The following is a 57,245-nucleotide window of genomic DNA, read 5'->3' as shown; positions in this document are numbered from 1 at the left end:
ACTGCGGCAGTTCATCGAGACTGACGCGCCGCAGCAAGCGACCCACCGTAGTGGCCTGCTTGTTCTGCGCATTTCCCCAGCACACGCCATCACGTTCATTATCCACCGCCATGCTGCGAAACTTGAGCATCTGAAAGCGCTGGCCATTCCAGCTCATGCGCTCCTGGCGATACAACACCGGGCCTCGTGAGGTGAGCCTGACACAAAGCGCGATGACCAACATCAGCGGTGAGAGCAGGACCAACGCCACCCCGGCCAGAAGCTTGTCTTCCACGGCCTTGATGAAACGTGCCCGGCCGCTCATGGGGCTGCAACTCATATCGAACGCATACAGCCCCGCCACCGTGGAAATATCATGATTCAGAAGGCGAATGCCCCTCATGTCCGGCATGTAACGAATATTGCCGATACAGTGATCCAGGTCATTGAGAAGCCGCTCGACCAGGTTCCCGCGCGATAGCGGTAGACACACCCAGATCTCGTCACTGACCAGGCCGGCATCCCGTTCACTGTCGAATGCACAGCAATCGGCGACGTTGAAGCGCTTGCAGCCACTGGCGTCCATCAGACGTACCGCCCGGATGTCGAATCCCGCCGACGGCTGGGCGGAAATCTGTCGATGTGCCTTCAGACACGATTCCAGGTCGCCGATCAGGATGACGCTCTTTCGGTTGCGGCCATGGCTTCTCAAGCGGTTCAGCAGTGGATAGGCAATAGTGCGTATCCCGACACACATGATGAAGGCACCGAGCAACCACATCCCGAGCCACAGGCGCGAGAATTCGGCCCCCGTCTTGGTGAAGTAGAGATACGTGAAGATGGTGCCGCCCAGGATGACAAAGGCATGCACGATCCTCACCACCAGCTCGACACGCACCGCGCCACGCCAGGAACGATAGAGGCCGCAGGAGCCGAAGATCACCATCCCCAGCAGCATGCCGGACAGCATCATCCACTGGTAACGCTCGACCATGCTTTCGAGGGAACCGAAACGCAGCCAGTAAGCCAGGAACCCACCGGTCAGCAACGAACACGCATCAGCGAAGCGGGCCGCTATATGAGAATAGGCTTCGAAGCCCGAGAGAGTCTTGGCGGCTCTTGGCATATCAGGGATACCGCCTTGTCAGATCATCATGCGAAGCGCCCGGATGCCTGCGCAGGCCATCGCGCAATGCCTCCCGGCATAGCCTCAGGTACTGCCGCTTCTGTGGGTAATGGCGCGCGGCCAATAGCCAGCCAAGCACCTTGACCGGCACGACCAATGGAAACCAGGCTCCCGACGCGATGCGGTACATCACCAGACCATTGCGATAGGCATAAAACGCCTTCCAGAGTGGTGTTATCCGGGCGCTACCTCGCAGATCAGCCGAGCAATCATGCACGAACCGTACGTGCGGCAGGAAGACATGACGCCCCCCGGCCTTACGCAGGGTCAATGTGTAGATGATGTCGTCGCCATAGATGAACAGTTCACCTCGCGGCAGACCAATTCGCTGCACCGCTTTTGCGCGCACGAAGCACCCCACGAAGGAGGAAGAATCAATTTCCAGCATGTTTTCTTCGGCGTAGTGATGATCCGCCAGATGGAAGCCTTCACGGGAGCGCCCGATCAGCATACCCGACATCGTGCGCCATAGAAGTCGCCCATGCCAGAACGGATTCCAGCTCGGCCGATTCATTTCGCAGATACTGCCATCCGGATAGTAGACCGCCGCCGCGGCCCCATCGATACCGTCCAGGTCCCGCTCCATGAAAGCACGAAATGCCCCGGGCACCGGACGTGCATCATCATCGAAACACACCAGCCAATCGGCCTGGAAGGTGTCGAGAGCGACCTGGAAACCAAGCTCGAAGCCTCCGGCTCCCCCCAGGTTACGCTCCGGCGTCACCACATCGAGACGCGGATCATCCAGGCTGGCCAACCATTCCCGACTGCCATCGGTAGAGCCATTATCCACCACCACCAGTCCGGCGACGGGCTCATCAAGCACTGCCGCGATTCCCTGCTTGAGGTGTTCGCAACGATTGAAGGAAACGATCACCGCCACCAGCCGAATGGGGGCAGGTGGCGGTATCGGGGTCGTCTGTTTGTCAGCCATGCCGTCTGCTAGTCACTGTATGGCCTATGCCTCGACGAAGAACGCCGGGATGGGCTCGTCATTCTTGACACGCTCGAGGCAGCCCCGAGCCGTATCCAGCGCTTCTCGGATGGTGACGTCCATATCGAGATAGCGGTAGGTGCCCAGGCGTCCCACGAACGTTACCTTGTCGAGCTGTCGAGCCTTTTCGACATACTTGGCCAGCAATGCCTTCTCATCTACCAGGCGAATGGGATAGTAGGGCACATCGTCAGGTCCACAGGCTCGACTGTACTCACGATAACACACACTGCCCTCGTGCTCTTCCCAGGGCGAGAAATGCTTGTGCTCGGTGATACGCGTATAAGGCACTGATTCTTCACCGTAGTTCATCACCGCACAGCCCTGGTAATCGCCCTGGTAGGTGAAGCGCTCGAAGTCCAGGGTCCGGTACCCGAGTCGGCCCAGTTCATTGTCGAAAAAGCCATCCAGTGGCCCCGAATAGAAGACATGATCATATCCGGCGACTTGGTCACGCTCGAAGCGGGTATTCAGGTGCACGTCGATACTCGGATGGTCGAGGATACCCTCCACCAGCTTGGTATAGCCCTCTTCCGGCATTCCCTGAAAGCGGTGGAAAAAATAGTTATCGTTGTAGTTGAAACGCACCGGCAACCGCTTGAGGATGCTGGCCGGCAGCTTGCTGGGATGACAGCCCCACTGCTTCTGGGTGTACCCCTTGAAGAAGGCTTCATAGAGATCCCGGCCAACAAAGCGCAGCGCCTGTTCCTCGAAGGTCTGCGGATCCTCGATCGTGGTATCCGCCTGCTCCTCGATGAACTCACGCGCCTCGTCGGGTCGCATGGTCCTGCCAAAGAACTGGTTGATCGTATGGAGATTGATCGGCAGCGAGAAGACCTGGCCCTTGGAGGTGGTCTTCACTCGATTCACATAAGGTTTGAAAGTCATGAACCGATTGACGTACTCCCACACCTCCTGATCATCGGTATGGAAGATATGCGGGCCATAGGCATGGACCATCACCCCGGTATCAGCATCACGCTCGGTATGACAGTTACCGGCAATATGCGAGCGCGCATCGACGACCGTGACCTGATGCCCAGCCTCCGCAAATTCGCGCCCAATCACCGCACCGGAAAAGCCGGCACCGACTAGTAAAAAGTTCATACTTTCTCCAATCTTAATCTTTCCATCACTGCCGCCCTGTCAAAGAAATAAGGAGTACCTTTCGTCAATACTCTTTAAATCCTTCAAGTACTTCTTTGATAAAAAGTCCGACTCACTTTCATCAAAAGGCTTGTACTTTTTATAAGAAGAAGCAGGATAAAGCTTTGAAAGCTTTGAAAACTGTTCCCCAGACACCCTGACAGAAAGCTCATTCCGGATAAACTCAGCACATTTAACAGCTTCCTGTGAAACCCCTTCATTCAAGAAGGCATTCAGGCCTTCCAAATTCCCATAAGGATAGCCAAATAAAATTCTCGAATAATATTCCTCAGGATTCTTCTTTATGGATTCAAAATCAACCACATTCAATTCGGATTCAGGAAAAGCCTAAGAAATATCCTCAACAACACTCAACCACGAAAAACCCCAACTGGAGAAGTTTTTCTTAAAACCCTCAAAATCAACGAATTTCAAGGACTTATTTATCTGAGTGTAGACAGAAGGAATAAAGCCAACGTATTCACGAACAGTGAAAAATACGCCATCCACCTCAACCCCATCGAAAAAATATTTCATTTTCTCTAGGCGTTCCCCAGCACTAGGATAGAATTCTTCGCGGACAAATATCTCCTGTACGAGAGAAAGAAGATTTTCTTCAGAAATCACTACCTTCTCTTCTCCTCTATACAAACCACTGTCCTGAATCACATCCAACAGCCTCACCTTTCCACTTTTCTTCAGGACCCTTGGATAGAAATATGGCCTTGTCACCTCATCACGGAACTCTTCCCTCGGGTAATAAAAAATATCATTCTCAGAAAGCAACCTCCTGTTTTTCTTCAAAACAGCTTGCAGAGATGTCGTGGCTGTCTTATGAGCCCCCAAGTGCAAATTAACTCTCAAAAAATCCTCCCAAACCCAAGAGCTCTCCCTACTACAAAGAGACAACAACCCTACCCAAGCTCTTAGACTTTAGCTCGAACAACCTCACCACTTAAACTCCACAAACCCTCAAGGAGTTCGCTCATCCAGACTTGAACGTATATTTTTAAGTTCAGACTTTATATCTTTAAGATCATCCTTTATTACCTCATTCTCTTTTTCAGACAAGACAAGCATCAGCTTCTGAAATTCAAGCTGGTTTTTTATATCTTTCACATCTTTTTCTACATCAGAATTTTTTTTCGAAGTCCGCGAAAAAGAGGAAAGTGCTTGCTTCATTGGGCCTGGCATCCGCGCCACCAGATAACTGCGGATTTTTCTGGCAGTTTCCAGTGCACCGTATTGCTGATAATACTGAACCGTTTCCCGGACCAGGCCACCTCCGGCCATTGAAGTGATATTTTCCTTCAGCAAGCCGGATTTCCGGCTCTGCTCACCCTGGCCAGTTCCTTCACCTTCACCGCGCGCCTTCCCGGCCAGAACTCTCCCCTTGTTTCCCATATGACTCGAGTTCAATACTTCATCAAGGAACTTCCCATCATATTTGGAGAGCTCATCATTCAAGCATAGCAGAACATCATCCTTGTACTCATCTTTTATAGCGTCATGGATCCAGCAGGTATTATTGACGACCCACAGAACCAACTCCTCCTTGAACTGATCCAGGAGGTTGTTGGTCTTCAGCCATTCGTGAATGGTCTGGTGATGCTCATACATCGCCAGGAGACGTTTGTCACCTGTGGACATGGTCTGTCCCGCACGGTTCATGCGATGATAACAGAGGTAGTCTGGAACGAGAGAGAAACGTTCAGCCCTTGTTATACAGAACCAGTGAAACGGATTATCCTCATAAAAATAATCCCCTTCAGGAAATCTGATATTATTTTCCTCGAGAAACTCTCTCTTGTAGAGCTTCCTCCAGGGAACAGGATTGAATTTCAACAAGGTCTTCTTGTTGCTCATCCCCTCGATAGGCTCATCTACAGGAAGCCCCTTTAGCCAGAACCTCCTATCACTTGCATCATAAAATGAAGAGGACTTCTCATCGTAATTCTTGAAGTTACCAATGACAATTTCCGAGTCATGCTTCATGGATGACTCGATGAGCTTTTCAAACATGAAAGGCTCACACCAGTCATCCCCGTCAACAAATCCAATGTACTCCCCACGGGCCTTTGACAGTCCCGTATTCGCCGCAATGGCCACTCCCCCAGGAGTATTCTCAGGGAGAAAAACCGGAATTATACGAGAATCTTCACGGGCAATAGACCTTACGACATCTTGTGTAGAATCACTGGACCCATCGTCGACCACTATAACTTCCAGGTCACGATAAGTCTGATTTACAACACTCCTCAAGCATTGCTCGATATATTGCTCAATATTATAGGTTGTTACGATAACCGAAATCATGTTCTTTGCCCTCTTCACATCAAGCGGAGGCGATAGCGCAGTGCTTCTACTGCCACGCGAGGCATTCGCTCGGAAACAATCAAAAAATCCAGCTTCGACATATTTTCAAATGTCTTACAGAACTCCTCATAGAAGCTTTCTTTATGCCCTTCATCAATCCGGGCATTCCCCCACCGAAAAAGCTTTATCTTGAAAGAAACAAAAAAGTGATAATACCTTTCCTTGAACAAACTTTCTTTATTAAAATATTCTTCCAGTTCATTGAAGACATCAAGCATCGCCATCCGCCGGGCATCCGATATATTAGTTATTTGATTCGACCGCATGGAGACACGATGCCCGCAGAGGGACTGGTTCATGACCGATATGCGAGAAGCATTCATCAACAACTGCCAGTGAGCAAAAACATCATTGTGAACAGGCGTCTCGGAAAACCGAAGACCGATCTCCCTGGCATAAGATGTCGAAACAATCTTGTTCCACGGGTAGTTCACCAGATCCAAAACAAAGCCAGCTTTATTTATTGAAAAAGGCGACACAAGCCCCATTTTTTTTATACGTGAGAACACCATTTCATCATGATGATTCATTCCAAGCTTTTTATCATTTTCCGAATAGACTCTATCATACTCGGTGATAACGACCTGGGACGAGCTTTCGTCAGCCAGCGAGATAGTCTGATCCAGAATACCGGGAAACAGAAAGTCATCAGCATCTAGAAACAAAATGTATTCTTCAACGACATTGTCCAGCCCGATATTTCGGCATCCTCCCGCGCCTCGGGACTCGTCGTTGACAAACACTTCGTGAGGGATATTTTCGCTCGCCAAGAACTTCTTGACTATATCAGGTGTTCCATCCGTCGAGGCATCGTCCACGATGTAGAACTTGGCGGAAACTTCATTGCCTTCTACGACTGAACGAACGGCTTCTACCAGCCGCTCTCTCTCATTATAAACTGGAATGACAACCGCCACTCTCTCGGTCATGAAAACCCCTTGAAATATTTAGAGAAAAATCTTTCTATCACACACCCTTTCGGCTTGACTTTCAGAGTGCGTCACCAAAAGAACTGTCTGATCTGAAGAAAGCTTTTTCATCATGGCCGTTTCGGCCTTCTTCTTGAACTGTTTATCGCCAACACTCAAGACTTCATCGAGCAATAATACGTCAGGCGTCATATACATGGAGACAGCAAACCCCAGGCGAGCTTTCATACCCGAAGAATATGTCTTGACGGGCTCATCCATGAAGTCTCCAAGCTCGGAAAACTCTATAATATCCGCCATCCTCTCTTCAACTTGGCGGCGAGTATACCCCATCAGCATTCCACTCAGAATAGCGTTATCCGTTCCCGGAAGTTCAGCATCAAACCCCGCCTGAAGCGTCAACAACGATGCTACCGCGCCATAATCGACGACTTGACCACTGTCCGGCTTGATAATCCCCGCAATGACCTTGAGCAAGGTCGACTTTCCTGCCCCATTGCGCCCCAGGATACCAAGCGTTTCTCCTCTATGAATATCAAAGCTGACACCTTCAAAGGCCTGAAAATATTCAGGCTTCTGAAAGAGGCCTCCGCGCCGCTTATAACGTACACCAACATCACGCAAAGATATGATGACATTGCCTTGCGATTTCTGCGTCATTCCAGCACCACCCTGGGAAATACGGATTCCAGACGCCTGTAAAGCCATAGCACGATCCCAAGGCCGATCACTGCTCCTAGAGCGACCCACCCCAGCATGCTCCAGTCCGGCCACTGATTTTCGACAAAAATCCTTCGATACTGATAAAGGATATTCGCTATCGGATTCGCAAAAAACAGTGACTGCCACTTTTCCGGTATGCGATCCAGCGTATAGAAGATGCCACTACTGAACATCACAAACTGTACCCCTGTCGGCACCAGATTACTGAGATCCCGTATGAAGGGAATAATCATGGCCACCAGGCAACAGACTACTGTCATCAAGAGAAGCTGTACCGCAACCACTGGAATGAAACCCAACCAATGGATGGTCGGCGGCAAACCATAAAGGATAAGGAATACGCCCAGCATGGCGAAAACCAGTGCCTGCTTCCCTGTATTCTGCACGACGCCTACCAATGGAAAGAACAAGGGTGAAATACGAACCTTGTTCATCAACCCTTTCCCGGATAATATCGAACCTGATGTCTGATTGACTGTCTTGGCAAACCATTGAAAAGGCACCAGCCCCGTCAGAAGATAAGCAATAAAACCTGGACCACCACGCTCCATCAGCAAGCCGAAGACTATATAGAAAACCGCCATATAGAGAAGCGGGTCAAGAATCCACCATAGATAACGCAAGTGATTCTGGCTGGCTTCACTTTTCAAGTTGAGACGGGCTTTCGTCCACACCAGGTCCCAGAAGGTCCTTAACGTTCTGCGCCGTGGAAGCGCAATGGCTTCATGTACTTCATTATCATTGCTCGACTGGCCTTCCAGCCAGGCATTGCCATACTCTCTGGCCAGCTTCAATTGCCGTGCATACCGAGAATTCCCCATAGCCTCGGCTGCTTCAGCCGCACGAACATAGCCCTTGGGATGATCGGGAAAACGGGAGCGCACGATTTCCCAGCGCGTTAGCGCTGTAGACCAATCATGGGCAGTCATTGCCATTTCCGCATATTGCACCCATGGCCAAGGATGTTCAGGGAAGTTCGCTCGGGCATGACCATTCATCTTCTCAGCGCCATCATGCTGACCCAGTCGCTCGTGAACTTCTGCGGCTCTTGCCCAACCAACGATATGTTTGGGGAAGTTCTCTCTCAACATCCCCAATCGTTCAAGTGATGACGAAAGCTCACCACGAACAATGTCGAGCTCAGCCCACTGAGCGAGAATGCCGGCATTGAGAGGAAAGCGCTCTCTGGCCCAGGCAAGCAGCCTCTCGCTTTCTTCATATTCCTTGAGATGCCGATGAGCAATACTGGCCTGCACCCAAACAGAAACCTCATCAGGATACAGGTGGCGAAGCAAGCTCCACCTTTCGGCAGCAGTGCGCCACTGACGCTGCTGCATGGCCTCTTCTCCCCAACTGAAGACATGTTCAAGAGGGGGGATTTCATCTTCGGCCGAAAAATCATCCGCTGGTTCTTTATCTTTCATAACCGACACATCAACTCTGTCTTGAACATCCCTATCCTTTGGACCTACTGATAATACTTCAGGGTTTTCTGAAAACTCTCTGCGCCCGCCCGCTTCTCGAAAAACATGGCGGACCAACCTTCTCCCCTTCCTTCATAACGGAAATGTCTGGCGAGTCGAGTCATGCATTGGAGATTCGCTAGAAAACTGACAACGCTCATAAAAAGGAAGCAGAACAGCACAACAATACTTTTTTCATCGTCTAAAAGGTTTCACCGAGCCTCAGGACGATTCAGGATCGCCCGCTCTGTCTCTTTCACTAGCCAGTGTCACCGGTCAAGCGGGCAAGCATAGCGATTTACGCCCGTAATGAGTAGTGTCTACCCGGAGCGACACCCTCATGCTTCCCCTGGATTCTTGTTGAAGTTCAATGCACACTCAGCTCACGTCCTGCCCACTTTTCACCTGCCATACCATGAAGCCTGTCAATGGACTTCGAAGGATATCATGCCTGATATTCACGAGTCTCCCGCTCCCGAGCTGCGATGAATCCTGATAAGCCATTGTTTTAAAAGCCCTCTCAACCAGTTCCCGAAATAGCGGCATGCGACCGATGGGCTGCTGCTACCCCAGGACCTGCATCGAGGTACCCTGCATAAACGTCAGGGCCCCTGCGAAACAGGGGCCCTGACTTGATCAGACGGCATGGGGACCGTGCGTATGCAAGACACGGCACCGATGACGCCAGGAATACCGCCCAGCATTTACCTCATGATGATCGAGGCATTCACCGATAAACGGGCAACCTGGCACATACCTGCTCGACCTTGGTCTTCACTTCGGCCTCGATGGCGGCGGTGTCTTCGCCCTTGACCATGACATCGAGGATATCGCTGATCCAGCCGGCCAGCTCCCGACACTCGGCCTCGCCGAAGCCGCGGGTGGTCACCGCCGGCGTGCCGATGCGCAGCCCGGAGGTCACGAAGGGGCTCTGCGGGTCGTTCGGTACAGCATTCTTGTTGACGGTGATATGGGCGCGGCCCAGGGCGGCATCCGCGTCCTTGCCGGTCAGGCCCTGCTTGACCAGCGACAGCAGGAAGAGGTGGTCCTCAGTGCCACCGGAAACGATGTCGAAACCCCGCTCGATGAACACGCCGGCCATCGCCTGGGCGTTCTTCACCACTTGCTGTTGATAGGCCTTGAAGTCGGGATCCATGGCTTCCTTGAAGCAGATCGCCTTGGCGGCGATGACATGCTCCAGGGGACCGCCCTGACCACCAGGGAACACGGCCGACTGCAGCTTCTTCTCGATCTCGGCGTCGTTCTCGCTGGAGAGGATCAGGCCGCCGCGCGGTCCGCGCAGGGTCTTGTGGGTGGTAGTGGTCACCACATGAGCGTGAGCCATCGGGCTCGGGTAGACGCCGGCGGCCACCAGGCCGGCGATATGCGCCATGTCGACCAGCAGATAGGCACCGACCTCATCGGCGATCTCGCGGAAACGGGCCCAGTCGATGATCTGCGAGTAGGCGGAGAAACCGGCGATGATCATCTTCGGCTGGTGTTCGCGCGCCAGCCTGGCGACTTCGTCGTAATCGATACGGCCGCTTTCGTCGATGCCATACTGCACGGCGTTGTAGTGCTTGCCGGAGAAGTTCGGGCGAGCGCCATGGGTCAGGTGACCACCGGCGTCCAGGCTCATGCCCAGCACCGTGTCACCCGGCTTGACCAGTGCCTGGAAGACGGCACCGTTGGCCTGGGAGCCGGAGTGAGGCTGGACATTGGCGTAGCTGGCACCGAACAGCTCCTTGGCGTAGTCGATGGCCAGCTGTTCGACGACATCGACGTATTCGCAGCCGCCATAGTAACGCTTGCCGGGATAGCCTTCCGCATACTTGTTGGTCAGCTGGCTGCCCTGGGCTTCGAGCACCCGGGGGCTGGCGTAGTTTTCGGAGGCGATCAGCTCGATGTGGGCCTCCTGACGCGCGCTCTCCTTCTGCATCGCATCGAACAGGGCATCATCGAAACCGGCAATCTGCATATCACGGCTGAACATCGGCGCAAGACCTCGCATCACGGAAAAATCGGAGGCGCTCATCATACCCCAGCCCATGACGGCTTTCACATGAAAGGCCGTCATGGTTGACCGCATCATTTCTCATGTGGACTTGAGAAATTCTGAAGGCTCCTTCATCGAGGTCAGCGGGTACGCACCTGCATCGACAGCTTGCTCGGCAACACCAGCGGGTCGTCGGCCAGCGCGTCCAGCTCGTGCTCGCCGTCTTCCGGCAGGGTGAAATGCACGGACAGTTCGCTGACCTTGCCTTCCATCATGTCGACCAGCCCGCCGAACAGGGTGGCAAACTCGGGGCCGAACATGCTGCCGAGTCCCTTGGCTTGAGTGCGCGCCTGGGCCATGAACGCATCCTCGCTCACGCCCTGGCTGGTCGCGATCACCGCCGGCAGTCGACCGAACAGGCCGAGATCGGTCAGCGTCGTCTCGATCTCACCGCCCAGCAGGGTGACGTCATCGAGGCCATCCACCTCGGCGAAGTAGGTCGCGGGATCGGTGCCTTCCGGCAGACGAGCCGGCGTCTCGCTGTCGAAGGTCCAACGGAAGGCATCATCGGCCGTCACCCGGCTTTCGCCAGTCAGCATCGTCCTGGTGTCGCCCAGCGATTCCCATTGTCCGTCGGAGGCGGCATCGAGTGCCAGGCGGCCGCTGCCGCCGGTGAGCACATTGCTCATCATCCGCAGCCGGGTCTGGTCTTCGGCCGGCGCCAGTTCGATCATCCGCGCCAGGTCGAGATCGAGCGACTCCAGCCAAAGACCGCCGCTACCATCCGCCATGTCACTGTCGAGCAGCAGCCGTTCGAGGGTCGCCGCCAGGCGCTGGGCCTCGATATCCAGCGCTTTCAACTCCACGCGATCGGCCCGGGTGGCGGTGTGATGATCCAGGTCGTGCAGGCCTTCGATGTTCAAGCTGCCCAGCGTGAAGTCGCCATCGCCGATCTCGCCGAAGGCCTCGCCGCTGCCGGTGATATCGGTCGCTTCCAGGCGCCCGATGGTCTCCGGGGCGATATCCAGGACATGCAGCCGCTCGACCGTCATGCGGGGGTTCGTCACGCTGTGCGGTGCCTCCCCTGTCGCGTCGAGCACGGTGCGCCCGCGACTCTCGACCGTCAGGCCTTCGACGGTCAATTCAGCGGCTTCGAGGCCATCGGCCAGCAGCCCCCGGGCCGACAGCACCGACCGGGAAGGTTCGATGACCACCAGGCGACGTGCAGTGATCGTGCCCTCCTGACCGTCCGCTTCCTCGGTGACGTTCAGCCCTTCCAGGACCACTCGATCAGGGTCGTTGTAATCGCCCTCGATGGTATAGTGATCGACCTGCACCCGCTCGCCTCGCTCGCTGATGTATTCCAGGTCTTCCGCCCGGGTCTCGCCGCCCATCATGCTCTCGGAGATATCTCCGATGGTCAGCTCTCCAGGTTGGTCGGCGAACAGCGCCCGCAGGTCCGCCTCCAGCCGCTCGGTATCTGCCAGGGCGGGCCCGGCGAGCGAGACGGAGAGCGCTGCAGACAGCGCCAGGCGGGACAGGGCGACACGAACAAGGTGCATGATGGGATTACCTCCTATGTAATCTGGGTAGGGTGCGTCCTGCCAGTCTAGTCCAGTTTTTTGTCATGGCTCACGACGCGAGGCTCCCGGCGCTGCCGGGCTCAGGTCTCCCCGAGCAGGCCGAGGCTCGCCGCCGGCGCCCGACGCCGAAGTCCACGCGACAGCAACTGGCCGATTCCCCCGACCAGCAGGATGCCGCCCAGGGGCAATCCGACCCACAAGGCAGGATGCCAGCGGGGCGACAGGTCCAGCCAGGTCGTATAGATGCCGGCGGCGGCCAGTTCGGCCAGCGAAGCAGCCAGCAGACCGCTGGCCAGTCCCAGCAGGGCGAACTCGGCTCCCTGGATGCGCGACAGCAACCGGTCTCCGGCACCGAACACTCGCAGCAGGCCTGCTTCGTGAGCCCGCACGGGCATGCTCGCTACCAGGGCAGCATAAAGAACACTGACACCGGCCAGCAGCACGAAGACCAGCACCAGCTCCACAGCCCGGGTCACCTGATCCAGCACCTCGCGAACCCGCGAAAGGATCGACTCGACATCGAGCAGCGTCACGGCCGGGAAGTCTCGAATCAGTCCTCGCACCAGATCCTGCTGGCCGTCGTCGAGATGGAAGGCGGTAATGTAGCTGTGGCCGAACTGCTCCAGCACCCCGGGCGGGAAGATGACGTAGAAGTTGGGCCGGAAGCTGTCCCAGTCCAGGTCCCTCAGGCTGGCGACTCGCCCCTGCAGCGTCTCGCTGCCGACCGTGAAGGTCAGGGTATCGCCAAGCGCGAGCCCGAGACGCTCGGCGAGTTCGCGCTCCATCGATATCGGTGCGACCGGGTCGGCAGCGACGGCGCCCATCCAGCCTTCTTCTGCCGTGGACGCCGATGGCTCGAACCACTCGCCGGCCACCAGTCGGTTACCGGTCGGCAGTTCGGCACTCCAGGTCAGGTTGAGCTCGCGACGCAAGGCATTGTCGCCACGCGATTCCTCCGGGACCATCTCCCGCGGCGGCTGTCCCTCGATGGCAGTGATGCGCCCGCGCACCATGGGGTACAACGCGCTACGCGCCTCGGCGGCTCCGGTCAGCGCCGCCTCGAAAGCATCGCGCTCGGCGGGTTGAATGTTGATGGCGAAATGGTTCGGGGTGTCCTCGGGCAACTGGGCACGCCAGGTATCGAGCAAATCGCCACGCACCAGGGCAATCATGCCCATGGCGAAAAGCGCCGTCGCAAAGGCCAGCAGTTGGCCGAGACTGGCGGCACGACGCCGGGACAACTGTTGTCCCCCTAGCCTCAGGGCCCGCCACAGGCTGTCGTGAGTCTTCGCTTCGCGTGGCAGGCGAGCACAGAGCCTGGCCAGCAGAGCGAGCAAGGCGTTCCCCACCCCCCAGAGCGCCAGCAAGGCCAGCAGGCCACCGAACAACAGTCCCAGGGCCAGTACGATATCGCCGGAATACAGCCACAGCAGACCGCCGAACACGCCAGCGGCGACGACCACCACCCACCAGGCCGAGGCCGGGAGCGGATCGAGCTCCCGGCGCAACACCTTCAGGGCACTGACGCGACGCAGCCGAAGCAGGGTCGGCCCGGCGAAGCCCGCCAGCACCGCCAGGGCCGTGAAGATCCCCATGCCCAGCGGCAAGATACCCGGCGGCGGCAGCTCGATCGGCATGACCGCCCCCAGCAGGGCCAATAGCGCCGCCTGTCCGGCCAGTCCCAGAACGGCGCCGACCAGCGAGGCCGTCAGCGCCAACCACAAGAGTTGCAAGGCGAAGATCCAGACCAGCTCGCGCTGGCTCGCGCCGAAGCAGCGGAGCAGGGCCGCCGTGTCCAGGTGCCGCTCGACGTAACGCCGCGTGGCCATGGCCACGGCCACACCGGCCAACAGCACAGCCGCCAACCCCGCCAGACTCAGGTAACGATCGGCACGCGCCAGGGCACTGCCCAGTCGAGGGCGATCCTCACGGACGTCCTGGACCTCGACACCCTCGGTGCGCAAGCGTGCAAGCAGCGGCGCGACGTCTTCCACCGCCTGGGCCGAGCCCGCAGCCAGCAGCTCATACTCGATGCGCGAACCTTCCTGTACCAGTCCCGTGGTCGGCAGGTCATCGACATGCATCATCAGGCGCGGATTGAAGCTACCGAAACCGGCCGAGGGATCGGCTTCGCGCTCGATCACCGCACCGACCCGGAACTCCCCACCGCCCACACGCAGGCTGTCGCCCGTCTCGACATCCAGCAGCATGGCCAGTCGAGGCGCGACCCACACCTCGCCACGAGGCGGTCCGTCGGCGACCTCCTCGACATCGCCTCCCCGCGAAATACGCGATACCCCATAATGCGGATAGACATCATCCACCGCCTTGAGACTGACCGACTGGAAGGCATCACCGCGACTGACCATGGACACCATGTCGACCTGATCGGACAGCGTCAGCCCCGCCGATTCCAGCGTTTCGCGCAGTTCGGTCTCGAAGGGGCGGGACTGTTCCAGGACCACATCGCCGCCCAGCAGCTGGCCCGCCTGCCGGGTCAGTCCACGGTCCAGACGATCCAGGAAGAAGCCGATCATCGTCGAGGCGGCCACCGCCAGTGCCAGCGCCACGAACAGCGCCCGCACATCGCCGGCCCGCAAGTCGCGCTTGAGGCCGCGCCAGGAGAGGCGCAGCAATCGCATCGGCTCGCTCATGCGCCGACCTCTTCGCGGGTCATCTCGACGAGCTGGCCATCCGCCAGACGCAGGCAGCGATCGCACCGCCGTGCCAGGGCGTGGTCATGGGTCACCAGCACCAGGGTGGTCCCGGCCTCATGATTCAGTTCGAACAGGGTATCGATGATGCGCTCGCCGGTCGTGGGGTCGAGGTTACCGGTCGGTTCGTCGGCGAATACCAGCTCGGCACCCGTGACGAAAGCCCGGGCCAGGGCGACGCGTTGCTGTTCGCCGCCGGAGAGCTGCTTGGGCAGGTGGTCGAGCCGCTCTCCGAGGCCGACCCGGGACAGCCAGCTGCGGGCACGCGCCTCGGCATCCGCCACCGCCGTCAACTCCAGCGGCATGAGCACGTTCTCCAGCGCCGTCAGGGTCGGTAACAGCTGGAAGTTCTGGAACACGAAACCGACCCGACCGGCCCGCAATCTTGCTCGCCCGTCCTCGTCCAGCGCGCCCAGGGCCTGGCCAAACATCGCCAGCCTGCCGGTGCTGGGCGCATCCAGCCCGGCCAACAGGCCCAGCAGGGTCGACTTGCCAGCCCCGCTCTGGCCGAGGATGGCCAGACTCTCGCCAGGCAGCACCGACAGGTTCAGTTCCTTCAGAATGGTCAGATGCCGTTCGCCGCTGACGACCTGCTTGGTCAGGTCCTCGGCATGTAGAATCGGTGCATTGGCATTCTCGTGCGAGGAGTTGGACATGCTGCAACGTTCCCCCGTGGGTCGAGTCGACACGCCCTGCCGAAAGCTCCTGCAGCGCGTCTGGCTGGTCCTGGTACTGTGCCTGGTCGCGGGACCGGCGCTGGCCGCGTCTCGCCCGCTGATCCTGGTGATGGGCGATAGCTTGAGCGCTGCCTATGGCATCGAACGCCAGGATGGCTGGGTCAGCTTGATGGCCGATCGCCTGACGGGCAAGGCCCGGGTCGTCAACGCCAGCATCAGCGGCGAGACCACCGCCGGCGGCAAGACGCGCTTGCCCGAACTGCTGGGACAGCATGACCCGGACATCGTTCTGCTCGAGCTGGGCGGCAACGACGGCCTGCGCGGCCTGCCGCCAACCCAGATGCGCGCCAACCTGGCGGCGATGATCGAGGCCAGCCAGGCGTCCGGGGCCAGGGTGGCACTGCTCGGCATCGATATTCCGCCCAATTATGGTCAGGCCTACCGCGATGCCTTCACCGAGGTCTTCACGACCCTCGCGCAGCGCTACGAGGTGCCCCTGGTCCCCTTCCTGCTCGACGAGGTGGCCTTGAACGATGACCTGGTGCAGGACGACGGCATTCATCCCACCGCCGCCGCCCAGCCCCGGGTGCTCGACAACGTCTGGCCGATACTCGCGCCGCTGCTGGAAACCTCGGGCGTCGAACTCGCTCGCCGACAGGAGTAGGCCTCAGGGCTGAGCGTCGGCCGATTCGGTTGGCGCCTTCTGCCGTTGCTGCAGGCCGAGCCCTCCGAGGATCAATACCAGCCCCAGCAACGTCGAGGGCAGGATCGGCTCGCCGACGATGAAGAACAGCAGCAACAGCGATACCGGCGGCGACAGGAAGATCAGGTTGGAGATCCTGGCGGTACGCGAGATCGTGCGCATCGCCAGCTGCCAGAACACGAAGGCGATGCCCATCTCGAACAGTCCCACATAGATGCCGGCGGCGAGTCCGGTGGCACCGACCCACTCCACCTCGGGGCCCAGCAGCAGGATCAGGGTAAGCACCGGCATGCCGACGCTGAAGTTCTGCCATTGCGCCACCAGCGGTGAACGATGATCGCGGGTGTTGAGCAGCCAGTACAACGCCCAGATCAGCGTCGAGACCAGCGCCAGGCCGACCCCCAGCGGATCGGCGAAATCCACGTCGAGCACGTGGCCACGGGTGGCGATCACCCAGACCCCGAAATACGCGATCAGGCCGGCCAGCACGTCCATTCGCGTGAGCCGCTGACCGAGTATCGGTACGGCGAGAAACGCCATGGTCAACGCCCAGGTGTAATTGAGCGCCATGGCCTCCTGGCCCGGCAGCCGGTCATAGGCAGCGAACAGCACCAGATAGTAGGCCACCGGGTTCATCAGGCCAGCCCAGGCGGCGGTCCGCCAGCCATGGTGAAGCGCCTCTCGAACCTGTCCCCGGCGCCACACCAGCACACCGATCACCGCCCAGGAAACCAGGGAGGCGATCCACATCAGGGTCAAGGGCGACATATGGCCAAGCGCCACCTTGAAGGCCGTGGCCACGGTGGACCACAGCCCCACGGCGCCGAGTCCATAGAGGATGGCGCGACGATCCGGTGTCATAGTCTCTCCCTGTTCATAGGGAAACACTGAATAAATGCCTGCGCATGTTATTCAGCATTTCCATAGGCCAACGCTCAAGCCGCACGACTGCGGGGTGGCTCGTATCTCGCGGCTCGTATCTCGTGGCTCGTATCTCGTGGCTCGTGGCTCGTGGCTCGTGGCTCGTGGCTCGTGGCTCGTGGCTCGTGGCTCGTGGCTCGTGGCTCGTGGCGCATTATCGATCGACGTGCCCCAGGTCGCGTTCCGGATCCAGCCGGTCACGCACCTTCTGCTTCAGGATCTTGCTGTCGGGAAAGCCCCCATCGCGCTTGCGCTCCCAGAGACTCTCGTCGTCGAAGAAGATCTCGAAATGGCCACCATGGGACGGCGCCAGCGCCACTTCCTCGAGCGCCTCACCGAAGGTGGAAAGCAGCTCCTGTGCATACCAGGCACTGCGCAGCAACCACTGACACTGGGTGCAGTAGTGAATGCGAATACGTGACATGGAACCTCGACTGCCGCAGGAATTGAAGCTTCATGTTACCGCCAAGGAGGGACGATGGCCCAGCGCGAGATCAGTCAATCCCGACGATTCGAATAGCACGGCAGTAAAAGTCGGTCGCCAGCGGCGATTCGGGGTTGCACTGATCGACATCTCGTCTTATACAGCCGGCAGGTGCCCTCGCCGAGCGCCGGCTCAAGGCCCGGTGCCGTGTACGGCAACGTAGTGACTGGCCATGGGAGGAGATCGCATGCGCCCCGATTCTCTTCACGACGAGCACTTCGACGACCCCGATCAGGACACCGACGTCGATGCCGACGCCACGCCCGAACGCCCGACCAGCCGCGCCGAGCAGCTGCGCGCCCGGCGGCGCCTGGAGGACCTGCTCGAGGAGCGACGACTGCGACGTGTCATCGAGGACGACTGGGATCTGGATGAAGAGGAATGATGGGCAGACATAGTTTGTCCACCCATTCTCTAGTGTCCTGTTTCGGAGGTTCGTTGAAGAGGTGGCGAGCGCATTGGGTCGCCAGAATTCTACAGTCAACCTCTGATACAGGACTCTCAGGGCTATCGCAGTTGGATCTGGCGAGGGGCTCCGGGGACAGGCCGAAGAGGGGGTCCGATGCCATGGATGGCATCGGTAGCCTCCAGGGAAGGATTCACAGCGCCCCCTCGCAGGCCTGTCGACGGATCAGCCCGAGCGACAACGCTTAACTGCGATAGCCCTGACAGGACACTAGCCTTTCCCCTGCCCGGCCACTATCATCGTGGCCAGTCAGTGCTCCAATCCCGAACCTCCAACCCTAGTGAGATTCCATGGCGCAATACGTCTACACCATGAATCGGGTGGGCAAGGTCGTGCCCCCCAAGAAACAGATCCTCAAGGACATTTCCTTGTCCTTCTTCCCGGGTGCCAAGATCGGCGTGCTCGGCCTCAATGGCGCGGGCAAGTCGACCCTGCTGCGCATCATGGCCGGCGTCGACACCGAGTTCGAGGGCGAGGCACGCCCGATGCCGAACATGAAGGTCGGCTACCTGCCCCAGGAACCCGAGCTCGACGACGACAAGAACGTCCGCGAGACCGTGGAAGAAGCCCTCGGCGCCATCAAGGAAGCTCAGGAGAAGCTCGACGCGGTCTACGTCGCCTATGCCGAGCCTGACGCCGACTTCGACGCCCTGGCCACCGAGCAGGCGCGCCTCGAGAACATCATCGAAGCCGCCGACGCCCATAACCTGGAACGCAAGCTGGAAGTGGCCGCCGAGGCCCTGCGCCTGCCGCCCTGGGAGGCCAGGGTCGGCAATCTCTCCGGTGGCGAGCGACGTCGCGTGGCGCTATGCCGCCTGCTGCTCTCCAATCCCGACATGCTGCTGCTGGACGAACCGACCAACCACCTCGACGCCGAGTCGGTGGCCTGGCTGGAGCGCTTCCTGCACGACTACAGCGGTACCGTGGTGGCCATCACCCACGACCGCTACTTCCTCGACAACGTGGCCGGCTGGATCCTCGAGCTGGACCGTGGCGAAGGTATTCCCTTCGAGGGCAACTACTCCCAGTGGCTCGAAGCCAAGGAAAAGCGCCTTGCGCAGGAGGCCAAGCAGGAAGCCTCGCGCCAGAAGGCCATCAAGCAGGAACTCGAATGGGTGCGCTCCAACGCCAAGGGCCGCCAGGCCAAGAGCAAGGCGCGTCTCAACCGCTTCGATGAACTGCAGTCCGGCGAATTCCAGCAGCGCAACGAGACCAACGAGATCTATATTCCGCCCGGCCCGAGGCTCGGCGACAAGGTCATCGAGTTCCATGGGGTTTCCAAGCGCTTCGATGACAAGCTGCTCTATGAAGACCTCAGCTTCACCGTGCCTCCCGGCGCCATCGTCGGCCTGGTCGGCGGCAACGGTGCGGGCAAGTCGACCCTTTTCAAGCTGATCGAGGGCAAGGAGACACCCGACACCGGCGAAGTGGTCAAGGGCGAGACCGTGGACATCGCCTACGTCGAGCAGTTGCGCGATGACCTGGACAACAAACAGACGGTGTGGGAAGCGGTCTCCGATGGCCAGGACATCCTCAACATCAATGGCTATGAGGTCTCGTCCCGCGCCTATGTGGGTCGATTCAACTTCAAGGGCAACGACCAGCAGAAGCGCCTGTCGGACCTGTCCGGCGGCGAGCGCGGTCGCCTGCAGCTGGCCCAGACCCTCAAGCAGGGCGCCAACGTGCTGCTGCTCGACGAACCTTCCAACGACCTGGATATCGAGACCCTGCGCGCCCTCGAGGAAGCCCTGCTGGCCTTCCCCGGCTGCGCCCTGGTGATCTCCCACGATCGCTGGTTCCTCGACCGGATCGCCACGCACATCCTCGCCTTCGAGGGGGATTCCCACGTGGAGTTCTTCGAAGGCAACTACACGGAATACGAGGCGGACCACAAGAAGCGCGTGGGGGACGATACCCCGCACCGGATGAAGTACAAGCGCATCGATGCCTAAGCTGAAAGCCTGAAGCTGGAAGCTTGAAGAAAACCCCACGACCGACATGAACTGCACCCCGAAAGTTGGACACCCAATCCAACCTTCGGGGTGTTTTGCTTTCAGCTTCCAGGCGCGAAGCGCCGCTCTTCCAGCTTCGGGCTCCCCGCCTGTATTGACGCGACGCGTCAATACAGGCGGGGCTCGCCCTTGGGTCGTGTCTTGAAACGCCGGTGCAGCCACAGGTACTGCTCCGGATGACGGCGGATGGCGGCTTCGATGATGGCGTTGATACGAGTGGCGTCGGCCACTTCGTCACCGGAGGGAAAGTCTTCCAGGGGCGGCAGGTATTCCAGGCGGTAGGTGCAATCGTCGGGATTGCGATGAAAGATCAACGGCAAGACTGGAGCCCCGGTCATGCGGGCGATCTTGGCGGTAAGCTTGATGGTTGCGGCCTCGACGCCAAAAAAGGGCGCAAAGACGCTGACATCGCGCCCGAAGTCCTGGTCCGGCGAATACCAGACATTGTGGCCGGCCTTGAGCCGACGTACGACACCGCGCAGGTCGTGGCGATCGATGGCACGGCCAAAGACCCGGGAGCGAGCGCGGGTCATGAAGCACTCGAACAAGGCGTTGTCGTGGGGGCGATAGACCGCGTCGGCGGGAAAGAACAGGGAATGCAGGGCGCCGCCGAGATCCAGGGTCGAGAAATGAATGCCGATGATCAGCGCGCCCTTGCCCTCGGCCTGCACCCGGGCCATGTGTTCCTGACCTTCGAAGACGACGCGATGACGAAGGCGCTCGGGATCCCGGCACCAGCCGGTGGCCGTCTCCAGGATACCGATACCATTGGCGATGAAAGCCTCTCTGACCAGACGACGTTGCCGTGCGTCGTCGAGCTCGGGAAAGCACAGCCGGATATTGGTCTCGGTGATATGGCGCCGTCGCTTGGCAAAACGCCAGGCGGCGAGCCCGATACCCTTACCGACCCACAGCTTGAGTCGCCAGGGTAAGCAGGCGCCGACATACATGGCACCGATGGCCGCCCAGGTCGGCCAGTAGCGCGGATGAAGGAAGCGGGTCGAGGATGCTTGCTCGGACATGGGGCTCTCACGCTCGGATTCAGCCGCCATGATACCGTCTGGGCACCCTCGGCAGCACCCCGGTCAGCAAGGTGTAACTGATGGTATCGCAGTGGCGGGCCACCTCATCCACCGACAGTATCTCGCCGCCGGCGGCGCGTCCCCAGAGCACGACCTCACTGCCGATATCCGCCTCCGGCAGCTCGGTGAGATCCACCGTGAGCATGTCCATGGAGACCTTGCCGACAAGCGTCGTGCGGCGGCCCGCGACCAGGACCGGCGTGCCATCGATGGCATGGCGGTCATAGCCGTCACCATAGCCGCAGGCCACCACGCCGATACGTGATGGGCGCGGCGCCCGCCAGCGCCCGCCATAGCCGACGGGCTCCCCTTCGTCGAGATCACGCACGGCGATGAGTGCCGAACGCAGTGTCATCACCGGCAACAAGCGACGGCTCGTCGCGTTGGAGGCTTCGAGAGGATCGCTGCCATAGAGCATGACGCCAGGACGGTTCCAGGCACCATGGCTCTCCGGTCGGGCCAGGGTCGCTGGCGAGTTGGCCAGGCAGACAGGCGCCTCCAGTGTCTCGGCAAGAACGCGCATGGCACGCATCTGGTGCTGAAAGTAGGCCGAGTCGACATGATCGGCGGTGGCGAAGTGACTCATCAGATGCAGATCGCTGACCTGCGTCGGGGCGGCACTCAGGCGCGCCCAGACTGACGCCGCCCGTTCGAGGGAGAACCCCAGGCGGTGCATGCCGGAATCGACCTTGATCCAGGTAGGGATCGGTGTCGCCGGCCGGTGGGCCAGCAATGCCTCGACCTGCCAATCGCTATGCACCACCGTCCCTAACCCCAGCGCTTCCACTTTCGCCAGTTCGTCGACAGAAAAGATGCCCTCCAGCAGAACGATCGGCACCGTGATGCCAGCATCGCGCAGGGTTTCCGCTTCCTCGAGGCACGCCACGGCGAAGGCGGGCGCCACCCCTTCCAGCGCGCAAGCGCACGGCACCAGGCCGTGGCCATAGGCATCGGCCTTCAAGACCGCCAGCGACTGGCTGTCCGGCGCCAGATCTCGGGCGAGGCGATAGTTATGGCACAGGGCATCGAGGTCGATGTCGGCACGCAGGGGTCGGGCCATCTGTCACTCCAATGGGTCGGGATACAGGGCGAACGTCTGGACGCTGATCAGGCACCAGAATGCCACGCTTCCGCCCGAACAAGACGCCAAATTATCGAGAAAATGCAGTTCGATAGACTATAAAGACATCATTTTTCGACTATTTTTCATCTTATAAAGCAAGAAAGCCAGGACAATGTCCTGGCTTTCGCGTGTGCCGAAAGGTTCGCTTACTCGAAGATGGCGTCCAGATCCAGCCCCTGCTTGTCGAGCATGCGACGCAACTTTTTCAGGGCCTCGACCTGAATCTGGCGGACCCGTTCCCGGGTCAGCCCGATCTCCTCGCCTACCTGTTCGAGGGTAGAGGCCTCATGCCCCCGCAGCCCGAAGCGTCGCACCACCACTTCGCGTTGCTTGTCGGTCAGCTCGGCCAGCCAGTCATCGACATGCTGCTTGACGTCGCCATCCACCAGGGTGGATTCGGGCCCCAGATCATTGTCGTCGGTGAGCGTCTCGATCAGCGGCTTGTCGCTTTCACTGCCCACGGGATAGTCCACCGACGAGACCCGCTCGTTGAGCCCCATCATCTTCTTGACGCTCTCCACCGGCTTGTCGAGGTGGTCGGCAATTTCCTCGGCGGTCGCTTCGTGATCGAGCTTCTGGGTCAGCTCCCGAGCTGCCCGCAGGTAGATGTTGAGTTCCTTCACCACATGGATGGGCAGACGAATGGTACGGGTCTGGTTCATCAAGGCCCGTTCGATCGTCTGGCGGATCCACCAGGTGGCGTAGGTGGAAAAACGGAAACCACGCTCGGGATCGAACTTCTCGACGGCGCGGATCAGCCCCAGATTGCCCTCCTCGATCAGGTCGAGCAGGGTCAGGCCCCGATTGAGATAACGTCGCGCGATCTTGACCACCAGACGCAGGTTCGACTCGATCATTCGCGAGCGTCCCTGCGGATCACCCTGGCGAGCGAGGCGCCCGTAGTGGACCTCCTCCTCGGGCGTCAACAGCGGCGAGAAGCCGATCTCGTTGAGGTAGATCTGCGTGGCATCCAGACTGTGATGGTGACGATCCTCACGGCTGAGGGCCTTCTCGAAGGCCTCGTCACTGTCATCGGCCGCGCCGGCTTCGATCTCTACGGTCTCGACGGCATCGTCATCCGCCTCGGCGGCCGATTCCAGATTCACATCCTGAAGGTCCCGTTCAAGCATGCTCATCGATTGCTACCCCATGGTTGCGGCTGGACATCGTTCGTCATGCTGATCACGATCAATGCCCGAGATTATTATTGTATGACGCTCCGGTGGTGATACGAGAGAGGCTCGCTGGACACGCCATTCAACGTGCGGGCAGATACTCCAGGGGATCCTGAGGCTGGCCATCCTTGCGAACCTCGAAGTGCAGCCTGACATCCTGGGCATCGCTGTCGCCCATGGTGGCGATCACTTCGCCAGCCCGGACCACATCGTTCTCCTTCACGCTCAGGGTGTCGTTATGGGCATAGGCGCTCAGGTACTGGTCATTGTGCTTGAGCAGGATCAGCTTGCCGTAGCCGCGCACCCCGCTACCCGCATACACCACGATGCCTGGCCCGGCCGCCTTGACAGGTTGCCCCTTTTGACCATCGATATCAATGCCGGCGGTGATGCTGTCGCCTTCGCCGTAGCGTCCCACGACACTGCCATCGGTCGGCCACTGCCAGGGCACCTCGTCCACCGGTGTGTAACGACGCTCCTCTTCACTCTGCGCGTCCTGTGCAGCGCTGCCTGCATCGGCTCCCCCGGAGGCGGCCGTATCGCTCGTCCGTGTCTCGGCATCGGACGCCTCATCCGTGGTCGACTCGTCGGCGGCCTCATCGACACCGTTGTCGTCACCTTCGTCGTCGGAGGCGTCGCTTTCCTCATCCGCCCCACGCGCTTCCGAGGCCTCGTCATCCTCCTCGGATGCCGGCTCCTCGCCGTCCTCGTAGACCGGTCCCGGCACCTCGACATTCGATCCATCCGCGTCTGCCGAACCGCTTCCGGACGCACGGTCCTCGGGCAGCAACCAATCCAGCGAGTCATCGTCGCCGTCACTCGTTCCGCCCCCCTGGCTACCGCTGGCCACGGCACCGGCAGCCGCCACGCCAGTGGCGACAGCGCCTTCGGCACCACCGCCCTCGGCATCGGTCGACGTCGTCTCTTGGCGGGCCGAACCACCTTCGCCGCCCAGGGCCAGCCGCTGACCAGGCTGGATGCTGTAGGGCGGGCCGATATCATTCATCTCGGCCAGGTCGCGATAATCCATGTCGTGTCGCCAGGCGATCCCGTACAGGGTGTCACCGGACTTGACGGTATACTCGGCAGGCGTCGACGCCGCCCGGCCGGTCGACAGATCCTCGACCTGTACCGGCGGCGTCTCGCTCTGGGATGTGGCGCAACCGGCCAGTGCCAGCGCAAGCCCCGAGATCAGCAACCCCTTATGCATTGGAACCATCCTCCTTGTCCTTGTCTACGCTATCACGCCCATCGGTCTGTGGTGTATCGCTGCCGCGGTTGAGGCGATCAACGCACAGCACCAGACCGGCACCGACCAGCATCAATGCCAGCACGGCCGGTAACTGGACGGGATCACCGGTGACCACACCGAAGTCTCCCGGGGTCAGGTAATGATAATCCAGCGGGATCATCTGCCCATCCGGCCCAAGCTGATACGACGCCAGTTGACGCCAGGGCCAGAGCGTCGGCAATGATCCCACGATGAAGCCAACCAGCATCTGCAGCGTGGCGCCGTGGCAACGCCGAAGCAACCAGGACAACAGACGCGAGAAGACGAACAGGCCTATCAGGCAACCGCCACCGAACACGGTGATCAGCCCCATGTCGAAGCTACGCACGCCTTCCATCACGGTGCCATAGAGTCCCATTGTCAGCAGCAGGAAACTGCCGGAAACGCCCGGCAGCAACAAGGCGCTGATGGCGATGGCTCCGGCCACCGACAGCACCAGGTTGGTACTGCCCAGCTGTGCGACCCAGGGCATCAGGGCGGGCAGCCACTGTGCCAGCAACAGCCCGACGACCAGCGGCAACAGATACCACCACCGCCATGCCGCCGGGTGGCGCCAGACGACCAGAGCCGAGGCGGACACCAGGCCGAAGAAGAAGCCATCGAGCAGCCGTGGCTGCGCGTCCATCAACCACACGACCAGGTGGGCGACACTGACCAGGCTGATCACGATACCGGCCAGCAGGGGGACCAGGAAACGCAGGTTGAGATACTCGAACAGTCCGGCCAGTCCCTGGCGACGCCATACGACGAAGGCCCCCGGACCGAAACGCTCGATGGTATGAATCAATTCTTCATAGATGCCGGTGATAAAGGCGATGGTGCCGCCCGAGACGCCGGGCACCGCATCGGCGGCCCCCATGCCGGCACCCTTGAGCAAGAGGCCAAGATGTCGCTTCAACGAATGACTCCTTCCAGCAACGGCACGAAACGCACCGGCTCCAACCGCTCTCGCTCGAACTGGTCGCCGTTGCGACGCACCCGCACGAGCCACTGACGGCCTTCCTTGTCCGCCACCGGCGCGATCATGACCCCTCCATCGGTCAACTGGGCCAGCAGTGGCATGGGCATCTCGCTGGCACAGGCGGTGAGCAGGATAACCTCGAAGGGGGCCGCCTCGGGCCAACCGTGCCCCCCATCGGCCAGTCGCAACTGGACATTGTCCGTCCCGAGCAATCGCAACCGATCGCCGGCACGCCGGTGCAATGCATTGATTCTCTCCACCGACCAGAGTTCCGCGACCAGCCTGGCCAGCACCAGGGTCTGATAACCGGAGCCGGTGCCGACTTCCAGCACCCTGGTCGGCTCGGCCTGGATGACCAGCTCGCTCATGCGTGCCACGATCCACGGACGCGACAGGGTCTGGCCGTGGCCGATGGGCAGGGACGTATCCTCGTAGGCACGATGCGACAGTGCCTCGTCGAGAAAAAGGTGTCGCGGTGCCCGCATCATCACATCCAGCACGCGCCGATCGCGAATGCCCTGGTATGCCAGGCGCTCCACCATGCGATCTCGGGTTCGCTGGGATGTCATCCCGATCCCTTGCAGCAGACCGGGGCGAAGATCAGGTGAGTGCATTCAGCCAATCCTGCACGTCGTCGCGCGCCGCATGCCGAGTCAGGTCGGTCTGCAGCGGCGTGATGGACACGAAGCCGGCTTCCACGGCGGCGAAATCGGTATCCGGGCCATCATCGGCATTCTCGCCTACCGGCGCAATCCAGTAGCGCTTGTGGCCGCGCGGATCCCGTACTTCGAGCGGGCGTGCCGCCGGTCCCCGATATCCCATCCGGGTCACCCGGAAGCCGCGCAGTTCTTCCCAGGCCAGGTCGGGAACATTGACGTTCAGCAGGCTGCGCGGCGGCAATGACAGCTGGTCGGCAGCCCCCACCAGGCTTGCCGCCACACGACCAGCCGTCTCGAAATGGTGTCGCCCCACCAGCGACATGGCGATGGCGGTCATCCCCAGGTTGCGCCCCTCCATAGCTGCCGCGACAGTCCCGGAATAGAGCACATCGTCACCCAGGTTGCCGCCGTGGTTGATGCCGGAGATCACCAGGTCGGGTCGCTCCTCCCAGACGCCGTTGACCCCCAGGTAGACGCAATCCGCCGGCGTGCCGTCGACGCTGTAGAAGCCATTTTCCAGGGCGGACAGCGCCAGCGGCCGCGTCAGGGTCAGCGAATTGCTGGCACCGCTCTTGTCGCGGTCGGGCGCTACCACGCGCAGGCGGGCATGCGGCATCAACGCATCATGCAACGCCCGCAGGCCGGGGGCATGGACACCATCATCATTGGACAGCAGCAGTCGGCGCATCCGGAGCTCCTCCTTCGTTGTCCCCGGAAGGGGACGGCCGGAAATTCAGGGTCGGGTGATCGATCAGTTCGCGCAGTACCGAGGTGGCATAGGCGCCGGGCGGCAACTCGAACGACAGCCAGATCGCCCCTTCGGCGTCACGCTCGAGGCCCGGAGACGTCAGCCGCAGGCGCAGGGGGCGCCGCGACAGGCGAGCAGCGGCGCGCTCCAGCCCCTCGCAAAGCGCCTGGTGCGCCGCCAGTGAATCGCGCTCGGATGCCAGGGCCGCGTCCCGGGCGACGGAGTCGCCACGCCCCCACAATACGCCACTGGGATGGATATCCAGACGCGCCGCCCGGTCACGGAGCGCCTCGTCGAGCCGTTCGATGACGAACTGGCTGCTCGAGCCATCCAGTATCACGACCTCGCCTTCGAGCGGCGAGCCCCAGGTGCCTTGATCGACGCGCGCGGCCAACTGGACGTTGAATAGATAACTGCGTGCCGCCGACAACAGCATCCCCTGGGGATCGTCACGTTTTCGCCAGCCCCGTGCCAGCAACGATACCGCCCGATGCAGGTTGCGCCCCTCGGGGCCGAACCGTTGCGGGCCGAAGTAGTTGGGCACGCCATGTCGGCACAGCCACGCCCAACGCTCATCCAGCCCGGGGGCGGTCGTGACCTCACCGGTCAGCCGCAGCCGAAAGCGGTTGCCACGATGCGCACCGCGCTTCAACTTGCGCGGATGTCGATGAGTGTCCAGCAGTGCGAGAGTGCGTTCTGCCAGGCGGGCCGGGAGGTCATCCGGAGCTTCTCGACCGGGAAGATGCACCGAGAACCACTGCCGGGTCACGGCGACACGATCCTTCAGGCCGGCATAGCCGACCGACCGGGATGGCACCTCGCAGGCTCTTGCCAGCTCTCGTGCCACCATGGCGCTGGTCATGTCGCGTTTCTCGACCCATAGCCAGAGATGCTCACCCTGTCCTTCCGGCGAGAATCCCAGAACCTCCTCCACCAGGAAGTCCTCGGGGCAAGCCCGGTAAGCGCCGGGGCGGGGCGGACCGAAACGGGCATCGAGAGCCCGCGGCCAATGCGGTGGCCAGACGGGACGCGACTCAGTCATTCGCACGCTCCATCAGCAGGACCACCGCTTCGGCGGCCACGCCTTCCCCTCGACCGGTAAAGCCGAGACGTTCGGTCGTGGTCGCCTTGATGTTGACGGCGTCGCGCTCGACCCCCAGATCCTCGGCGACATGAGCGACCATGGCATCGGTATGCGGCGCCATGCGCGGTGCCTGGGCCATCACGGTGGCGTCCAGGTTGCCCAGGTGCCAGCCATGTTCAGCGACCAACGCCACGACATGGCGTAGCAGCATGCGGCTATCGGCACCGGCCCAGGTCGGATCATCGTCGGGAAAATGGCGACCGATATCGCCCAGGGCACAAGCACCCAGCAGGGCATCACAGATCGCATGCAGCAGGACGTCGCCATCGGAATGGGCAACGAAGCCATGGGTGTGAGGGATGGCGACGCCTCCGATCTTCAGGTGGTCGCCTTCGCCGAAGCGGTGTACGTCGAAACCGTGGCCGATTCGCATCATGATGTCAGCGGCACTCCTCATGGCCGATTGGGGCAGCCCCCGATACCTGGGCGGCCAGGATCTGCCCGGCCAGGGCCAGGTCTTCGGGATGGGTAATCTTGAGATTGTCGCGACGCCCGGTGACCAGCCGTGGTGACAGCCCCAGGGCCTCCACCGCCGAGGCCTCGTCGGTCACGGTCACGCCGTCGGCATGCGCTCGTGCCAGGGCACGGCGCAGTACGCCCAGGCGAAATCCCTGGGGCGTCAGGGCATGCCACATGCCCGCGCGCTTCTCGGTGCGCGCCACCCGGCCGGTGCCATCGTCACGCTTCATGGTATCGGCCACCGGCGCGGCCAGCAGGCCGCCGACGGGGTCGTCGTTCACCACGGCGAACAGGCGTGCCAGGTCACCGACATCCACGCAAGGGCGCGCCACGTCATGCACCAGGACGAGTGCCTGCTCGTCGGCGCCCTCGGCCACGATGGCTTTCAGGGCGTTGATCACCGAATCGACACGCTCCACGCCGCCGGTAACCCGGCGCCAATCGCTGAACGGCACCCAGGCGGGATCGAAGTGGCTGTCCTCGGCATCCAGGCAGAGACACAGGCGCGCCTCGGGAAAGGCGGCATGGAGGCGCGACAACGTATGCGCGAGGACGGTTCGTCCTCCCAGCGTCAGATACTGCTTGGGTCGATCGGCGCCCATGCGGCGACCGCATCCCGCGGCGGGCACTATCAACCAGGGAGTCGGCGTCACTGAGCCGCCTCCCCATCTCCCGCATCGGGCACCCAGAAGAACTGCTCGTCGCTGCGCACCATGCCCACTTCGCTGCGCGCTCGCTCCTCGATGGCGTCCAGGCCCGTCTTGAGGTCCACCACTTCGGCGGCCAGGCGCTCGTTACGCGCCCGCAAGGGGGTATTTTCAGCCTCCAGGCGCTCCACGCGCTGCCCCACCTCGGCGAGCTCGTGCACACTGCCCTCGCCCAGCCACAGGCGATACTGCAACAGCACCAGCAGAGCCACGAGCACGACGGCCAACCACTTGAGCATGCGAGAATTCCGTCACCAGATTGCGATGGCGGCATTATGCCATCTTCCCCCGCCGGCCTCACCCACGAAGCGCCCCCGGGCCCGGTATGCCCGAAACAGGAACGGCGACCGGGACAAGGCCCGGTCGCCGTACTGGTATCGCTCCTCGACCCCTCGGGTCTCGGCCATCACCTCCTGCCCCTCAGAGCTGGATAGGCATGCGGAAGGTCAGGCTGATGTCGGATGCATCATCGGTCAGACCGATGCCCAGGTTGGTCACGATGGACGTTGAATCATTCAAGGCATAGGTGCCACCGATATTGAAGACGCCGACATTGGCGTCGCTGTCGATGACCTGGCGGGTACTGCCGTTGGACGTGATTTCTGACTTGCGGATATGTTCGTGGGAGTAGGAAAGCGCCAGGCTGAGCCTCTCGTTGAGAGCGAAGGCCGTCCCGAAACCGGCCTGGATACTGTCGCCCAGGTCGACATCACCGGGCTGATCACCCGAAGAGGCCGAAATGTCGTCGAAAGATTCTTCAAAGTTGTAGGTGTATCCCAGGCTGCCGAAGATGATGGCCGGGTCCAGCGTCTTGAGCAGCGATATGCTGGTCGTCGCGGCCCAGACGCCATTACCGGTAGGCAGCTCCGTCGGTACCATCAAGTTCGTATTATCATCCTCACGAAGGCCGATACCATAGGGATCCTTGCCGGTCGGTGCGCGAACCCCCGCACTGATCACGACATCGGGGCGTGTCTGGGTTTCCGGGAACAACCGATAGGACAAGGTTGCCGAAACGTCGCCCAGCGCCGCTTCATCGACATTCACTTCGCTTTCCCGCTCCGTGGAAAGGTCATCGCCAATGGACTGATAGGTCGTGCTTCGGTACACGAAAGGTACCGTCACCCCGAACTCCAGACGATCGGAAAAGCCGTACCGCATATTGAGGTCCAGGGTGGTGATGTGCGTTTCCACCCCGTCCAGGTTCAACTCCCCCAGGAAGATCGCATCCAGGGCGAGAAACCCCCTGAGGGCCAGCTTGGAACGATCGGAATAGGAATAATTGATGCTCGGCTCGATGGAGAGTCGATTGTCGAACAGGGTATGCTCCTCGCGCAGCACATTTTCGACGCTCTGGCTCGGCCTTGCCTCACGTACAATCTCTCCGTCACTCTGTTGCGCCACGGCCGGAGTGGCCGAGATTCCTGCCATGCCGATGGCGACAAGACTCCACCTCACCCCTGCACCCTTGGCTGACATGTTGTTTTCCACAATCATTCTCCTTCCCCCTCGGTATATGACCGCAGGCGTACTGACCAGGCGCCACATACAGGATGTCGGGAGTACGCCTTCCTGAATCAGCCTAGTAGTCCCTGGAAAACTGTCTCGTCCACCTCTTGTACGGTGTCTTCAACGACGCAGCTGTGACGCCATACGCATGGCACTTCTGACGCCCATCGACGATTCCATCGTCGGCCGGTTGTTCATGTAGAGCTGGAGCCGTGTCAGGTTATGCACTCGCTGCAGGTTGCTGGACAGCTGGATGCGTTGATGCAGCCCCTGTCCCGGCAGAATGGCCTGCGATACATGGCCGACGCCGGGTACCTTCATGTCAACACTGAAGTCGTTGCCTGACGAGCTGACCGAGACGCGAGTCCCCGATGTCAGGTGCCGCTCGACCCGAGACGAACTCGTCGAGGCTGTCGGCACGGAGGTGCCAGTGGCATCCAGGATATCGATCTGTAACTCGTTGGCTGCCGTGTTGAAATCGCCCCCGGCCTGGATCGATTGCACGACGCCTCTGGCATTGGGCGTTCCGCCATCGACCACGACGGCACCATTGCCCATCGCGGCTGCCAGACCCGCCCCGTCGACCACCGAAATGACGGGCTCGAACGACACCCGAGGCGTACTGCCGCTGAGATCACCCATGACGCCCGCCTTGGCCCGGATATGCTCACCCGCCGCCGTTCGCCATTCACTCGACATCTGTACCCCGAAATACATGAGTCGCCCCCGATCCACGAAACGCCCCCGCATGGTGCCCAGCTCCTGGTCACTAAGCTGTCGCCCCTCGGAGAACGACTCGAAGCTCGAGGTCGCTGCCAGCGCCGATGGAATCCCCCCCTGCCACATGGCCACCAGCAGTGGCGTAGCCAGAGCGACAGCACGCCAGGTACTTGCGACCCCGTGATTTTTTTCGATCATGAGCGTATCCCCTTGAGTGGTACACCAGGCCGACGAACCCGAGGTTCAGAAAAGCTCGGCGTGCCGAAAACCGAAATCGATCAACTGGTCTCGCGGTGCCGGAGAGAAGACGTCCTGCAGACGATGCGCCGTCAATGGCTGACGCGGATCGAGCAGAACCGTATAACGGTCATAACCTTCTCCTACCACAGCGAAGATGATGTTGTTCCATGCCGCCATGAAGTCATCGCGCGACATCACGCGGTTGCCGAGCGCCGGATCCCCGACATAAATACGATCCCCCCTGGCCTTCTTCATCACCACGAAATGCTTGTAGCCTTCCAGATCGAGCAGCACGATCACCGGTATCGATATCTCATCCAATGTCGCGGGATCGACTTCATAGCCACGCCCCCGGTAACCGCTCGTTTCCACATAGCGCTTCAGGTCAAGCAAGGAAAAGCCGCGCTGACGCACGACTTCGGGATCGGCTACCTCGAGCATGCCCGCCAGGACATCGTTCTCGGTGATTTCCGTGTGCCCATAGGCATACTTGAGCACCGTGGCCAAGGCGGCGGCGCCACAGGAAAAATCGGTATGCTGTTCGACCAGATCCTCGTAGCGTCGCTCGCGGATGGACTGCACGTCCTTGCGCACCATGGTGTCGGACAGCACATTGCCCAGACTCATGCTGGCCCCCAGTGCCATCTCGACAGAGGCCACGCTGAGACAGATCCCCGTCACCATTGCCTTGACTCGCTGCACACGCTTGGAGTTCATGGTGCGCTCCTGGTCCCGCATCGTCGGAGGCCGAGATCGGCCCCCGACAAGGAAAGAATCTCCCGACCCGCGAAGCGGGCCGGGAGTGTTGAGCCTTGTCCTGACACCCATGTGGGATGCCAAGCAACGCTAAGAGTTACTCGGTACCACCGCCACCGCCTGTGCCGCCAGCAGCGGACGACGCGATGGACAGGGAGTTGCGTTGCAGGTTGTTGGTACCGGCGGCAACGTTGACGCCGATGTTGCCGACCGCACCGCGCAGGGCATTGCCGCCCAGTTCAGCATTGTTCTCGTTGGCCACATACACGGTATTGGTCGACGTGACACTGCCGGAGAGCGTACCGCCCATGGCCATCAAGCCGGCTTCGCGGAAGCCAAGACGGCCACTATATTCCCCTTCCTGACTACCCCCTTCGTTGAAGGCCAGGGCGCCGCCATCCTCGTTGAGGTCCTGAGCACCCTGAGCATCGCGATCGAGGTCGATGTGCCCGGTGGCATTGCCCGATGTATGCACCCCGCCGTCACCGTTGTCGGTGCCATTCCAGGTATCGGGGTACAGGTCGCCGATCTGGTCGGACTGGCCAGTATAGGTGCCATCGTAGGTACCGGATTCGCTACCACGGCCGACACCGGCATAGCCGCCCACCATCACGCCGGATACTTCGACGTCCGTGGTGTTGGTGAAGGTCTCTTTATGGCCCTTGTTGGTGGTGTGGTTGCCATAGGTGGACTGTACCCCACCGGTGGTGGCATCGGCCGACCCGCTGGAGGTGTTGACCGCCGCCGCCAGGCTGTTCTGCTGGCCATTGCCGACACCGGCGGCCACGTTCACCCCGATGTTGCCGCTGGCACCGCGCAGAGCATTGCCACCCATGCTGGCGTTGTTCGGGCTGCCACTGTTCTTGGTCCAGTTGCCTGAGCTGGACTGGGCGGAGAAGGACGCAGCCTGACCGAACACGCGAGCCGCATCGGAGGCGGCGAGTGCCGCGTCATTGGCCTGCTGGTTGTTGTCGCCCGCCGCCACGTTGACGCCGATATTGCCGGCGGCATTGCGCAGGGCATTGCCATCGAGATCGGCATCGTTGGTCGAGGCGGTGTTACGCACACCATTGCCATTGATCAACTGCTTGCTGTCCACCGTGGCGCCGGCATAGTTGGGATCGCGGGCCCTTACCCGGACATCGACCTTGAGATCCTTGTAGGTATCGCTGTCGTGATTGAGCTCGACGTCGATGCTGTTATCGAACTCGGAGTCGATGCGGCTGTCGGTGTCGAAATCATTGCCACCGTTCCTGTCGGCGAAAGCCACAGGGGCGGCCATCAGAGCGGCGACAGCCAGAGCGATCGGAGCTTTTTGGAATGTTTTCATGGTCTTTCTCCTGAATGAGCCATTGGTAATGCGTCATTACTGCCTGATTGACGCTACTGCCCCAGCGCCATGTTCATGCGGAAGCTGTTGCGCGTAGCGTTCCCCGTACCGGCTGACTGGTTGACCTGAATCACCCCCCGGGCACCGCTGAAGGTCGTACTGTCGATCTCGACCTTGCGACGAGTGTCCCCGGAGGCATCATCCCCGCCACCGTTCAGCCCCTGCTGACTCGCCAGCACCTGTTGCAGGTTCCTGTCATCCAGGGTGCTGACGTCGATGCCCAGAGCCATACCGAATGCATTGCTCTGCACATTGCCCTGGCCTGCCGCCTGATTGACCGACATCCAGCCGCTCGCCTGACGGAAGGCCTTGTCCTGTATCTGCACGTCGTTCTGCAGGCTGATCAGGCTCTCGTCGATACGCGCCTGCTGCACCAGTTGATTGGACGTGCCGGACGCTCTACCGATGGACAGAGCACCGCTGTTGGCTTGCCGGTTTCCCTCTCCGGCGGCCATGTTGGTGTTTGCCACGCCGCTGACGTGGCTCAGGGCACTGCCTTGTAGAACCGTGCTGTTGCGTAACCCGATATCCTGGGCATTGGCCGTGTCGAAACTGGCCATCATCATCCCCAGGCAAGTCGCGAATATCGTGTCCCTGACGAGGTTTCGAACCTCGGGACGCGCTGCGACCGAATGGCGTATCGCGATGGATTGCCGCATGATCAGCGCTCCCCTGTGAGCGGCGACAAGGCGCCTTTTATGGTGCCGGCGAGCCCCGATGTGACACCGACCACCCCGCCGCCGGCCGAACCGCCGCCGAGGCTGCCTGCCGCCTGCCCGGAACGGGCCGAAACGGAACCCGAGCGCCCCGATACGTCGGTACCCAGCGTCCGATGCAGTTGCGGCATGCCGAGGCTCGCGCCGCTGCTGATGCCCGCCGCTCGGTCGTCGGTCAAGACCACCGCTCTGACGCCCGAAAGCTGGCGGTGCGTCTCGCGGGTCACCGCCTCATTGAGTTCGGTATTGCGACGCAGATCCGCCCGTGCCCTGATCGGCCCACCGACACGGTCCGATTGACCGAAGGCCGCCGGTTCCACCTCGCGCAGGATGATCACTTCACCGGGCCGAACCCCGGGCCGCAGATTCTGTTCTCCCCGGGCTTCCTCGACCCCCGCTCCCAGCAGCATCGCCGCCGCCATGCCGACTGCTCCCAGCAGCATGATTCGCCCCCTCACGACACCGACGTTGCGGCTTGTTGTCCCCTGCGTTGTCATGTCGCTCACCTGTTGTCTCGTTGACTGATGGTGTGGTTACGCTGCAGGTTGCCGGCCCCGTCCATCAGTCGCGCTTGCCCGCTGCGTTCAATATCCCCCGCATCGTGTCCGGGGCGTTCGTCCCAGAGGATCACCTGCCCCACTCGCGGCACCTGCCATTCCGGCGTATAGCGCCCCTGGATCCCATCGAGTGCTTCGTCCGTCAGCACCACGTGTTGGCGCGCAAATGCTGGGCTCTCGAATACTTCGGGTCCGCCGAATACTTCGGGTCCGCGCTGTTCGGCCGCGGCGCTCGACGCCATGCCCAGTCCCGCGAGGAAGACAACCCGCCACAGCCGGCTCGTCTTGCGAATTCGGTGAGTCATGGTGGTGTCCTCGCTTTTGCCAGGGCCGCTTTGTATCCCTTTGTATAAGCAAGGCGCGTGCCAACTATGTTTTTCTTTTGTTTACAATTACTTGAGAAATACAGGACACGCGAAAGTGTTAACTTTATGAAACATTTCAGGATCAGGAGCTCGTCCCGAACCCGGAAACCCTTATCAATACTTTGTTGAATCAAGGCATTACGATAAGTGTTAGGCAGATGAAACAGCGGCAGGAACGAACAGGAGGGCAAGACACACAACGCACAATGCCCGCCGAAGGGAGTCGGCAGGCATCGAAAACAGTGTCAAATACGGTGGGAAATCTACAGCTGAGCCGGGTCGTCCGCCGCCGCCCCACCCGGGGTGCGCGGAATGCCGTGCTTGTTGAGCAGGCGGTACATGGTGACGCGCGATACGCCGAGCTCATCGGCGGCAGGATGAATCCGATACTTGTTGCGGGCCAGGGCCGCCAGCAGAGAGTCGCGCTCGGCGCGTTCCCGCGCTTGATCCAGCGTCAGCACATGGCGATGAATGCGACGCCGTTCGATACCCAGATCGTCGGGCTGAATCAGCCGCCCCTCGCACATCACCATGGCGCGCCGAACGCGGTTGATCAGCTCACGGACATTGCCCGGCCAGGGATACTGCCGCATCAACGCCAGCGACTCGCGGGAAAAGCCCTTCAGATAGGCCGGCTTGTCGCTGGCGAATCGCTTGAAGAAGAAGCGCGCCAGGATCTCGATATCCTCGGGATGTTCGCGCAGGGCCGGCACCGTGATCTGCAGGACATTGAGCCGGTGATAGAGATCCTCACGGAAGCGTCCGTCGTCGACGGCCTTGGCGAGATCGACATGGGTGGCCGCCAGGATCCGCACGTCCACGCTGATCTCGCTCAACCCTCCGATGCGCTGAATGCGCCGTGTCTCGAGAAAACGCAGCAGGTTGACCTGCAACTCCAGCGGCAGGTCCCCGATCTCATCGAGGAAAAGCGTACCACCATCGGCGGCTTCGATACGCCCGATCTTGCGCTGACCGGCTCCCGTGAAGGCCCCCTTCTCGTGACCGAACAACTCGGATTGAATCAGGTTCTCGGGCAAGGCGCCGCAGTTGATCGCGTGAAAAGGCCCGGCTGCCCGCGGAGAACGTTCGTGAAGGGCCTGGGCGGTCAACTCCTTGCCGGTGCCCGATTCGCCATGAATGCAAACCGACGCATCGACCGCTGCAATCTTGCGTATCGTCTTGAACAATTGCCACATGGCCGGCGTGGTGCCGACCATTTCATACTCGCCCGAATCCACGAACGCCTCGGCCGCCGCCTGCTGCTGGGACTCGCTCTCCCAGCGCTGCAGACGCACCTGATCGGTCGCACTCCACAGGAGTCCATCGAGCCGGTCGGCATCCACGGGATACGTCACGTAGCCCAGGCACAGGCTGATGATCAGTCGACGCTTATCGCCATCGGCCAATCCTTCCTCGTCCACCAACCCGATCCATGGGCAACGACTCTTGATCATCGACGCCTCGAGTCGTCGCAGCTCATCGGACGACAGGGTATCGAGCACGACGAGACCAACCTCGTTCTCCGCGACATGTTCATGACAGCAACAGGCACCCGAGGACTCGAAAAGATGATCGCTGTGCACCTGCCACCCACGTTGCCGCAATGTATCGCCAAGCGATGCATCTCGGTCACTGCCCCTGCCAAGCAGTCTCACGCCTACCGGAGACTCCATCGAACACCCCTCCCCGCGAGTCGGGCGAACCTTCAGGTATCCCCGCTCGCTGTCGGGTATACCCTGTTCGAGCTTTATAAGAACTTTGTTGTTACGGGCGTTGTCGTTACGAGCCTTGTAACTACGAGCTCTGTCATCGTGGCTTGTCACCCGATTTCTAGCTCAGCTGGCACGCGCTCGCCACCGTAGTGTAGCGGGCTCTACTCTTATAGCAGTTACACTTGTTTAAAATTTAAACGGCAGGGCACGACCGGCTGCCTCATGGTAGGCCGCCACATGAGCGCTTTCCTCGTCACAGAAGCGCGCCACGCCATCACGCAGACGAGGATCCGCAATGTGGTGCAACGACGTCAGGCGTTGCGGCGCGAATCCTCTTGCCAGCTTGTGCTCACCCTGAGTACCGGGATCGAACAGGGTCAGGCCCCTTGCCAGGCAATGTTCGAGTCCCTGGTAGTAGCACGCCTCGAAGTGCAGGCCGTCGGCCAGTACCTCGCTGCCCCAGTAGCGCCCATATAGCGTGCGACTCCCCTGCAGGCACAACGCCGCGGCCACCGGGCGCCCCTCCAGGCGGGCCTGCACCAGCAGCAATGATCCGGGCAAGTCACGGCGCAACCGCTCGAAGAAGGCTTCATCGAGATAGCCACGCTGGCCACGTTCCAGGTAGGTGATCTGATAGCAGTGGAAAAAGTGCGCGAGATCCGCATCACCGATCTCGTGGCCCTCCAGGCGATGCAGGGTCAGCCCCTGTTCGACGACCCGACGGCGTTCACGGCGAATGGCCTTGCGGCGCTTGGAGGTCAGCGTCGCCAGGAAGCCCTCGAAATCACCGAATCCACGATCCCGCCACTGGAACTGCACGCCCTGACGAGGGATCAATTCGGGACACGCCTGTCGCCACACATCGACCTCGGCCTGCTCGGCGAACAGCAAGTGCCAACTCGAGATATCGCTCGCCTCCCACGCCTCGGCCAATCGGCACCGTGCCTGCAAAGGATCGATATCCGCCGCCAGCAACAGGCGCGGCCCCGGTACCGGCGTGAAGGGAATCGCACTGAGCGCCTTGGGATAGTAACGCCCTCCGGCTCGCTCCCAGGCCTCGGCCCAGGCCCAGTCGAAGACATACTCGCCGAAGGAATGATACTTGAGATAATGCGGCAGGGCGCCGACCAGTTCGTCCCCGCGCCACAAGGTCAGGTGACGAGGGACCCAGCCGGTCTCGGGCGTCACGGCCCCGGTGTCTTCGAGGGCAGACAGGAATTCATGGCGCAGGAAGGGATCATCATCGCCGACCAGGGCATTCCAGGACGCCGCCGGTATCGCCTCGATGGGCGATGGCTCTCCAAGGCGTAATCGCGTCATGACATCTCCATACCGAAGGCGAGCCGGCTGACAAGCGACCGGCGCAACGCCTACATTGTGCGTAGCCCCGCCGTCTCTCGCCACCCTGCCGGCCTCGCGAACAACGCAACGACATGGCGAACCTCAAGGGCCGCCATCCACGGGCCATCGGGAAGAAGGGCATCAAACGCCTCATTTTTTTGGGTAAAATAATTACAAAAATGGCCAAAAAGGCCCTATCATGGCCGAGTGACTCGCGATATTTTTGTTAAATTTACCAAAATTTCTTTATAACGCTGCCGAGGTGCCCCATGGCCAAAGCCCCCACGCCCCTCAACGCCACCGTCCAGCAGGTCACCGAGCGTATCCGTGAACGCTCGCGTGAACGCCGCGCCCTTTACGAGCAGCGCATGGACGACCAGCATCGCCGCGGCGTGCACCGTGCCGAGCTCTCCTGCGGCAACCTGGCCCATGGCTTCGCTGCCTGCGGTACCGAGGACAAGAATGCGCTGAAAATGCTGAACAGCGCCAACCTGGGCATCATTTCCGCCTACAACGACATGCTCTCCGCCCACCAGCCGCTGGAGACCTTCCCGGAGACCATCAAGGCCGCCGCCCGCGCCATGGGGTCCACCGCCCAGTTCGCCGGTGGTGTCCCCGCCATGTGCGACGGCGTCACCCAGGGTCAGCCGGGCATGGAACTGTCGCTGTTTTCTCGCGACGTCATCGCCATGGCCTCCGCCGTGGGGCTTTCCCACAACATGTTCGATGCCGCCCTGTATCTCGGCGTGTGCGACAAGATCGTTCCGGGGCTGTTCATCGCCGCGGCACGCTTCGGCCACCTGCCGGCGATGTTCGTGCCCGCCGGCCCCATGCCCAGCGGCCTGCCCAACAAGGAAAAGGCCCGCATCCGCCAGCTGTTCGCCGAAGGCAAGGCGAGCCGCGAGGACCTGCTGGAGGCGGAATCCGAGTCCTATCACAGCCCCGGCACCTGTACCTTCTATGGCACCGCCAACTCCAATCAGCTGATGATGGAGATGATGGGCCTGCACCTGCCGGGCACGTCCTTCGTCAACCCGGGCACCGAAATGCGCGAGGCGCTGACCCGCTTCGCCACCGAGCAGGCGATCCGCAACACCGAGCCCGGCGGCGACTATCGCCCCTTCTACAAGCAGATCGACGAGCGAGCCATCGTCAATGCCGTGGTCGGCCTGCTGGCCTCCGGCGGCTCCACCAACCATACGATGCACCTGGTCGCCATGGCGGCCGCAGCCGGCATCACCCTGACTTGGGAAGACTTCACCGACCTGTCCGCAGTGACGCCCAGCCTGATGAAGGTCTATCCCAACGGCCAGGCCGACATCAATCACTTCCAGGCCGCCGGCGGCATGAGCTACCTGTTCCGCGAGCTGATCGGCGCCGGCCTGATTCACAGCGACATTCCCACGGTGTTCGGCACCGACATGACCGCCTATACCCGGGAACCCTTCCTGGAAGACGGCAAGCTGATCTGGCGCGAGGGGCCGGAACACAGTCTGGATGAAGACGTCCTGCGTCCGGTGGCCAACCCCTTCACGCCCACCGGCGGTCTCACCGTCCTCGACGGCAACCTGGGGCGCGGCGTGATCAAGGTCTCGGCGGTGACCGAGGAACATCGCGTGGTCGAGGCACCGGTCAGGATCTTCGAGGACCAGAACGAGATGAAGGCGGCCTTCGAGGCCGGCGATCTGGATCGCGACGTCATCACCGTGGTGCGCTTCCAGGGACCCAAGGCCAACGGCATGCCCGAGCTGCACAAGTTGACGCCCTACCTAGGCGTGCTGCAGGACCGCGGCTACAAAGTGGCACTCGTCACCGATGGCCGCATGTCGGGCGCCTCCGGCAAGGTGCCGGCCGCCATCCACATGAGCCCCGAGGCGCTGGACGGCGGCCCGCTGGCCAAGCTGCGCGACGGCGACATCGTGCGCCTGGACGCCAACGCCGGCACCCTCGAGGCCAAGGTGGATGCCCATGTCTGGGCCGATCGCGAGAAACATGTCGCCGAGCTGGACCACTACCATGTGGGCCTCGGTCGTGAACTCTTCGCTGGTTTCCGCCACCTGGCCATGCGTGGTGAAGAAGGTGCCGGCGTCTTCGGTGGCTTCGAAGCCGACGACCTCGCCCGCCAGCAGGGCCAGATCCACGACGAAGACGCCTGAGCCACTACCAGAACAGCGATATCGCCAATGCGCATAGCGAGAAGCGCCGGGGACTGGTCGTAGAGGGGGTCCTACGCCATGGATGGCGTCGGTAGCGCCCAGGGAGGGGTTCACAGCGCCCCCTCGTAGACCTGTCGCCGGAGCCGCTACGAGCGATTCACCATCTGCAACAGCCCTGACGGCCAGAAGGGACAAATTGACGATGACCCGACCCGCACTGATCGGCGATATCGGGGGCACCAACGCCCGCCTCGCCCTGGTGACCCCGGGCGCCTTCGCGCCCCATGACATCCTGAGCCTGCCCTGTGCCGACTACCCTGGCGTCGTCGAGGCGGTTCGCGACTACCTGACCCGCGTCGGTGCCACCGGCGACCGCGCCCCACGTGAGGCCTGCCTGGCCTTCGCCTGCCCGGTCCACAGTGAGCGGGTGGTGATGACCAACAACCACTGGGACTTCACCAAGACGGCCGTGCGCGAAGCCCTGAATCTCGACCTCTTCAAGGTCATCAACGATTTCATGGCCCAGGCGCTGGGCGTGCCCCATGTCGATGACGCTGAACTGGTCACCCTGCAGGAAGGCACGACCGCCCCCCATGCCGCACGCCTGGTGATCGGCCCCGGTACCGGTCTCGGCGTGGCCGGGGTCTTCCCCGGCCGCCACGACTGGATTCCACTGCCGACGGAGGGCGGGCACGTGACCTTCGCGCCCACCGACGAGCGCGAACAGAACCTGCTGCGCCACTTCCGCAACCGCTATGGTCGGATCTCGGTGGAGCGGCTGCTCTGCGGCCAGGGCCTGCTGGACCTGTATACCGCCCACTGCTCGCTGAAGGGGGCCAATCCGCGCTACGACAAGCCCGCCGAGATCACGGAAGCGGCCAGGGGCGACGACCCGGTGGCGCGTGATACCCTGCTGCGTTTCCTGAAGATCCTCGGCGACGTCAGCGGCGATGCCGCGCTCACCATGGGGGCACGTGGTGGCGTCTACCTGTGCGGCGGGATACCGCCCCGCCTGCTGGACTGGCTGCCGGATAGCCGTTTCCTGGAGGCCTTCGCCGCCAAGGGCCGGATGAGCGACTACACCGCGGATATCCCGGTGCACGTGGTCACCGCCCCCTGGACGGGCCTGCTGGGCGCCGCCGAGGCCCTGCACAACCCAGAGGTCGAGTAGTGCCGCGCTCGACGGAGGAGATACTATGATTCCCGCATCCCTGCGCGCCCTGCTGGACGCCACCCAGGGCCAACGCCGTGCCGAATGGGCCGGTCGCGAGGTATGGCTGGCCAATGAACCCTGGGGCGAACTCGCCGTTTCGCTGCAAGGCGCCCAGGTCCTGCACTTTTTACCTGCGTCGCCCAAAGACGCGACCGCTGAGGGCTCTGCTTCTATGTCGCCCGAAGACGCGACAGCTGAAGGCTCTGCTTCCGCCGGTGCTCTGGATGGTCTCGAAGCTGCGCGAGCCGAGGATGAAGAGGCCCTGGCGCCCGGTGGCTGGCTCTGGGTGACGCCCACCCCTCAGGACCTGCCCGGGGCGATCCGGGGCGGCATCCCGCTGTGTTGGCCCTGGTTCGCCGACGAGCACACCGCCGACGAGTCTCCCGACCGATCAGGCCCCATGCACGGCCCGGCGCGCAAGGCCGAGTGGCGCCTCGACGCCGTGGACGAGCACGAGGAAGGCGTGGAACTGCATCTCAGTCCCCTCGAGCGCCTGCACAGCCAGCTCGTGCCCCGGGCGGTGATCCAGGCCAACGCCCAGCGGCTGCATGTCGAACTGATCACCGAGCACACCGGCGAGACCCCGGTGAAGATCACCGGCGCCCTGCACAGCTACCTGGCGGTGGATGATGCCTTCTCCTGCCGCGTCGAAGGCCTGGCCGGTGCCCGCTATCTCGACAAGCTCAAGGACTTCGCCGAGAGCGAGCAGCAAGGCGAGCTCGGCGTACGTGGCGGCATCGATCGCATCTATCACAGCAACGAAGAGGCCCTGCTCGACGACGGCCAGCGCCGCCTGCGCATCGCCCGCCAGGGCAGCGACTCGGCGGTGGTATGGAATCCGGGCGACACGCCGCCTGCCGACACGTCCCCGGCGGCCGCGCGGCGCTTCCTGTGCGTCGAATCAGCCAATACCCGGCTCGACCCGGTGTGGCTGGTGCCCGGCGCCCAGCACCTGCTGGGCACGACCCTGTCGCGGGCGACCTGATCCCGCCCCTTCGGCACGTCCTTCGCCCGGGGCCATGCGGTCGCCTGACATTCACCCAACAACCACACTCCAGAGGGAGACGCCAGATGCACCGACTGATCGCCTTCGGCGAGGCCCTGGTCGATATGCTTTCCAGCCGACTGGGCGACACCCGCGAGGGGCCGGAAACCTTCACGCCCTACGCCGGCGGCGCCCCGGCCAACGTTGCCGTGGCCTGCGCCCGGCTCGGCCTGCCGAGCCAGTTTCTCGGCATGCTCGGCGAGGACTACTTCGGCGACTTCCTGGCCAGCGAACTGGCCGCTCACGGCGTCGACGTCTCCGGTGTGCGGCGTACCCGCGAAGCGCGCACGGCACTGGCCTTCGTCTCGCGCGATGCCGAGGGCGAACGAACCTTCGACTTCTACCGACCGCCCGCCGCCGACCTCCTGTACCGTCTCGACCACCTGCCTGCCGGCGTATTCGGCGAGCCCGCCCTGCTCCACCTGTGCAGCAACAGCCTGACCGAACCGGCCATCGCCGAAACCACCCTGGCCATGGCCGGCATGGCGCGCCGCGCCGGTTGCCTGGTCAGCGTCGATGCCAACCTGCGTCACAATCTCTGGGAAGGCGGTGGGGCGGACATCAGCCTGGTCACCCAGTTGCTGGACGGTGCCGACCTGCTCAAGCTGTCCACCGAGGAGCTCGCTTACCTGCGCACCGACCACCCGGAGGAAGACTGGCTGGCCGAGCGCCTGGCCGCCGGCGTCAAGGCCATCGTCATCACCGACGGACCCGGCGAAGCAAGGCTGAGACAGTTGGAAACCGAGACTCGCGTGGCACCGCCACGCGTACAGGCGGTGGACACCACCGCCGGCGGCGACGCCTTCATCGGCGGCCTGCTGACCCGGCTCGTCGAGCGCTACCACGACGACTGGCACCGCGACGCCGCCCTGCTGGAAGATGCCCTGACATTCGCCTGCCGCTGCGGCGCCCATGCGGTGACCCGCCCCGGCGCCTACGCCGCCCTGCCGACCCGCGACGATCTCGGCCATTGAGGCCAAAAAAAGCCGGCCCAGCGGGCCGGCGAGAAAGAGACAGCTCCAGGCTGCCGAGAGAGATCATGAAACCACCCGTCGCCTCATCGCGACTCAGTGGTGAAAGCGTTGCGCCGCTTCCCTGGCCAGTTCACGAATACTGTTCCAGTCCTCGGCTTCGACCAGCGGGGTCGGCGTCAGCCAGGACCCCCCCACGCACATCACGTTCTTGAGCGCCAGGTAGTCGTCGGCGTTATCCAGGGTGATGCCGCCAGTGGGGCAGAAGCGCGCCTCGGGAATCGGCCCGGCGAAGGCCTTGAGCGCCTTGACGCCGCCACTGGCTTCGGCCGGGAAGAACTTGAAGCGGCGATAGCCGAACTGCCAACCGATCATCAGTTCCGAAACGGTCGCCACCCCGGGCAGCATCGGCACCGGGCTGCTCACGCCATGGCGATACAGCGCCTCGGTGGTGCCCGGCGTCACCACGAAATCGGCGCCGACCTGTTCGGCCTGGCGATACTGAGCGGGCGTCAGCACCGTGCCGATCCCGACACTCGCCTGGGGAAGCGCTTCCTTGATGCGCTGGGTGGCTTCCAGGGCACAGTCGGTGCGCAGGGTAACCTCGAGCACGCTCAGCCCCCCCTCGACCAGGGCCTTCGCCAGTGGCACGGCATCTTCCACGCGCCGAATGGCCAGCACCGGAATCACTTCGGCCTTGAGGCAGATGCTGTCGAGCTCGGTGGTCCGCGTGGATGGCAGTTGCTTGTCGATGGTCATGTCATTCTCCGTGATGCAGGGCCGATAACGGGGTGGCTCAAGGGGCCCAATAAATACCCAACGGGCTGGCCAGAAAGGCACGAATCGGCAGCGCTCGGGTGTCATCGCCGACCAGCGCCTTGCCCAGGACGTCGCGCTTGGCCTCGCCGGTGATGTGCAGAAAGTGTCGATACGCCTGGTGCAGCCGGTCGGCACTCAGGCTGATACGGGGTTGCGGCTGACTGGGAGTACGTACCGCCACGACCGGTTCGGCAGTGGAAAGCGCCAGATCCAGCTCGCGACTGTCCGGAAACAGCGAGGCGGTGTGCCCATCGCCGCCCATTCCCAGCACCACGGCACTGGCCGGCCAGGCCAGGCCACTGACGCGCTCGGCCACCTCGGCCGTGCCTTCCTCGGGCGTGTCGGCATCGCTCGTCAGAGGCACGAAACGTGCGTGACGCGCCTCGCCTCGCAGAAGATGCTCGCGGACGAGTCGCGCGTTGCTGTCGTCGTCGGTCTCCGACACCCAGCGCTCGTCGGCCAGGGTCACCTCGACGCGCGACCAGGGCAACGGTGTCTCCGCCAGGGCGCGCAAGAAGGGCACCGGCGTCGAACCGCCGGATACTACCAGGAGCACCGTTTCCCGCTCCGCCAGGTCGACCCTCAGCGCTTCGGCCACGGCTTCGGCGAGTTGGTGTGACAGTCGTTCGCGTGGGGCCTGCTCGAGTGCCATATCAGTAATCCTCATACCAGCTACGGCCATCCTGGGTAATCATGGCGATCGAGGCCACGGGTCCCCAGGAACCGGCGGGATAGCGTCGGGGTAACTCATCGCGCGCCTGCCAGGCATTGATCAGGCTGTCGCACCACCGCCAGGCATGCTCGACCTCGTCGCGGCGCACGAACAGATACTGCTGTCCCTTCATCACCTCCAGCAGTAGACGCTCGTAGGCATCGGGGATCCGCGTCTTGGCGAAGGCACTGTTGAAATCCAGATGCAGCGGCCCGGGACGCAGTCGCATGCCCTTGTCCAGTCCGCTGTCCTTGGTCAGCACCTGCAGGGCGATTCCTTCGTCCGGTTGCAGACGGATCACCAGCTTGTTGGCGGCCAGGGCGCGTTGATCGGGATCGAAGATGTAATGCGGCTGCTGGCGGAAGTGAATGACGATCTGCGAAAGTTTCTCGGGCATGCGCTTGCCGGTACGCAGATAGAAGGGCACGCCGGCCCAGCGCCAGTTGGACACCTCGGTCTTCATGGCCACGAAGGTCTCGGTGTGGCTCTCGGTGTTGGCGTCGGGTTCCTCGAGATACCCCGGCACGCCGGCACCATCGCTGGTGCCGGCGATGTACTGGCCGCGTACCACGTCGCGACCAAGCATATCGTCGCTGAACGGCTTGAGCGCCTTGAGCACCTTGACCTTCTCGTCGCGAATGGCGTCGGCATCAAGGTTCGCGGGCGGATCCATGGCAATGAGGCAGATCAGCTGCAGCAGGTGGTTCTGCACCATGTCACGCAGTTGACCGGCCTGATCGAAATAACCCCAGCGTCCCTCGATGCCGACCTTCTCGGCCACCGTGATCTCCACATGGGAGATATGGTTCTGGTTCCACTGGGTGCCGAACAACGGATTGGCGAAGCGCAGGGCAATCAGGTTCTGGACGGTCTCCTTGCCCAGATAATGATCGATGCGATAGATGCGGGATTCGGGGAAGACCGCACCGATGGCGTCATTGATCTCGGCGGAGGACTCGAGGTCGTAGCCGATCGGCTTCTCGACCACCACGCGACTGCGCTCGTCGAGGCTTCCGCTGTCCTGGAGGTGGCGGCAGATATCACCATAAAGGCTCGCGCCAACCGCCAGATAGATGACCATGGGGCGCTCTCCGGCCCCCTGGCGCCATTCGCGGATACCGGCATAGCCCTCGGCCTGGGTGGCGTCCACACAGCGGTAATCGAGCCGGGCCAGGAAGCGCTTGAGCGTCGAGCGGTCCAGTTCCTCGCTCTTGACGTACTGCTTGAGCGCCGCTTCCACGCGGGACTTGAAGCCATCGAGATCCTCTTCCTGGCGCGCCACGCCGAGCAGGCGAGTGCTCGCAGCCAGCAGGTTTTCCCGATCGAGGTGATATAGCGCGGGGTACAGCTTGCGCTGGGACAAGTCGCCCAGCGCGCCGAACAGCACGAAATCGACCTCCGTTCCAGCGGCGTCGGAGGACCGCGCCGACCGGGACCGCGTGTCTTGACTCATGTCCGCCCCCATTTGGTTAACTTAGCAAAATACTAGCGCAATAGCGCACTAGTCTCCAAAATTTTTCTGTAAAATTACTACTAAAGCCAAAGCATCCAGGCACCGCTTAACGACTGACTATGGCGTCTCACGAGGCTCCCGCGCTAGGATACCGAGCACAATGTCGTTAAATAACCACCTGGACAGGGCACCGGCCCACCATCATGGAGACGCTTTCGCCCATGGTCAGTCATGATCTGCTGGACCGCATCCGCCGCCGACTCGACGAACTCAATCGTTCCGAGCGCAAGGTCGCCGACGTCATCCTCGCCGATCCGAGCGCCGCCACCAGCATGAGTATCGCCAGTCTGGCGCATGCCGCGTCGGTCAGCGAGCCGACGGTCAACCGGTTCTGCCGCAGCTTCGATGCCAAGGGCTATCCCGACTTCAAGATCAAGCTGGCACAGAGTCTCGCCGGCGGCACGCCCTATGTCAGCCAGGCCGTGGAGCCCGGCGACAGCGCCGAGGGATACACCAGCAAGATCTTCGGCGCCACCATCGCCGCCCTCGACCTGGCTCGGCGCGAGACCGACTCGGTCCGGGTCGATCGCGTCGTCGACTATCTCACCCAGGCCAAACAGTTGCACTTCTTCGGGCTCGGTGCCTCAGGCGCGGTGGCCCAGGATGCCCAGCACAAGTTCTTCCGTTTCAACATCCCCGTCTCGGCCTATATCGACGTCTTGATGCAACGCATGGTGGCCGCCGCCTGCCATACCGGCGATGTGGTGGTCGTGCTCTCCTACACGGGCCGCACCCGCGAACTGGTCGACATCGCCAGCCAGGCACGCGGCAACGGCGCCGTCGTGCTGGGCATCACCGATCCCGACTCGCCACTGGCCGACGAATGCACCGAGATCCTGGCCGTGAGCGCCCCGGAAGACACCGATCACTATATGCCGATGACCTCACGGATGATCCAGCTGGCCTTGATCGACGTCCTGGCCACCGGCGTGACCCTGCGACGCGGCGAAGACTTCCTGCCGCATCTGAAGAAAATCAAGGACAGCCTGAAGGAAACGCGCTACCCGGCGCGTTGAGCATGGCCTCCGCTTGCCAAGTCGGCGGCGAGCCACAACAATGACGGCTCCTTTTCCATCAGGAGACCGCCGATGCGCTGGATTGCCGCGACTGCCGCCGCCCTGGCCCTGCTCGCCCAGGGGGCGCAGGCCAATGAGACCTTCCGTTTCACCGCCATTCCCGACGAGGACCAGTCGCGCCTGATCGAGCGTTTCTCGAAGGTCGCCGACTATCTCGAGGAGCAACTGGACGTCGAGGTGGAGTACGTCCCGGTGAAGTCCTACGGCGCTGCGGTCACGGCCTTTCGCAACGACCAGGTTCAGCTGGCCTGGTTCGGCGGCCTCTCCGGCGTTCAGGCACGTCGCCTGGTACCGGACTCCCGGGCGCTCGCCCAGGGCCAGGAGGATGCCGAGTTCAAGAGCTACTTCATCGCCCACCAGTCCACCGGCCTGGAGAGTGCCGACGAGCTGCCGGGCGATATTCGTGACCTGAGCTTCACCTTCGGCTCGAAGACCTCGACATCCGGTCGGCTGATGCCCGAGCACTTCCTGCGCCAGCACTTCGACGAGGCCCCCGAGGACGTCTTCTCGCGGGTCGGCTTCTCCGGCGATCATTCGCGCACCATCGCCCTGGTCGAATCCGGCACCTACGAACTCGGCGCCGTCAATTACGCCGTCTGGGAGGCCGCCGTCGAGGACGACCGCGTCGATACCGACAAGGTCGAGGTGATCTGGTCGACCCCCAGCTACCCGGATTATCAGTGGACCCTGCGCGGCGATGCCGACGAGCGTTTCGGCGACGGCTTCGGCGACCGGGTGCGCGATGCCCTGCTGGCGATGGACGATCCCGAACTGCTGCAGAGTTTCCCGCGTTCGGCCTTCATCCCCGCCGATAACGCCATGTACGCGCCCATCGAGCAGGTGGCGGAATCGCTTGGCCTGCTGCGCTGACATGCCGGAACGCCATGCCCCGCTACTGGCCCTGGAGGATGTCGACCTCGGTCACGGCGACCGAGTGGTGCTGCCACGCCTGAGCCTGACCCTGAATCCCGGCGAACGGGTCGCCCTGCTCGGCCCCAGCGGCGCCGGCAAGTCGACGCTGCTGGCGGCCCTGCGCGCCCGCCTGGGTGATGACGTCGCCTGGTGCCCGCAGCATCACGGCCTGGTGCCGGGGCTGGCGGTTTACCACAACATCTACATGGGGCGCCTGGGCAAGCATTCGGCCCTGGCCAACCTGTGGAACCTGGTGCGCCCCTTGCGCGGGCCCTGGCAGGAAATCGCCGGCCTCTGCGAGCGACTCGGCATCGATGACCTGATGCGTCGCCCCGTGGGGCAGCTGTCCGGCGGCCAGCGCCAGCGTACCGCCATCGGCCGCGCCCTGTATCAGCGACGCCGCCTGTTCCTCGGCGACGAGCCGGTGGCCAGCGTCGACCCCCACCAGGCGCTGCACCTGCTGTCGCTGATCGATGCACAACACGACACCTGCGTCATCGCCCTACATCAGCGCGAGTTGGCACTCTCCCATTTCGACCGGGTCTGGGGGCTGCGGAACGGTCAACTGGCGATCGACGCGCCAGCCACCGAGTTGAGTCTCGACGACCTGGATGCCCTCTACCCCGACGCCGCGGCGACCGCCGCCTCCGACACGCCGGAGGCGACATCACAGCCCCGTCCGCTGCCCTGTTATCGGGGGCAAGCGTGACCGTGACGCCACCCGCTCGTCCCTTGTGGTTCACCGGCGACGCCCTGGGGCCCCGGCTGGCCCGCCATACCCTGACGCTGGTGGCGCTGGCACTGCTCCTGCTGCCCCTGGCGGATCTCTCGATCATCACCCGGGACCCATGGACGGAACTCGCACGCATGGCCCGGGGGCTCGCCTGGCCGGCCTGGGGCGCCGTGGAATCGCCCTTTCACGCGCTGGGGCTGACCATCTCGATCGCTCTCTGGGGAACACTGGCCGGCATGGTGCTCGGCTTTCCCCTGGCACTGCTCTTCAGCAAGTCCCGCCTGGTTCGCGCCAGTTGTGCCTTCCTGCGGGCCATCCACGAGCTGTTCTGGGCCCTGCTATTCCTGCAGGTCTTCGGGCTCTCGGCCCTTACCGCCCTGGCCGCGCTGGCCATCCCCTATGCCGGTATCTTCGCCAAGGTCTATGCCGAGATCCTCGAAGAAACGCCCCGGGCGCCCGGCGATGCCCTGCCACCCGGGGTCGGCCGACTCGTTCGCTTCGTCTATACCGAGTTGCCGCTGGCCTGGCCTCGGCTGGCCGCCTATACCCGCTACCGCTTCGAGTGTGGCCTGCGCGCCAGCGTGCTGCTGGGCTTCGTCGGCCTGCCGACCCTGGGGTTCCAGCTCGAGACCGCCTTCCGCGAAGGCCGCTACCATGAGGCCGGCGCCCTGCTCTGGCTGTTCTATCTGCTGATCGCCAGCCTGCCCTGGTGGAGCCACCGGCGGCTGTTGCCGGTGCTGGCTATCGGCGGCGCCTTCCTGCTCGGCCCCTGGCCCTCGGTGGACAGCGCTCTGCTGTGGCGCTTCGTCAGTCAGGACATCTGGCCGCAACCCTTGCTCGCGTGGGACTGGCCGGGACTCATCACCTGGTTGACGCGAATCCCCGACCTGGCCCCGGCCATCGGCAATACCCTGCTGCTCGGTCTGCTGGGCACGGTGGGCAGCCTGCTGGTGGCCCTCGTCATGTGGCCCCTGGCCAGCCGTCACTTCGGCAATCGCGTCTCACGCCTCGCGGGCAGCGGCCTGCTGGTCCTGCTGCGCTCCACGCCGGAGCTGATGCTGGCGTTCATCTTCCTGTTGCTGCTGGGCCCCTCGATGCTCCCGGCCTGGCTCGCGCTGGCCCTGCACAATGGCGCACTGATCGCCTTTCTCATCGCCCGCCACGCCGACAGCCTGACGCCCGGCATGACCCACCTGCCCGCCTCGGGCCGCCTGGCCTACGAGCTGCTGCCACGCCTCTACCCGAGCCTGCTGGCGCTGCTCTACTACCGGGCGGAGGTGATCCTGCGCGAGACGGCGATACTGGGCATGCTGGGCGTGGCCACCCTGGGCTACTACATCGACGAGAACTTCCAGTACCTGATGTTCGACGTCGCCTTCTTCCTGCTGCTGGTGACCGCCGCGTTCAATATCGCCGTGGATGCACTGTCGCGGCGGTTCAGGCCGAAGGAAGCGCCGCTGGAAGTGCCCGGGATGGATGCTTAGGTATTTACCAGAGCAGTGACGGTGATCTCCACCTTCAGCTCATCGGCGGGCATCGGCGCACAGACACAGGTGCGAGCCGGGGCGTGGCCTTCAGGCACCCAGGCGTCCCAGACGGCGTTCATGGCGGCGAAGTCGCTCCCGTCCTTGAGATAGAGGGTGGCCGAAAGCAGATGTTCGCGGTCGGAGCCGATCTCGTCGAGCAGGGCCTCGACGCGGGCCAGCATGCTTTCGGTCTGGACGGTGATGTCGCCGTGGCGCGCTTCGGGACCGGCCACCTGGCCGCACAGGTAGGCGACGCCGTTGTGGATGACGGCACGGCTCATGCGCGCCTTGGTGTCATGGCGTTGGATGCTCATTCATGTTTCTCCTGGCAGAAAGTATCAACAGGGCATACTACCCCAGGAAAGCGAGAAAAAGCAGCGTTAATCACCAGCTCAGTCGGCGCAATCGATACATTTCAACACCAGAGGATCCCAGCCCAGACGCTTGGCACCGATCCACTCGCCACACTCGATGCACTCGCCATACTCGCCGCGTTCGATCCGTTCGAAGGCCGCACTGATCCGCCGCAGGGCCAGTTGCCGTCGCTCTTCCTCGGCCTTGGCCATGGCCTGCCCCTGGAGGGCGTCCATCCGCGACAGACGCCCCACCGAGGTCTGATCCAGCATCACGGTGTCGCGCGATTCCTGGCTGGCCTCGCTCTGTGCCTGCAAGTCGGCTCTCAGTTCGTGCAGCCGCGCCTCGACGCTCTCCATATCCAGTTCGGGGTGATTCATGATCGTCTCCGGCTGACTGGGCCACGCCCATTCCTTCGATATATGAGTGATATCCTGTATGACCTGGAGATCAGGGACGCATCTTTCATCCTGCCATCTCGCCACCGATATCGCATTCGCCGTTTCATGGAGGATCCATCACATGGGGTACCGCACTCTCCTGCGCGATCACCGGGGCCTGCTGAGCATCGCCTTTCTGGCCATGTTCTCCTCGAGTCTCGGTCAGAGCTACTTCGTCGGCCTCTTCCAGGCACCGCTCTCCGAGCGACTGGACCTCAGTGCTGGGCAATTCGGAACCGCCTACTCGACGGTCACCCTGATCGCCGGTTTTGTCATGCTGCGTTTCGGTCCCAGCATCGACTGGATATCGCCGCGGCGATTCGCGTCGACCGTTCTCGCCATGCTGCTGCTCGGCGTGCTGCTGCTGACGCTGTCGCCCTGGTGGGGGATCGGACTGCTGGGCCTCGGGCTGGTGCGGCTATGCGGACAGGGCATGATGTCCCATCTGGGCAATACGCTGGCCGGTCGTGAATTCACGACCATGCGCGGCCGCGCCCTCGGGCTGGTGGGGATGGGCATCATGCTGGGTGAAATCCTGCTGCCCCCGGTGATGGCGGCGCTGCTGGCATGGTTCGGCTGGCGCGAACTGTGGTGGCTGTTCTGCCTGTTGCTGGCCGGGCTGTGGATTCCGCTGCTGTGGCGCGGCAGCTGGCCCAGGGCCCCCGGCAAGCGCCCGGATCGTGCCCGACGCCGCGACGGCCCGCGTCCCTTTCGCGAACGGCGCTTCTGGCAACTGCTGCCCCTGCTGATGATACTGCCGGTCACCATGACGGGGCTGTTCATCTACCAGGCGCGGATGACCGAAGACCTGGGCAGCAGCCTGGCGGTCTACGCCCTGGCGCTGACCGGCATGGGGCTCGCCAAGCTGCCCGGCGCACTGCTCGGTGGACGCTGGGTCGACCGCCTGGGCCCCGCGAGAGTGGCCAGGCTGTACCTCGTGCCCTATGTGGCGGCGCTGCTGATCGCCATCCTGCACGGCGGCAACGTCGGCGTCTGGGCCCTGATGGTCGGCGGCGGACTCGCCATGGGCGCCCAGGAATCCATCGCCACCAGTCTGCTGGTGAGGATCTGGGGCGCCGAGCATCTGGGCACGCTGCGCTCCACGCTGACCGCCTGCATGGTCTTCTCCACCGGTATCGCCCCCGCCATTCTCGGCGTGGCCCTGGACCTCGGTGCCAGCTTTACCACCGTGTTGATCGGCATGCTGGTCCTGCTGGCCGGCGGCTGGGGCATCGCCCAGCCCGTGCTGGCCACCCCGGCAGCCCGGGGCGGCTGACGCAACCTCGCGGTTAACGCAGAAGCAGCACCGGCACGCTGGCCCGCCGCAACATGGCCGTGGTGGTACTGCCCACCAGCAGGTGCCGGATGCGCGAGTGGCCATAGGCCCCCATCACCACCAGGTCGATAGCGTGCTCGTCCTTGTAGGTGCGCAAGGTTTCCTCGACCTCGCCGGCCCGGATGGCACCCTCCGCCTCGTGGCCGGCGTCGCGCAGCGTCTCAAGTGCCCAGTCGAGCTGGGAGCGATGGTCGCCGGTCTCGGCACCGACGATCACCACATGCACCGAGATGCCCTGAAACAGCGGACTCCGAGCCAGCATCTCGACGCCCTTGCGGGTGGTCTTGCTGCCATCGAAGGCGATCATCACCCGCTCAGGACGCTTGAAGGTCTCCGGCACCATCAGGATCGGACGGTGCAGGCCCCGCACCACGCGCTCCAGGTTGGACCCCAGGTGCTCACTGGCCTGATGTGCCGTCTCGCCGCGCTTGCCGATCACCAGCAGGCGTATCTCCGCCTCCAGCTCGTCCAGCGTTTCGACAAGGGTGCCGTTGCGCTGGCGCGTCGCCGGCTCGGCGACACCATCGTCCACCGCACGCTCGACGGCGGCCTTGAGCATCAAGCGTCCCTGCTCCTGGGCGACCTTGGCACGCTCTTCGTCCAGGTGAGAAAGCTCCTCAAGCAGATGCTCCCGGGACCCCAGGCCAATGTTGCCGGAAAGATCCGCCTCGGCGGTCTGGGGGTGGTTATCGACCACATGCAGGAAGGTCAGGGGCGCGTCGAGCGCCAGGCTGGCCCAGGCCGCGTAGTCGCAGACACCCTCGGAAAATTGCGAGCCGTCGATGGCGGCCATCACCTGTTCTGTCATCAAGTTGTCTCACTGCTGGCGTATAGAGTTCCTTTCCTCGTTCTACACCATCATGGCCGCTCCGTCACAGGAAGAGCATCAATACAGGTGCAGCAAGACATATCCTTTGGTAGAATACGGCGCTCTTGTCGCAGGCCAGCATCGCTGACTGCCTTCAGCCAGTACCATCGACCCAGAAGGCTACTGCATTTCATGAGCACTCTGTTGACAGGGCTGATGACTCCGCCCTAGCACGCCCCACCTCCTCGAGCCTCGGTACCCCATCACGGCGGTGCCACGGCCGGACATCGCGCCGATGTCCCGGACGCTCCGACGTCCATTCTTCGCCATGCCTTGCCTTCGCACCTTAGGTGCCTGATGCCTCGGGTATCGGGATAGGCACGTTCACGACACGGCTGGCGCCTCACGGCACGACAACCACCTCCGACTGGACCGCAGCATGTACGAAAAAATGAAACTGAGTTGGTTTTCCAACCTCAAGGGCGATGCCCTCGCGGGCATCGTCGTCGCCCTGGCACTGATTCCCGAGGCCATCGCCTTCTCCATCATCGCCGGGGTCGATCCCAAGGTTGGCCTCTACGCCTCCTTCGCCATCTGCGTGATCATCGCCTTCACCGGCGGCCGCTCCGGGATGGTCTCGGCGGCTACCGGCGCCATGGCCCTGCTGATGGTCACCCTGGTCAAGGAGCACGGGTTGGAGTACCTGCTGGCGGCCACCCTGCTCACCGGGGTACTGCAGATCCTTGCCGGCTACCTGCGCCTGGCCGATCTGATGCGCTTCGTATCACGCTCGGTAGTCACTGGCTTCGTCAACGCCCTGGCGATCCTGATCTTCATGGCCCAGCTACCGGAACTGACGGATGTCACCTGGCATGTCTACGCCATGACTGCGGCAGGCTTGATCATCATCTACGGCTTTCCCTATATACCGGTAATCGGCAAGTCGCTTCCCTCGCCCCTGGTATGCATTGTGGTGCTGACCATCGTCTACATGGCCACCGGCATGGAAATTCGCAGCGTGGGCGACATGGGCGAGCTGCCCGACAGCCTGCCGGTCTTCCTGTGGCCGGACGTGCCGCTCAATCTCGAGACCCTGATGATCATCCTGCCCTATTCGCTGATGCTGACGGTGGTGGGCCTGCTGGAGTCGATGATGACCGCCACTATCATCGACGACCTCACCGACACCGGCAGTAACAAGAACCATGAATGTAAAGGCCAGGGCATCGCCAACATCGGTGCCGGCCTGATCGGCGGCATGGCGGGCTGTGCGATGATCGGCCAGTCGGTGATCAACATCAAATCCGGTGGCCGCCGTCGCATGTCGACCCTGATCGCCGGCGTGGCGCTGCTGATGATGGTGGTCTTCCTCGCCGACTGGGTCTCCCAGATTCCCATGGCGGCACTGGTAGCCGTGATGATCATGGTTTCCATCGGTACCTTCAGCTGGAGTTCCATCCGTGACCTGAAGAAGCATCCGATGAGTTCCAACATCGTCATGGTCGTTACCGTGGCCGTCACGGTGGGCACCCATAACCTGGCCATTGGCGTCTTCGTGGGCGTGCTGCTGGCCGCGCTGTTCTTCGCCAACAAGGTCGGCAACATCCTCTATATCGGCAGCGAGGAGGCCGATGAGGGCAGACACCGTATCTACAAGGTCGTCGGCCAGGTGTTCTTCGCTTCTTCCGAGCACTTCGGCGGCGCCTTCGACTTCAAGGAGTCCTTGGAGAAAGTGACCATCGACCTGTCCCGCGCCCACTTCTGGGACATCACTGCCGTCCAGGCACTGGACCGGGTCGTGATCAAGTTCCGCCGCGAAGGTACCGAGGTGGAGATGCTCGGCCTCAACGAGGCCAGCGCCACCATCGTCGACCGTTACGCGGTACACGACGACCCCGAGGCAGTCGAAAAATTGATGGGCGGCCACTGACGCCCCACTGGCGACCCCGTCCCGGAGGGTCCTGCCGGGGCGGGGCGCCCGATGATGCCCCGCCCGACAGGAGACATCGCCCCGTCCGGCACTGCCAAGATGCCGGATGGGCCGCCCCGGACGCACCTACAACGCCAGCGTTGACCACCATGCCCCACGACCAAGCGACCCTCGCCACACCACGTCCTTCCTCTCCCCGGCTGCTGCTGGGGGGCGCCTTCCGCAACTTCCTGGGCAATTCGCCGATCTGGTACAAGATCGTCATCCTCGCCTTCCTGATCCTCAATGTCGTCTGTCACTGGACCCTGGGCGAACAGTCCGGGACCTTGCTCGGCTGGCTGCTGCTGGGTGAATTCATCTTCACCCTGGCCATGGCCCTGAAGTGCTATCCGCTGCTGCCCGGGGGCCTGCTGGCCCTGCAGGCCGTGCTGCTGGGGCTGACCTCGGCCGAGGCGGTCATGGGCGAGGTGGAACACAACCTGGAGGTGATCCTGCTGCTGATGTTCATGGTCGCGGGCATCTACTTCATGAAGAACCTGCTGCTCTTCTCCTTCACCAAACTGCTGATCCATGTACGCTCGAAGTACCTGCTGTCGTTGTTGTTTTCCGCCATGGCGGCAGTGCTCAGCGCCTTCCTGGATGCCCTGACGGTCACCGCGGTGATCATCGCCATCGCCGTGGGCTTCTACTCCGT

Annotated in this window: 55 protein-coding genes (2 of these 55 cut by a window edge); 14 read left to right on the top strand and 41 right to left on the bottom strand. The window is 62.2% G+C overall.

All coding sequences use genetic code 11. The features are described 5' to 3' along the window. The 13 genes from LU493_RS03565 to LU493_RS03505 all read right to left on the bottom strand — a co-directional run. A protein-coding gene (locus LU493_RS03565) for an undecaprenyl-phosphate glucose phosphotransferase (protein ID WP_275286414.1) crosses the window boundary here: on the bottom strand, positions 1-1,105 show its 5' portion. 284 nt of this gene lie to the left of the window's left edge; only the first 1,105 of its 1,389 coding nucleotides appear in the window; its start codon is at positions 1,103-1,105; the stop codon falls past the left edge of the window. Between the two features lies 1 nt (position 1,106). Next, positions 1,107-2,099: a glycosyltransferase gene (locus tag LU493_RS03560; RefSeq protein WP_275286413.1), complete on the bottom strand. Its 993-nt coding sequence runs from the start codon at positions 2,097-2,099 to the stop codon at positions 1,107-1,109. A gap of 24 nt (positions 2,100-2,123) precedes the next feature. Next, the gene (gene glf, locus LU493_RS03555) at positions 2,124-3,266 is read right to left on the bottom strand and encodes a UDP-galactopyranose mutase (protein WP_275286412.1); all 1,143 of its coding nucleotides are present in this window, start codon (positions 3,264-3,266) and stop codon (positions 2,124-2,126) included. A gap of 39 nt (positions 3,267-3,305) precedes the next feature. After that, complete coding sequence (locus LU493_RS03550) at positions 3,306-3,629, bottom strand: hypothetical protein (RefSeq protein ID WP_275286411.1); 324 nt, start codon at positions 3,627-3,629, stop codon at positions 3,306-3,308. Positions 3,630-3,653: 24 nt separating this feature from the next. After that, positions 3,654-4,169 carry a hypothetical protein gene (locus LU493_RS03545; protein ID WP_275286410.1) on the bottom strand — a complete coding sequence of 172 codons (516 nt, stop codon included), beginning with the start codon at positions 4,167-4,169 and terminating at the stop codon, positions 3,654-3,656. 108 nt (positions 4,170-4,277) lie between these two features. Further along, the gene (locus LU493_RS03540) at positions 4,278-5,621 is read right to left on the bottom strand and encodes a glycosyltransferase family 2 protein (RefSeq protein WP_275286409.1); all 1,344 of its coding nucleotides are present in this window, start codon (positions 5,619-5,621) and stop codon (positions 4,278-4,280) included. Between the two features lie 14 nt (positions 5,622-5,635). Next, on the bottom strand, positions 5,636-6,610 hold the full coding sequence (locus LU493_RS03535) for a glycosyltransferase family 2 protein (RefSeq protein ID WP_275286408.1): 975 nt from the start codon (positions 6,608-6,610) through the stop codon (positions 5,636-5,638). A gap of 18 nt (positions 6,611-6,628) precedes the next feature. After that, positions 6,629-7,270, bottom strand: a complete 642-nt coding sequence (locus LU493_RS03530) for an ABC transporter ATP-binding protein (protein ID WP_275286407.1) — start codon at positions 7,268-7,270, stop codon at positions 6,629-6,631. Further along, positions 7,267-8,757 (bottom strand): ABC transporter permease, encoded by a 1,491-nt coding sequence (locus tag LU493_RS03525; protein ID WP_275286406.1) that lies wholly within the window; start codon positions 8,755-8,757, stop codon positions 7,267-7,269. The genes LU493_RS03530 and LU493_RS03525 overlap by 4 nt, the downstream gene beginning before the upstream one ends. Positions 8,758-9,523: 766 nt before the next feature. Next, entirely contained in the window at positions 9,524-10,789 is a 1,266-nt protein-coding gene (gene glyA / locus LU493_RS03520; protein ID WP_275286478.1) for a serine hydroxymethyltransferase, read from the bottom strand. Positions 10,790-10,932: 143 nt separating this feature from the next. Next, positions 10,933-12,354 (bottom strand): hypothetical protein, encoded by a 1,422-nt coding sequence (locus tag LU493_RS03515; RefSeq protein WP_275286405.1) that lies wholly within the window; start codon positions 12,352-12,354, stop codon positions 10,933-10,935. Positions 12,355-12,455: 101 nt separating this feature from the next. After that, the gene (locus LU493_RS03510; RefSeq protein ID WP_275286404.1) at positions 12,456-15,029 is read right to left on the bottom strand and encodes an ABC transporter permease; all 2,574 of its coding nucleotides are present in this window, start codon (positions 15,027-15,029) and stop codon (positions 12,456-12,458) included. Further along, positions 15,026-15,745, bottom strand: a complete 720-nt coding sequence (locus LU493_RS03505; protein WP_275286403.1) for an ABC transporter ATP-binding protein — start codon at positions 15,743-15,745, stop codon at positions 15,026-15,028. The genes LU493_RS03510 and LU493_RS03505 overlap by 4 nt, the downstream gene beginning before the upstream one ends. On the opposite strand from LU493_RS03505, the gene LU493_RS03500 reads away from it, so the two are divergent. Continuing rightward, positions 15,744-16,430, top strand: a complete 687-nt coding sequence (locus LU493_RS03500) for an arylesterase (RefSeq protein WP_275286402.1) — start codon at positions 15,744-15,746, stop codon at positions 16,428-16,430. The two genes, LU493_RS03505 and LU493_RS03500, sit on opposite strands and share 2 nt — an antisense overlap. Positions 16,431-16,433: 3 nt before the next feature. Here the strand turns inward: LU493_RS03500 and LU493_RS03495 are convergent, their stop codons facing one another. Both LU493_RS03495 and LU493_RS03490 read right to left on the bottom strand, forming a co-directional pair. Then, a complete protein-coding gene (locus tag LU493_RS03495; RefSeq protein ID WP_275286401.1) occupies positions 16,434-17,330 on the bottom strand; it encodes a DMT family transporter in 897 nt (298 codons plus the stop codon). A gap of 214 nt (positions 17,331-17,544) precedes the next feature. Next, the gene (locus LU493_RS03490) at positions 17,545-17,814 is read right to left on the bottom strand and encodes a SelT/SelW/SelH family protein (RefSeq protein WP_275286400.1); all 270 of its coding nucleotides are present in this window, start codon (positions 17,812-17,814) and stop codon (positions 17,545-17,547) included. A 247-nt stretch (positions 17,815-18,061) separates the two neighbouring features. Here LU493_RS03490 and LU493_RS03485 point away from each other — a divergent pair, with 247 nt between their 5' ends. Further along, the gene (locus LU493_RS03485; protein ID WP_275286399.1) at positions 18,062-18,259 is read left to right on the top strand and encodes a PA3496 family putative envelope integrity protein; all 198 of its coding nucleotides are present in this window, start codon (positions 18,062-18,064) and stop codon (positions 18,257-18,259) included. A 371-nt stretch (positions 18,260-18,630) separates the two neighbouring features. Then, positions 18,631-20,292, top strand: a complete 1,662-nt coding sequence (gene ettA / locus LU493_RS03480) for an energy-dependent translational throttle protein EttA (protein ID WP_275286398.1) — start codon at positions 18,631-18,633, stop codon at positions 20,290-20,292. A 167-nt stretch (positions 20,293-20,459) separates the two neighbouring features. Here the strand turns inward: ettA and lpxL are convergent, their stop codons facing one another. The 20 genes from lpxL to LU493_RS03380 all read right to left on the bottom strand — a co-directional run bounded on the left by lpxL (position 20,460) and on the right by LU493_RS03380 (position 38,986). After that, positions 20,460-21,374 carry an LpxL/LpxP family Kdo(2)-lipid IV(A) lauroyl/palmitoleoyl acyltransferase gene (gene lpxL, locus LU493_RS03475; RefSeq protein ID WP_275286397.1) on the bottom strand — a complete coding sequence of 305 codons (915 nt, stop codon included), beginning with the start codon at positions 21,372-21,374 and terminating at the stop codon, positions 20,460-20,462. Positions 21,375-21,393: 19 nt separating this feature from the next. After that, complete coding sequence (gene alr, locus LU493_RS03470) at positions 21,394-22,494, bottom strand: alanine racemase (RefSeq protein WP_275286396.1); 1,101 nt, start codon at positions 22,492-22,494, stop codon at positions 21,394-21,396. A gap of 209 nt (positions 22,495-22,703) precedes the next feature. Further along, on the bottom strand, positions 22,704-23,693 hold the full coding sequence (gene rpoS / locus LU493_RS03465; protein WP_275286395.1) for an RNA polymerase sigma factor RpoS: 990 nt from the start codon (positions 23,691-23,693) through the stop codon (positions 22,704-22,706). Positions 23,694-23,814: 121 nt separating this feature from the next. Beyond that, positions 23,815-24,942 (bottom strand): peptidoglycan DD-metalloendopeptidase family protein, encoded by a 1,128-nt coding sequence (locus LU493_RS03460; protein ID WP_275286394.1) that lies wholly within the window; start codon positions 24,940-24,942, stop codon positions 23,815-23,817. Beyond that, on the bottom strand, positions 24,935-25,921 hold the full coding sequence (locus LU493_RS03455) for a DUF368 domain-containing protein (RefSeq protein WP_275286393.1): 987 nt from the start codon (positions 25,919-25,921) through the stop codon (positions 24,935-24,937). Before LU493_RS03455 ends, LU493_RS03460 begins: the two co-directional genes overlap by 8 nt. Continuing rightward, positions 25,918-26,598 (bottom strand): protein-L-isoaspartate(D-aspartate) O-methyltransferase, encoded by a 681-nt coding sequence (locus LU493_RS03450; RefSeq protein WP_275286392.1) that lies wholly within the window; start codon positions 26,596-26,598, stop codon positions 25,918-25,920. The genes LU493_RS03455 and LU493_RS03450 overlap by 4 nt, the downstream gene beginning before the upstream one ends. After that, entirely contained in the window at positions 26,585-27,331 is a 747-nt protein-coding gene (gene surE, locus LU493_RS03445) for a 5'/3'-nucleotidase SurE (protein ID WP_275286391.1), read from the bottom strand. The genes LU493_RS03450 and surE overlap by 14 nt, the downstream gene beginning before the upstream one ends. Continuing rightward, positions 27,306-28,433 carry a tRNA pseudouridine(13) synthase TruD gene (truD, locus tag LU493_RS03440; RefSeq protein WP_275286389.1) on the bottom strand — a complete coding sequence of 376 codons (1,128 nt, stop codon included), beginning with the start codon at positions 28,431-28,433 and terminating at the stop codon, positions 27,306-27,308. The genes surE and truD overlap by 26 nt, the downstream gene beginning before the upstream one ends. Next, the gene (ispF, locus tag LU493_RS03435; protein WP_275286477.1) at positions 28,426-28,908 is read right to left on the bottom strand and encodes a 2-C-methyl-D-erythritol 2,4-cyclodiphosphate synthase; all 483 of its coding nucleotides are present in this window, start codon (positions 28,906-28,908) and stop codon (positions 28,426-28,428) included. Before ispF ends, truD begins: the two co-directional genes overlap by 8 nt. A gap of 7 nt (positions 28,909-28,915) precedes the next feature. Beyond that, entirely contained in the window at positions 28,916-29,647 is a 732-nt protein-coding gene (gene ispD / locus LU493_RS03430) for a 2-C-methyl-D-erythritol 4-phosphate cytidylyltransferase (protein ID WP_275286388.1), read from the bottom strand. Continuing rightward, positions 29,644-29,940, bottom strand: a complete 297-nt coding sequence (gene ftsB, locus LU493_RS03425; protein WP_275286387.1) for a cell division protein FtsB — start codon at positions 29,938-29,940, stop codon at positions 29,644-29,646. The genes ispD and ftsB overlap by 4 nt, the downstream gene beginning before the upstream one ends. A gap of 181 nt (positions 29,941-30,121) precedes the next feature. After that, a complete protein-coding gene (locus LU493_RS03420) occupies positions 30,122-31,180 on the bottom strand; it encodes a transporter (RefSeq protein WP_275286386.1) in 1,059 nt (352 codons plus the stop codon). Between the two features lie 150 nt (positions 31,181-31,330). After that, positions 31,331-32,128 (bottom strand): hypothetical protein, encoded by a 798-nt coding sequence (locus LU493_RS03415; RefSeq protein WP_275286385.1) that lies wholly within the window; start codon positions 32,126-32,128, stop codon positions 31,331-31,333. Positions 32,129-32,173: 45 nt separating this feature from the next. Then, positions 32,174-32,887: a C39 family peptidase gene (locus LU493_RS03410; protein ID WP_275286384.1), complete on the bottom strand. Its 714-nt coding sequence runs from the start codon at positions 32,885-32,887 to the stop codon at positions 32,174-32,176. 136 nt (positions 32,888-33,023) lie between these two features. After that, on the bottom strand, positions 33,024-34,256 hold the full coding sequence (locus LU493_RS03405) for a hypothetical protein (protein ID WP_275286383.1): 1,233 nt from the start codon (positions 34,254-34,256) through the stop codon (positions 33,024-33,026). A gap of 53 nt (positions 34,257-34,309) precedes the next feature. After that, positions 34,310-34,975: a hypothetical protein gene (locus tag LU493_RS03400; RefSeq protein ID WP_275286382.1), complete on the bottom strand. Its 666-nt coding sequence runs from the start codon at positions 34,973-34,975 to the stop codon at positions 34,310-34,312. A 2-nt stretch (positions 34,976-34,977) separates the two neighbouring features. After that, complete coding sequence (locus LU493_RS03395) at positions 34,978-35,529, bottom strand: hypothetical protein (protein ID WP_275286381.1); 552 nt, start codon at positions 35,527-35,529, stop codon at positions 34,978-34,980. A gap of 5 nt (positions 35,530-35,534) precedes the next feature. Then, positions 35,535-35,894 (bottom strand): hypothetical protein, encoded by a 360-nt coding sequence (locus tag LU493_RS03390; protein WP_275286380.1) that lies wholly within the window; start codon positions 35,892-35,894, stop codon positions 35,535-35,537. A gap of 323 nt (positions 35,895-36,217) precedes the next feature. Further along, the gene (locus LU493_RS03385) at positions 36,218-37,627 is read right to left on the bottom strand and encodes a sigma-54 dependent transcriptional regulator (protein ID WP_275286379.1); all 1,410 of its coding nucleotides are present in this window, start codon (positions 37,625-37,627) and stop codon (positions 36,218-36,220) included. Positions 37,628-37,852: 225 nt separating this feature from the next. Further along, on the bottom strand, positions 37,853-38,986 hold the full coding sequence (locus LU493_RS03380; protein WP_275286378.1) for a GNAT family N-acetyltransferase: 1,134 nt from the start codon (positions 38,984-38,986) through the stop codon (positions 37,853-37,855). Positions 38,987-39,276: 290 nt separating this feature from the next. Here LU493_RS03380 and edd point away from each other — a divergent pair, with 290 nt between their 5' ends. The 4 genes from edd (at position 39,277) to LU493_RS03360 (ending at position 44,395) form a co-directional block, all read left to right on the top strand. After that, entirely contained in the window at positions 39,277-41,163 is a 1,887-nt protein-coding gene (gene edd, locus LU493_RS03375; RefSeq protein WP_275286377.1) for a phosphogluconate dehydratase, read from the top strand. A gap of 202 nt (positions 41,164-41,365) precedes the next feature. Further along, on the top strand, positions 41,366-42,334 hold the full coding sequence (gene glk / locus LU493_RS03370; protein WP_275286376.1) for a glucokinase: 969 nt from the start codon (positions 41,366-41,368) through the stop codon (positions 42,332-42,334). A gap of 25 nt (positions 42,335-42,359) precedes the next feature. After that, entirely contained in the window at positions 42,360-43,361 is a 1,002-nt protein-coding gene (locus tag LU493_RS03365) for a D-hexose-6-phosphate mutarotase (protein ID WP_275286375.1), read from the top strand. A gap of 86 nt (positions 43,362-43,447) precedes the next feature. Next, positions 43,448-44,395 carry a carbohydrate kinase family protein gene (locus LU493_RS03360; RefSeq protein ID WP_275286374.1) on the top strand — a complete coding sequence of 316 codons (948 nt, stop codon included), beginning with the start codon at positions 43,448-43,450 and terminating at the stop codon, positions 44,393-44,395. A 93-nt stretch (positions 44,396-44,488) separates the two neighbouring features. On the opposite strand, the gene LU493_RS03355 is transcribed toward LU493_RS03360, so the two are convergent. From LU493_RS03355 to zwf, 3 genes are read right to left on the bottom strand one after another with little or no spacing between them, the layout of a single operon-like run. Then, on the bottom strand, positions 44,489-45,151 hold the full coding sequence (locus tag LU493_RS03355) for a bifunctional 4-hydroxy-2-oxoglutarate aldolase/2-dehydro-3-deoxy-phosphogluconate aldolase (protein WP_275286373.1): 663 nt from the start codon (positions 45,149-45,151) through the stop codon (positions 44,489-44,491). Positions 45,152-45,188: 37 nt separating this feature from the next. Beyond that, entirely contained in the window at positions 45,189-45,863 is a 675-nt protein-coding gene (gene pgl / locus LU493_RS03350; protein ID WP_275286372.1) for a 6-phosphogluconolactonase, read from the bottom strand. Position 45,864: 1 nt separating this feature from the next. Further along, positions 45,865-47,376 carry a glucose-6-phosphate dehydrogenase gene (gene zwf / locus LU493_RS03345; RefSeq protein ID WP_275286371.1) on the bottom strand — a complete coding sequence of 504 codons (1,512 nt, stop codon included), beginning with the start codon at positions 47,374-47,376 and terminating at the stop codon, positions 45,865-45,867. A 221-nt stretch (positions 47,377-47,597) separates the two neighbouring features. Between zwf and hexR the strand changes: the two genes are divergently transcribed. The 4 genes from hexR (at position 47,598) to LU493_RS03325 (ending at position 51,641) form a co-directional block, all read left to right on the top strand. Beyond that, entirely contained in the window at positions 47,598-48,452 is an 855-nt protein-coding gene (hexR, locus tag LU493_RS03340) for a transcriptional regulator HexR (protein WP_275286370.1), read from the top strand. 72 nt (positions 48,453-48,524) lie between these two features. Then, positions 48,525-49,382, top strand: a complete 858-nt coding sequence (locus tag LU493_RS03335; RefSeq protein WP_275286369.1) for a putative selenate ABC transporter substrate-binding protein — start codon at positions 48,525-48,527, stop codon at positions 49,380-49,382. A 1-nt stretch (position 49,383) separates the two neighbouring features. Next, positions 49,384-50,133: an ATP-binding cassette domain-containing protein gene (locus LU493_RS03330; protein WP_275286476.1), complete on the top strand. Its 750-nt coding sequence runs from the start codon at positions 49,384-49,386 to the stop codon at positions 50,131-50,133. Then, positions 50,130-51,641 carry a PhnE/PtxC family ABC transporter permease gene (locus LU493_RS03325; RefSeq protein WP_275286368.1) on the top strand — a complete coding sequence of 504 codons (1,512 nt, stop codon included), beginning with the start codon at positions 50,130-50,132 and terminating at the stop codon, positions 51,639-51,641. Before LU493_RS03330 ends, LU493_RS03325 begins: the two co-directional genes overlap by 4 nt. On the opposite strand, the gene LU493_RS03320 is transcribed toward LU493_RS03325, so the two are convergent. Next, positions 51,638-51,997, bottom strand: coding sequence for a RidA family protein (locus LU493_RS03320; protein ID WP_275286367.1), 360 nt, complete (start codon positions 51,995-51,997; stop codon positions 51,638-51,640). The genes LU493_RS03325 and LU493_RS03320 overlap by 4 nt on opposite strands. Positions 51,998-52,075: 78 nt before the next feature. Further along, on the bottom strand, positions 52,076-52,417 hold the full coding sequence (locus tag LU493_RS03315; protein WP_275286366.1) for a TraR/DksA family transcriptional regulator: 342 nt from the start codon (positions 52,415-52,417) through the stop codon (positions 52,076-52,078). A gap of 142 nt (positions 52,418-52,559) precedes the next feature. Here LU493_RS03315 and LU493_RS03310 point away from each other — a divergent pair, with 142 nt between their 5' ends. Then, complete coding sequence (locus LU493_RS03310; RefSeq protein WP_275286365.1) at positions 52,560-53,753, top strand: MFS transporter; 1,194 nt, start codon at positions 52,560-52,562, stop codon at positions 53,751-53,753. Between the two features lie 13 nt (positions 53,754-53,766). Here LU493_RS03310 and LU493_RS03305 read toward each other — a convergent pair whose 3' ends face one another. Then, the gene (locus LU493_RS03305; protein ID WP_275286364.1) at positions 53,767-54,621 is read right to left on the bottom strand and encodes a universal stress protein; all 855 of its coding nucleotides are present in this window, start codon (positions 54,619-54,621) and stop codon (positions 53,767-53,769) included. A gap of 439 nt (positions 54,622-55,060) precedes the next feature. Here LU493_RS03305 and LU493_RS03300 point away from each other — a divergent pair, with 439 nt between their 5' ends. Both LU493_RS03300 and nhaB read left to right on the top strand, forming a co-directional pair. Further along, positions 55,061-56,551 (top strand): SulP family inorganic anion transporter, encoded by a 1,491-nt coding sequence (locus LU493_RS03300; protein ID WP_275286363.1) that lies wholly within the window; start codon positions 55,061-55,063, stop codon positions 56,549-56,551. A 149-nt stretch (positions 56,552-56,700) separates the two neighbouring features. Beyond that, positions 56,701-57,245, top strand: the 5' end (the start) of a protein-coding gene (gene nhaB, locus LU493_RS03295) for a sodium/proton antiporter NhaB (protein ID WP_275286362.1). It continues 1,012 nt past the right edge of the window; only the first 545 of its 1,557 coding nucleotides appear in the window; it begins with the start codon at positions 56,701-56,703; its stop codon lies off the right edge, out of view.

Source organism: Halomonas elongata (genome assembly GCF_029081005.1).
Classification (GTDB): domain Bacteria; phylum Pseudomonadota; class Gammaproteobacteria; order Pseudomonadales; family Halomonadaceae; genus Halomonas; species Halomonas elongata_B.
This window is presented reverse-complemented; position numbering and strand designations above follow the sequence as displayed.

Bases quoted from the DNA above. Each gene is read 5' to 3' on its own strand.
- LU493_RS03410 (WP_275286384.1), bottom strand. From the start codon at position 32,887: ATGAACTCCAAGCGTGTGCAGCGAGTCAAGGCAATGGTGACGGGGATC.
- LU493_RS03395 (WP_275286381.1), bottom strand. From the start codon at position 35,529: ATGACAACGCAGGGGACAACAAGCCGCAACGTCGGTGTCGTGAGGGGG.
- LU493_RS03310 (WP_275286365.1), top strand. From the start codon at position 52,560: ATGGGGTACCGCACTCTCCTGCGCGATCACCGGGGCCTGCTGAGCATC.
- hexR (WP_275286370.1), top strand. From the start codon at position 47,598: ATGGTCAGTCATGATCTGCTGGACCGCATCCGCCGCCGACTCGACGAA.
- LU493_RS03390 (WP_275286380.1), bottom strand. From the start codon at position 35,894: ATGACTCACCGAATTCGCAAGACGAGCCGGCTGTGGCGGGTTGTCTTC.
- LU493_RS03400 (WP_275286382.1), bottom strand. From the start codon at position 34,975: ATGCGGCAATCCATCGCGATACGCCATTCGGTCGCAGCGCGTCCCGAG.
- ettA (WP_275286398.1), top strand. From the start codon at position 18,631: ATGGCGCAATACGTCTACACCATGAATCGGGTGGGCAAGGTCGTGCCC.
- LU493_RS03300 (WP_275286363.1), top strand. From the start codon at position 55,061: ATGTACGAAAAAATGAAACTGAGTTGGTTTTCCAACCTCAAGGGCGAT.
- LU493_RS03490 (WP_275286400.1), bottom strand. From the start codon at position 17,814: ATGTCACGTATTCGCATTCACTACTGCACCCAGTGTCAGTGGTTGCTG.
- LU493_RS03530 (WP_275286407.1), bottom strand. From the start codon at position 7,270: ATGACGCAGAAATCGCAAGGCAATGTCATCATATCTTTGCGTGATGTT.
- LU493_RS03485 (WP_275286399.1), top strand. From the start codon at position 18,062: ATGCGCCCCGATTCTCTTCACGACGAGCACTTCGACGACCCCGATCAG.
- LU493_RS03540 (WP_275286409.1), bottom strand. From the start codon at position 5,621: ATGATTTCGGTTATCGTAACAACCTATAATATTGAGCAATATATCGAG.
- rpoS (WP_275286395.1), bottom strand. From the start codon at position 23,693: ATGAGCATGCTTGAACGGGACCTTCAGGATGTGAATCTGGAATCGGCC.
- LU493_RS03500 (WP_275286402.1), top strand. From the start codon at position 15,744: ATGCTGCAACGTTCCCCCGTGGGTCGAGTCGACACGCCCTGCCGAAAG.
- ispF (WP_275286477.1), bottom strand. From the start codon at position 28,908: ATGCGAATCGGCCACGGTTTCGACGTACACCGCTTCGGCGAAGGCGAC.
- LU493_RS03405 (WP_275286383.1), bottom strand. From the start codon at position 34,256: ATGAAAACATTCCAAAAAGCTCCGATCGCTCTGGCTGTCGCCGCTCTG.
- LU493_RS03450 (WP_275286392.1), bottom strand. From the start codon at position 26,598: ATGCACTCACCTGATCTTCGCCCCGGTCTGCTGCAAGGGATCGGGATG.
- LU493_RS03305 (WP_275286364.1), bottom strand. From the start codon at position 54,621: ATGACAGAACAGGTGATGGCCGCCATCGACGGCTCGCAATTTTCCGAG.
- LU493_RS03320 (WP_275286367.1), bottom strand. From the start codon at position 51,997: ATGAGCATCCAACGCCATGACACCAAGGCGCGCATGAGCCGTGCCGTC.
- LU493_RS03315 (WP_275286366.1), bottom strand. From the start codon at position 52,417: ATGAATCACCCCGAACTGGATATGGAGAGCGTCGAGGCGCGGCTGCAC.
- glf (WP_275286412.1), bottom strand. From the start codon at position 3,266: ATGAACTTTTTACTAGTCGGTGCCGGCTTTTCCGGTGCGGTGATTGGG.
- LU493_RS03415 (WP_275286385.1), bottom strand. From the start codon at position 32,128: ATGATCGAAAAAAATCACGGGGTCGCAAGTACCTGGCGTGCTGTCGCT.
- LU493_RS03380 (WP_275286378.1), bottom strand. From the start codon at position 38,986: ATGACGCGATTACGCCTTGGAGAGCCATCGCCCATCGAGGCGATACCG.
- LU493_RS03510 (WP_275286404.1), bottom strand. From the start codon at position 15,029: ATGAGCGAGCCGATGCGATTGCTGCGCCTCTCCTGGCGCGGCCTCAAG.
- LU493_RS03420 (WP_275286386.1), bottom strand. From the start codon at position 31,180: ATGTCAGCCAAGGGTGCAGGGGTGAGGTGGAGTCTTGTCGCCATCGGC.
- LU493_RS03355 (WP_275286373.1), bottom strand. From the start codon at position 45,151: ATGACCATCGACAAGCAACTGCCATCCACGCGGACCACCGAGCTCGAC.
- lpxL (WP_275286397.1), bottom strand. From the start codon at position 21,374: ATGTCCGAGCAAGCATCCTCGACCCGCTTCCTTCATCCGCGCTACTGG.
- LU493_RS03525 (WP_275286406.1), bottom strand. From the start codon at position 8,757: ATGAAAGATAAAGAACCAGCGGATGATTTTTCGGCCGAAGATGAAATC.
- LU493_RS03505 (WP_275286403.1), bottom strand. From the start codon at position 15,745: ATGTCCAACTCCTCGCACGAGAATGCCAATGCACCGATTCTACATGCC.
- alr (WP_275286396.1), bottom strand. From the start codon at position 22,494: ATGGCCCGACCCCTGCGTGCCGACATCGACCTCGATGCCCTGTGCCAT.
- LU493_RS03535 (WP_275286408.1), bottom strand. From the start codon at position 6,610: ATGACCGAGAGAGTGGCGGTTGTCATTCCAGTTTATAATGAGAGAGAG.
- ftsB (WP_275286387.1), bottom strand. From the start codon at position 29,940: ATGCTCAAGTGGTTGGCCGTCGTGCTCGTGGCTCTGCTGGTGCTGTTG.
- LU493_RS03515 (WP_275286405.1), bottom strand. From the start codon at position 12,354: ATGCACCTTGTTCGTGTCGCCCTGTCCCGCCTGGCGCTGTCTGCAGCG.
- LU493_RS03365 (WP_275286375.1), top strand. From the start codon at position 42,360: ATGATTCCCGCATCCCTGCGCGCCCTGCTGGACGCCACCCAGGGCCAA.
- LU493_RS03335 (WP_275286369.1), top strand. From the start codon at position 48,525: ATGCGCTGGATTGCCGCGACTGCCGCCGCCCTGGCCCTGCTCGCCCAG.
- pgl (WP_275286372.1), bottom strand. From the start codon at position 45,863: ATGGCACTCGAGCAGGCCCCACGCGAACGACTGTCACACCAACTCGCC.
- zwf (WP_275286371.1), bottom strand. From the start codon at position 47,376: ATGAGTCAAGACACGCGGTCCCGGTCGGCGCGGTCCTCCGACGCCGCT.
- LU493_RS03495 (WP_275286401.1), bottom strand. From the start codon at position 17,330: ATGACACCGGATCGTCGCGCCATCCTCTATGGACTCGGCGCCGTGGGG.
- glk (WP_275286376.1), top strand. From the start codon at position 41,366: ATGACCCGACCCGCACTGATCGGCGATATCGGGGGCACCAACGCCCGC.
- LU493_RS03360 (WP_275286374.1), top strand. From the start codon at position 43,448: ATGCACCGACTGATCGCCTTCGGCGAGGCCCTGGTCGATATGCTTTCC.
- LU493_RS03330 (WP_275286476.1), top strand. From the start codon at position 49,384: ATGCCGGAACGCCATGCCCCGCTACTGGCCCTGGAGGATGTCGACCTC.
- LU493_RS03560 (WP_275286413.1), bottom strand. From the start codon at position 2,099: ATGGCTGACAAACAGACGACCCCGATACCGCCACCTGCCCCCATTCGG.
- surE (WP_275286391.1), bottom strand. From the start codon at position 27,331: ATGCGCCGACTGCTGCTGTCCAATGATGATGGTGTCCATGCCCCCGGC.
- edd (WP_275286377.1), top strand. From the start codon at position 39,277: ATGGCCAAAGCCCCCACGCCCCTCAACGCCACCGTCCAGCAGGTCACC.
- LU493_RS03385 (WP_275286379.1), bottom strand. From the start codon at position 37,627: ATGGAGTCTCCGGTAGGCGTGAGACTGCTTGGCAGGGGCAGTGACCGA.
- LU493_RS03460 (WP_275286394.1), bottom strand. From the start codon at position 24,942: ATGCATAAGGGGTTGCTGATCTCGGGGCTTGCGCTGGCACTGGCCGGT.
- truD (WP_275286389.1), bottom strand. From the start codon at position 28,433: ATGACTGAGTCGCGTCCCGTCTGGCCACCGCATTGGCCGCGGGCTCTC.
- glyA (WP_275286478.1), bottom strand. From the start codon at position 10,789: ATGTTCAGCCGTGATATGCAGATTGCCGGTTTCGATGATGCCCTGTTC.